This is a genomic window from Pleionea sp. WD8-19, assembly GCF_055326765.1.
The window spans coordinates 1-57,671 of the sequence record NZ_JBUZOU010000010.1 but is presented as its reverse complement, the minus strand read 5'-3'; the positions used below and the strand labels follow the sequence as shown (position 1 = coordinate 57,671).

45 protein-coding genes (1 of these 45 running past the window's edge) are annotated in these 57,671 nt (G+C 41.7%); 14 read left to right on the top strand and 31 right to left on the bottom strand.

All coding sequences use genetic code 11. From position 1 onward, the window contains the following. From ACTUJY_RS12985 to ACTUJY_RS12965, 5 genes are all read right to left on the bottom strand, one after another. A protein-coding gene (locus ACTUJY_RS12985) for a cytochrome d ubiquinol oxidase subunit II (RefSeq protein WP_463616527.1) crosses the window boundary here: on the bottom strand, positions 1-607 show its 5' portion. 389 nt of this gene lie to the left of the window's left edge; only the first 607 of its 996 coding nucleotides appear in the window; its start codon is at positions 605-607; the stop codon falls past the left edge of the window. Continuing rightward, a complete protein-coding gene (locus ACTUJY_RS12980) occupies positions 607-2,013 on the bottom strand; it encodes a cytochrome ubiquinol oxidase subunit I (RefSeq protein ID WP_463616526.1) in 1,407 nt (468 codons plus the stop codon). The genes ACTUJY_RS12985 and ACTUJY_RS12980 overlap by 1 nt, the downstream gene beginning before the upstream one ends. A gap of 55 nt (positions 2,014-2,068) precedes the next feature. Further along, positions 2,069-2,611: a GbsR/MarR family transcriptional regulator gene (locus ACTUJY_RS12975; protein WP_463616525.1), complete on the bottom strand. Its 543-nt coding sequence runs from the start codon at positions 2,609-2,611 to the stop codon at positions 2,069-2,071. 188 nt (positions 2,612-2,799) lie between these two features. Beyond that, positions 2,800-3,279 (bottom strand): VOC family protein, encoded by a 480-nt coding sequence (locus ACTUJY_RS12970; RefSeq protein WP_463616524.1) that lies wholly within the window; start codon positions 3,277-3,279, stop codon positions 2,800-2,802. An 85-nt stretch (positions 3,280-3,364) separates the two neighbouring features. Continuing rightward, positions 3,365-3,925, bottom strand: a complete 561-nt coding sequence (locus tag ACTUJY_RS12965) for a hypothetical protein (protein ID WP_463616523.1) — start codon at positions 3,923-3,925, stop codon at positions 3,365-3,367. Between the two features lie 247 nt (positions 3,926-4,172). Here ACTUJY_RS12965 and ACTUJY_RS12960 point away from each other — a divergent pair, with 247 nt between their 5' ends. Beyond that, entirely contained in the window at positions 4,173-5,279 is a 1,107-nt protein-coding gene (locus ACTUJY_RS12960) for a CvpA family protein (protein ID WP_463616522.1), read from the top strand. 70 nt (positions 5,280-5,349) lie between these two features. On the opposite strand, the gene ACTUJY_RS12955 is transcribed toward ACTUJY_RS12960, so the two are convergent. Together ACTUJY_RS12955 and ACTUJY_RS12950 are read right to left on the bottom strand one after the other, a co-directional pair. Next, on the bottom strand, positions 5,350-5,607 hold the full coding sequence (locus ACTUJY_RS12955; RefSeq protein ID WP_463616521.1) for a hypothetical protein: 258 nt from the start codon (positions 5,605-5,607) through the stop codon (positions 5,350-5,352). 47 nt (positions 5,608-5,654) lie between these two features. After that, positions 5,655-6,278, bottom strand: coding sequence for an isochorismatase family protein (locus ACTUJY_RS12950; RefSeq protein WP_463616520.1), 624 nt, complete (start codon positions 6,276-6,278; stop codon positions 5,655-5,657). Positions 6,279-6,462: 184 nt separating this feature from the next. Here ACTUJY_RS12950 and ACTUJY_RS12945 point away from each other — a divergent pair, with 184 nt between their 5' ends. After that, entirely contained in the window at positions 6,463-7,377 is a 915-nt protein-coding gene (locus ACTUJY_RS12945; RefSeq protein ID WP_463616519.1) for a LysR family transcriptional regulator, read from the top strand. 76 nt (positions 7,378-7,453) lie between these two features. Here the strand turns inward: ACTUJY_RS12945 and ACTUJY_RS12940 are convergent, their stop codons facing one another. The 3 genes from ACTUJY_RS12940 to ACTUJY_RS12930 form a co-directional block, all read right to left on the bottom strand. Next, positions 7,454-8,203: a hydrolase gene (locus ACTUJY_RS12940; protein WP_463616518.1), complete on the bottom strand. Its 750-nt coding sequence runs from the start codon at positions 8,201-8,203 to the stop codon at positions 7,454-7,456. A 26-nt stretch (positions 8,204-8,229) separates the two neighbouring features. Next, on the bottom strand, positions 8,230-8,664 hold the full coding sequence (locus ACTUJY_RS12935; RefSeq protein ID WP_463616517.1) for a VOC family protein: 435 nt from the start codon (positions 8,662-8,664) through the stop codon (positions 8,230-8,232). Between the two features lie 236 nt (positions 8,665-8,900). Continuing rightward, on the bottom strand, positions 8,901-10,748 hold the full coding sequence (locus ACTUJY_RS12930) for a S8 family serine peptidase (RefSeq protein ID WP_463616516.1): 1,848 nt from the start codon (positions 10,746-10,748) through the stop codon (positions 8,901-8,903). A gap of 456 nt (positions 10,749-11,204) precedes the next feature. Here ACTUJY_RS12930 and cysG point away from each other — a divergent pair, with 456 nt between their 5' ends. Beyond that, positions 11,205-12,620: a siroheme synthase CysG gene (cysG, locus tag ACTUJY_RS12925; protein ID WP_463616515.1), complete on the top strand. Its 1,416-nt coding sequence runs from the start codon at positions 11,205-11,207 to the stop codon at positions 12,618-12,620. Between the two features lie 174 nt (positions 12,621-12,794). Beyond that, entirely contained in the window at positions 12,795-17,540 is a 4,746-nt protein-coding gene (locus tag ACTUJY_RS12920; RefSeq protein WP_463616514.1) for a transporter substrate-binding domain-containing protein, read from the top strand. A gap of 7 nt (positions 17,541-17,547) precedes the next feature. Here the strand turns inward: ACTUJY_RS12920 and ACTUJY_RS12915 are convergent, their stop codons facing one another. Then, a complete protein-coding gene (locus ACTUJY_RS12915; RefSeq protein ID WP_463616513.1) occupies positions 17,548-18,726 on the bottom strand; it encodes a GGDEF domain-containing response regulator in 1,179 nt (392 codons plus the stop codon). 266 nt (positions 18,727-18,992) lie between these two features. After that, entirely contained in the window at positions 18,993-19,748 is a 756-nt protein-coding gene (locus ACTUJY_RS12910; protein WP_463616512.1) for a hypothetical protein, read from the bottom strand. A gap of 267 nt (positions 19,749-20,015) precedes the next feature. Between ACTUJY_RS12910 and ACTUJY_RS12905 the strand changes: the two genes are divergently transcribed. Beyond that, positions 20,016-20,396: an MTH938/NDUFAF3 family protein gene (locus tag ACTUJY_RS12905; protein WP_463616511.1), complete on the top strand. Its 381-nt coding sequence runs from the start codon at positions 20,016-20,018 to the stop codon at positions 20,394-20,396. 42 nt (positions 20,397-20,438) lie between these two features. On the opposite strand, the gene ACTUJY_RS12900 is transcribed toward ACTUJY_RS12905, so the two are convergent. The 8 genes from ACTUJY_RS12900 to ffh all read right to left on the bottom strand — a co-directional run bounded on the left by ACTUJY_RS12900 (position 20,439) and on the right by ffh (position 27,016). Further along, positions 20,439-21,305 carry a thioredoxin fold domain-containing protein gene (locus ACTUJY_RS12900; protein WP_463616510.1) on the bottom strand — a complete coding sequence of 289 codons (867 nt, stop codon included), beginning with the start codon at positions 21,303-21,305 and terminating at the stop codon, positions 20,439-20,441. Between the two features lie 157 nt (positions 21,306-21,462). After that, entirely contained in the window at positions 21,463-22,350 is an 888-nt protein-coding gene (xerD, locus tag ACTUJY_RS12895) for a site-specific tyrosine recombinase XerD (RefSeq protein WP_463616509.1), read from the bottom strand. A 431-nt stretch (positions 22,351-22,781) separates the two neighbouring features. Then, the gene (locus ACTUJY_RS12890) at positions 22,782-23,288 is read right to left on the bottom strand and encodes a hypothetical protein (RefSeq protein WP_463616508.1); all 507 of its coding nucleotides are present in this window, start codon (positions 23,286-23,288) and stop codon (positions 22,782-22,784) included. Between the two features lie 162 nt (positions 23,289-23,450). Beyond that, on the bottom strand, positions 23,451-23,804 hold the full coding sequence (gene rplS, locus ACTUJY_RS12885) for a 50S ribosomal protein L19 (protein WP_463616507.1): 354 nt from the start codon (positions 23,802-23,804) through the stop codon (positions 23,451-23,453). Between the two features lie 37 nt (positions 23,805-23,841). Next, on the bottom strand, positions 23,842-24,630 hold the full coding sequence (gene trmD, locus ACTUJY_RS12880; RefSeq protein ID WP_463616506.1) for a tRNA (guanosine(37)-N1)-methyltransferase TrmD: 789 nt from the start codon (positions 24,628-24,630) through the stop codon (positions 23,842-23,844). Beyond that, positions 24,617-25,144: a ribosome maturation factor RimM gene (rimM, locus tag ACTUJY_RS12875; RefSeq protein ID WP_463616505.1), complete on the bottom strand. Its 528-nt coding sequence runs from the start codon at positions 25,142-25,144 to the stop codon at positions 24,617-24,619. Before rimM ends, trmD begins: the two co-directional genes overlap by 14 nt. 22 nt (positions 25,145-25,166) lie before the next feature. Beyond that, complete coding sequence (gene rpsP, locus ACTUJY_RS12870; protein ID WP_463616504.1) at positions 25,167-25,415, bottom strand: 30S ribosomal protein S16; 249 nt, start codon at positions 25,413-25,415, stop codon at positions 25,167-25,169. 212 nt (positions 25,416-25,627) lie between these two features. Continuing rightward, positions 25,628-27,016, bottom strand: coding sequence for a signal recognition particle protein (gene ffh, locus ACTUJY_RS12865; RefSeq protein WP_463616503.1), 1,389 nt, complete (start codon positions 27,014-27,016; stop codon positions 25,628-25,630). Positions 27,017-27,141: 125 nt separating this feature from the next. Between ffh and ACTUJY_RS12860 the strand changes: the two genes are divergently transcribed. Further along, positions 27,142-27,948: a cytochrome C assembly family protein gene (locus ACTUJY_RS12860; protein WP_463616502.1), complete on the top strand. Its 807-nt coding sequence runs from the start codon at positions 27,142-27,144 to the stop codon at positions 27,946-27,948. 24 nt (positions 27,949-27,972) lie between these two features. Then, entirely contained in the window at positions 27,973-29,277 is a 1,305-nt protein-coding gene (locus tag ACTUJY_RS12855; RefSeq protein ID WP_463616501.1) for an HlyC/CorC family transporter, read from the top strand. On the opposite strand, the gene ACTUJY_RS12850 is transcribed toward ACTUJY_RS12855, so the two are convergent. Further along, positions 29,274-30,203, bottom strand: a complete 930-nt coding sequence (locus tag ACTUJY_RS12850; protein ID WP_463616500.1) for a helix-turn-helix domain-containing protein — start codon at positions 30,201-30,203, stop codon at positions 29,274-29,276. The genes ACTUJY_RS12855 and ACTUJY_RS12850 overlap by 4 nt on opposite strands. A gap of 76 nt (positions 30,204-30,279) precedes the next feature. On the opposite strand from ACTUJY_RS12850, the gene ACTUJY_RS12845 reads away from it, so the two are divergent. The 3 genes from ACTUJY_RS12845 (at position 30,280) to ACTUJY_RS12835 (ending at position 33,896) form a co-directional block, all read left to right on the top strand. Then, the gene (locus ACTUJY_RS12845) at positions 30,280-31,176 is read left to right on the top strand and encodes an acetoacetate decarboxylase family protein (protein WP_463616499.1); all 897 of its coding nucleotides are present in this window, start codon (positions 30,280-30,282) and stop codon (positions 31,174-31,176) included. Beyond that, positions 31,173-32,204, top strand: coding sequence for a ketopantoate reductase family protein (locus ACTUJY_RS12840; RefSeq protein WP_463616498.1), 1,032 nt, complete (start codon positions 31,173-31,175; stop codon positions 32,202-32,204). Before ACTUJY_RS12845 ends, ACTUJY_RS12840 begins: the two co-directional genes overlap by 4 nt. Before the next feature lie 105 nt (positions 32,205-32,309). Further along, the gene (locus ACTUJY_RS12835) at positions 32,310-33,896 is read left to right on the top strand and encodes a phosphatidylinositol-specific phospholipase C domain-containing protein (protein ID WP_463616497.1); all 1,587 of its coding nucleotides are present in this window, start codon (positions 32,310-32,312) and stop codon (positions 33,894-33,896) included. 43 nt (positions 33,897-33,939) lie between these two features. Here ACTUJY_RS12835 and mtaB read toward each other — a convergent pair whose 3' ends face one another. Together mtaB and ACTUJY_RS12825 are read right to left on the bottom strand one after the other, a co-directional pair. Continuing rightward, entirely contained in the window at positions 33,940-35,277 is a 1,338-nt protein-coding gene (gene mtaB / locus ACTUJY_RS12830; protein ID WP_463616496.1) for a tRNA (N(6)-L-threonylcarbamoyladenosine(37)-C(2))-methylthiotransferase MtaB, read from the bottom strand. Beyond that, positions 35,274-37,079: a M61 family metallopeptidase gene (locus tag ACTUJY_RS12825; RefSeq protein ID WP_463616495.1), complete on the bottom strand. Its 1,806-nt coding sequence runs from the start codon at positions 37,077-37,079 to the stop codon at positions 35,274-35,276. The genes mtaB and ACTUJY_RS12825 overlap by 4 nt, the downstream gene beginning before the upstream one ends. Before the next feature lie 256 nt (positions 37,080-37,335). On the opposite strand from ACTUJY_RS12825, the gene ACTUJY_RS12820 reads away from it, so the two are divergent. Next, positions 37,336-37,848, top strand: coding sequence for a hypothetical protein (locus ACTUJY_RS12820; RefSeq protein ID WP_463616494.1), 513 nt, complete (start codon positions 37,336-37,338; stop codon positions 37,846-37,848). A 114-nt stretch (positions 37,849-37,962) separates the two neighbouring features. Further along, positions 37,963-38,538 (top strand): imm11 family protein, encoded by a 576-nt coding sequence (locus tag ACTUJY_RS12815; RefSeq protein WP_463616493.1) that lies wholly within the window; start codon positions 37,963-37,965, stop codon positions 38,536-38,538. A gap of 14 nt (positions 38,539-38,552) precedes the next feature. Here ACTUJY_RS12815 and ACTUJY_RS12810 read toward each other — a convergent pair whose 3' ends face one another. From ACTUJY_RS12810 to ACTUJY_RS12790, 5 genes are all read right to left on the bottom strand, one after another. Then, positions 38,553-39,797 carry a glycosyltransferase gene (locus tag ACTUJY_RS12810; RefSeq protein WP_463616492.1) on the bottom strand — a complete coding sequence of 415 codons (1,245 nt, stop codon included), beginning with the start codon at positions 39,795-39,797 and terminating at the stop codon, positions 38,553-38,555. 59 nt (positions 39,798-39,856) lie between these two features. Then, positions 39,857-40,894, bottom strand: a complete 1,038-nt coding sequence (gene pyrC, locus ACTUJY_RS12805; RefSeq protein ID WP_463616491.1) for a dihydroorotase — start codon at positions 40,892-40,894, stop codon at positions 39,857-39,859. A gap of 363 nt (positions 40,895-41,257) precedes the next feature. Next, positions 41,258-44,419 (bottom strand): EAL domain-containing protein, encoded by a 3,162-nt coding sequence (locus ACTUJY_RS12800; protein WP_463616490.1) that lies wholly within the window; start codon positions 44,417-44,419, stop codon positions 41,258-41,260. After that, complete coding sequence (locus ACTUJY_RS12795; protein WP_463616489.1) at positions 44,416-45,987, bottom strand: ABC transporter substrate-binding protein; 1,572 nt, start codon at positions 45,985-45,987, stop codon at positions 44,416-44,418. The genes ACTUJY_RS12800 and ACTUJY_RS12795 overlap by 4 nt, the downstream gene beginning before the upstream one ends. Before the next feature lie 147 nt (positions 45,988-46,134). Beyond that, on the bottom strand, positions 46,135-47,388 hold the full coding sequence (locus ACTUJY_RS12790; RefSeq protein WP_463616488.1) for a glycerophosphodiester phosphodiesterase family protein: 1,254 nt from the start codon (positions 47,386-47,388) through the stop codon (positions 46,135-46,137). A gap of 246 nt (positions 47,389-47,634) precedes the next feature. Between ACTUJY_RS12790 and ACTUJY_RS12785 the strand changes: the two genes are divergently transcribed. Next, positions 47,635-48,918, top strand: coding sequence for a pyridoxal phosphate-dependent aminotransferase (locus tag ACTUJY_RS12785; RefSeq protein ID WP_463616487.1), 1,284 nt, complete (start codon positions 47,635-47,637; stop codon positions 48,916-48,918). A 108-nt stretch (positions 48,919-49,026) separates the two neighbouring features. On the opposite strand, the gene ACTUJY_RS12780 is transcribed toward ACTUJY_RS12785, so the two are convergent. From ACTUJY_RS12780 to ACTUJY_RS12770, 3 genes are read right to left on the bottom strand one after another with little or no spacing between them, the layout of a single operon-like run. Further along, positions 49,027-49,515 (bottom strand): DUF4442 domain-containing protein, encoded by a 489-nt coding sequence (locus ACTUJY_RS12780; protein WP_463616486.1) that lies wholly within the window; start codon positions 49,513-49,515, stop codon positions 49,027-49,029. 10 nt (positions 49,516-49,525) lie between these two features. Further along, complete coding sequence (locus ACTUJY_RS12775; protein WP_463616485.1) at positions 49,526-52,927, bottom strand: UvrD-helicase domain-containing protein; 3,402 nt, start codon at positions 52,925-52,927, stop codon at positions 49,526-49,528. Then, a complete protein-coding gene (locus ACTUJY_RS12770; RefSeq protein WP_463616484.1) occupies positions 52,924-55,575 on the bottom strand; it encodes a PD-(D/E)XK nuclease family protein in 2,652 nt (883 codons plus the stop codon). The genes ACTUJY_RS12775 and ACTUJY_RS12770 overlap by 4 nt, the downstream gene beginning before the upstream one ends. Before the next feature lie 328 nt (positions 55,576-55,903). Between ACTUJY_RS12770 and ACTUJY_RS12765 the strand changes: the two genes are divergently transcribed. After that, entirely contained in the window at positions 55,904-57,547 is a 1,644-nt protein-coding gene (locus ACTUJY_RS12765) for a putative bifunctional diguanylate cyclase/phosphodiesterase (protein WP_463616483.1), read from the top strand. Positions 57,548-57,671: the final 124 nt, after the last annotated feature.

Genomic DNA, 57,671 nt, shown 5'->3' with positions numbered 1-57,671 from the left:
CCACACAAATGACAACAAAAGAGAACGCCATAACCCAACCTGCTTTTCGTGCTCGTTTTGCAGCAAACACTTGCAACTCACCTTCGGTTTTCAACACCAGCCAGGCGCCACCAATATAAACATAAGCGGCAGCCGCTCCTATGGCAGTGAGCAATGAAAATGAAACAGTTGCCCAAGTGTACTGAAAACCACACACATACATGCCAAGCATAAACCCTTGCGCTAACGACGCCATTAAAGAACCAAACTGAAACAGTTTGTCCCATAATGGTTGATAACGTGTGATGGCTTTGGCGCGAAAGTCGAAAGCTACACCTCGTAATATGAGTCCGATCAACATGAATACGGCAGGTATATACATTTCGCGCAGTACAATGTTATGAGCGGTTGGAAATGCAATTAATAAAATACCTACGGCTAATACCAGCCATGTTTCGTTGGCGTCCCAAAATGGCCCGATGGACGCAATCATTTGATTACGAAACTCAAGCCTATCTTGTGGCAGCATTATTCCAACACCGAGATCATAACCATCTAATACAGCATAAACAAATACAGCCAACGCCATGAGCAATAGAAAAACTTCAGGAAGATATAGGTCCAACATTATGCGTTCTCCCCTACATGAGTCAGCGGTTTATGATTCATGAATTGCTGTTCGACTAAAGTACCCGTTCCTTCTTCGATATCGAACTCTTTCACATCGACCGATTTGCGCGCCATGTAAAACAAAGTTTGAATATAAGCGACTAATAAAGCCAAATACACAATGGCATAAAGTGTAAGTGACAAACCCACGTTGGCAGAAGCAATGGTGGTTGCAGCGTCTTTGGTGGTTAGTACACCAGAAACCAGGTAAGGCTGCCGACCAATTTCGGTGACATACCAACCCGCTAATGTCGCAACCCAACCGGAAAACGTCATTCCAAACAGCGTTGTTTTCCAGAAATTAGACAGCTCTTTTTTTAATATCAACTGCAAACTAATTATCCAGCTCACGCACAACATAAGCAGCCCTAGCCCTACCATTATCCGAAAGCCATAAAAGAGTGGCTTTACTGGCGGGTGTTTGCCGACAAATTCATTCAGTCCTTTAATTTCACCATCAACTTCGTGGGTAAGTATAATGCTTGCTAAATTAGGAATGGCTAACTCAAAGTGATTGCTGCGTGTTGTTTCATCAGGAATGGCGAACAATAACAGTGGCGCTCCTTTTTCCGTTTCCCAAACACCTTCCATTGCTGCTATTTTTTGTGGTTGGTGTTTAAAGGTATTCAACCCATGCAAGTCACCCACAAAAATTTGTAGTGGCACCAGCAAGGCAGCGGTAAAAATAGCAATACGCATCGTTAATCGAGGTGCTTTTTTCTCATCACCTTTCAGTAATCGGTAAGCAGAAATACCCGTTAAAAGAAAACAAGCGGTTATTGCGGATGCTAGCAACACATGCGCCAGTCGATAAGGAAACGACGGATTAAAAATCACCTGCCACCAGTCTGTTACGTGGGCTACACCATCGATCATTTCAAACCCTTGTGGCGTTTGCATCCAAGAGTTTAGCGCAAGTATCCAAAACGCAGAAAGTGTGGTTCCTAAAGCGACCAAAAATGTAGACAACGTATGAAACCAACCTGGCAAACGCTTCATACCAAATAACATGGCTCCCAAAAATGTAGCCTCCATAAAAAATGCGGTAAGCACTTCGTATCCGAGTAATGGTCCGGCTACATTACCTACTTTAGCCATAAATCCAGGCCAGTTTGTTCCAAATTGGAACGACATTGTAATTCCACTAACCACACCTAATGCAAAAGTGAGTGCAAACACTTTGACCCAAAAACGATAAATTCGCATCCAAACCGGATGACCAGACAAATGATGACGAACTTTGAAGTAAAACAGAAACCACGCAAGTGCGATGGTAATGGTAGGAAATAGAATATGGAAACTGATATTGAGCGCAAATTGAACGCGCGACAACATTTCTGTGTCGGCACCGATAACAGCGAGCATACGACTCTCCCGGTAAGTAGTTGAGGCCAAAGCCTCATTGTTTCGAAAAACAAAGTCAGCTTTTTCGTAGCACTTTGTCTTTCATATCCAGTACTTTGCCTACCCCGGAGCCCAGTTTGAGTAATGTTTTTAAGTTATCAGGACTCATTCTTTGCATATCGTCGAACCAACTTAAAAGCAGTTCGAGTAAATCGTGTATCTCACGCATTTTGGCGTGCGCATAGGAGTTTTCATTATTTTGATTATCCATCAACTCACTGCGCAGCATCGATAAAGTTGGATCCACCTCTCGCTTACGACGCTCAGCCATCACTTGCATACCCAAATCCCAGATTGAACCTTTTGGTCGAAAGTAATCTTTTCTATCACCGGGTTGCGGTTGAGTTCGAATCAGTTGCCAGGATTGCAGTTCTTTTAATCCCATGCTGACGTTGCCACGAGAAATCCCCAGTGTTTCAGCGATTTGATCGGCATTGAGAGGCTCTTCGCTCAGAACAATTAAGGCCAGCATCTGCCCAACAGTGCGGTTAAAACCCCAGCGACTGCCCATTTCACCAAAATGGACTACGAAAGACTCAATTTCTGGAGGTAGATTCATTGGCAGTTATCATTTTTCAGAATTTTCTGAAATTATAATTATCACTAAAGAGGTATGCAAGTTTATTTCGTCTATTAACGCAAGATAGGGCTCAACTTTGAAAATGGGTTACTCGCAAAGCTCATGACATAGCTCTAACCAGCAACCATTGATTGCTTAGTGAAACGAAAAAAGTTAATGGACTGTGGCTACTTACCAAAAAATTGAATGATATTGCCTTCAGGATCTTTTACCCCAAAAGTGCGATATTCAATGTGTGTATCCACAATTGGAAAGAAAAGCGGAAGGTCATTCTCCTTCACTTCTTTAAAAGCGGCATCCAAATCGGCGACCAGAAATCCCAATTTGAAAATACCGTGCACCTGGTGGCTCTCTATATTAGCATCGAGTTTACTGAGGGGTTGAGCACCGTTAAATTCGGCAATTTCTAATAGTACTCCGGACTTTGATAACAGTGCTCCTTTTCGATGCTCATTCTCCCCTTTATCAAGTAATGTAAATCCGAGCTTAGAGGTGTACCAAGAGATGCTTTCATCGAAATTGGCGACAGAAATGGCATGGAAAGACCCGTGAGGTTGAGACATCATTTTTTCACGGCTCTCATCAGCTCGTATATCTGTCAAAACAGTGGTAGCTAAAACCAGAACCGTAAAAAGTAAAGTTCTCATAGTTGCATCCCTATGATTCTTATTAACCTGTTTAGGATTTAAACAGCTTTTACAAACAAATGCCAGCCGCGAAACATCTTTCAGCTTAAAACGAATAACGTACGTTCAAATTATGCGTATAAAACTCGACATCATCCATAAAATACTTTTGATACTCAAACCCGAATCCCATGCCATTATACGTTTGAAATTCCCATCCTAGCCCCAGCGCTTGTCCAATACCAGAGTCGTTGTATTCAGGTCGTTCATCACCTATGTAACGATATTCGTAATTCAGTAAACCTACTTTGGCAAAAAAGCCACTTCTATTGGATACCGGCAAAAACTGCTTAAAAGCCAGTTGCTGCCCTTTAAATTTGTATCCTCGCTGATAATCCAAGTTTTCATCAAAACAAAATATAAAACAAAACGAATCTTTTGAGCTCCCGTTAAGCCAACTGACTTGTAAATAGGATTGTTCAAAAACTCGATATTGATATCCAAAACCGGAATGCGAACTCTCTTCTTCCGACTCAATCGCCGATTCAGTTTTTGCCGGACCATTGCCGAAAACAATAAATATCGAATGGTAAGTTTTACCAAACGAATTGGCATTCACCGTTAGCGCGCCAAATAAAGTAATGATTAAAAAAAAGTGCTTTTTCATTCGATTGTCCTGATTAATATCCTAAAAAATCACTCCAATATACCCCATTTTAATTGACACTACATGGGTAATTTTTACTCCGCCAAGTTACTGAAGCAACAGACAGTCAATTTATTAAGTGAGCACAGCGAATTATTCCGCACTTTAGCGACCAGCTATAGATTTCCAGGTACTGGTTAATAAATTTGAATATTTAAAAGTTTTAATTCAAACTGAAGACAACATACCGCTATTAAGCTATGCCAATATGAATATCCTTTCACTCATTTTCATTATTGTAGTTGCACTATTCATCTTCCACGGTTATCGAAAAGGAATAGTTAGGCTCGTATTCCGCTTACTCAGTCTTTTAGGAGCATACTTAAGCGCCATTTTCTTTACGGCCGGCCTTGGGGCAACTCTCAACAATAGCACTCAACTCAATGGAATAATGGGGTATGTTGTTGCGGGGTTGGTATTATTTATGGGAACCAGTATTGCGCTTGAGTTGTTGTTTAGTTTGATCGTTAGTCGTATTGAAAAGCGAGTTAGCCTATCTCAGGTATCAAAAGTTGCCGGAGGTACGCTTGGCGCTGTTATCGGAGGTGTTATTGGAGTTGTTTTAGTTTGGGCAATTTCGCTAGGTAATCAATTGATGTCACGCGGAGATTTTCCCGCTCCGATTACCGAGTCTGGTATTGAAAAAGTCGCAAAAACAATCACCAGCTCAGCCATTAAAACGGCACTAGAAGCCACAACGGATCAGCCGGAAATTGCGAGTTTTACCGCAAAGCTTATGGCACACCCTCAAGTAACCATCGACTTATTCAAAGGCATTACTCACAGTCCAGAATTTCGTGATCTCTTCCTAACGCAAAAAAACCAACGAATTCTAGAGCGCGGAAATATCAATCAAATTAAGAAACTACCAGCATTTAAGCAGTTAATGGAAAACCCAAACTTTCAAACGCTTTCTGCCGAAGTACTGGATACCAACAGCGAGTTACTTCCAGAAGACCAAATGGCTGAAAAAGTGAGAGACATGTGGGCGAGAGCCCAATTCATCAAAGATGACCCGGAAACTCAGGCCATACTTCAAAATACGGAGTTGCGTGAAGCGTTTGAATCCGGCAATTTGGTACAGCTGATGAATAATCAACAAATCATCGACTTGTTTGAGCGCATATTATCGGAAGATGCCGTTCGCTACTCAGAATCACTCAAAGAAAAAGTATATGATCTTGTGGATATTGAAGATGTTAATGCGTTGATTGAACCAAGTGATAGCGATCAGAAAAGTAAAATTTATAAATGGGTCGATGAACACGGTCGAGTTCACTATTCAGATAAAAAACCAGAGGATCAAAATGAATAAACACGTCATCGTTTACAAACTCCGCTCCTCAAAGTTTTACTTCGTCTTTTGCATGAAACAGGTTACTTGATTACTCTCTACATAACATTAAATAGACAATATACGACATTGCTTTGATCGTTTTTGGCAACAGTACGTATGAAAGAAGAGGTACAATAATCATCAATGAAATAAAAGTTATGAGAAAGGTATCGGATGTCCAATACTCCGCTATCCAATCAGGAATAAAATAAACCAATGGGAAAAGGAGTAAAAAAGTTAACACCGTCACCACATGCTTATTTGCCGTAATACGTTCATTACGGCACTGTACCGATATTTCTCGCATTAAATGCTCCAATTTTAAAGCGCGTGTACTAAGCGTACACGCAAAGTTCAACCTAGTTTAGAAAAATAGCTTTCTGCGACATAACCGTAAGGAAGATGTTCAGCTAAAACATTGCCCAAATCATTACTATAAGGATCTCGCCAATCGTTCATGACTTCAGCAAGCACACTCGCCCATGTAGTTACCTTAACACCAGCCTGCGCCATTCGAAGCATTGAGGCCTGTTGAACGGTCACATCCCAGGTACCCGATGCATCAATTACCGCATAAACATCATAACCTTCAGCAATCATCGAAAGTGCCGGAAACATTAAGCAAACATCGGTAACAACACCGGCCATAATCACCTTTTTACGGTCCGTTTTTTCAATCGCATCTCGAAATAAAGGCGAATCCCAGGCATTGATTTCCCCATTCCGATTAACAATATCGTTTCCAAGCAGCTTTGTAATTCCGGACCATATTGGGCCATTGGGTCCTTCCGGTACACTCGCAGTAACAACGGTTGGCATATTAACAATATTCGCCATTTTACAAAGACCGGTAATATTATTTTGTAACGTATCAGGTGCTATATCTCGAATATTGGTCATTAACCCTGTTTGGTGATCAATCATTGCTAGCACGGAGTTATCCGGAGAGAGTGTTTCAAAAAATCGACTTTGTACCATTTGCACCTCCTAATTTAATGGGTGTAATTTTTATCTAACGAGAGATACAATGTATTTTGTATCTCACTAAACGCTTAAGTTTTGACAAAAGAATTCGTTGGATTCTCACTTATCTGAACGAGCAAAATCGTATCCGATTAAGAACAAAGAATTAATGGTATAAATAGAAAGGCTTTTTTTCCGTATGAGAAATAATACAAATGCTCTCGAAGGCATTGTGATTTTTTGCAAAGTTGTTGAGCTCGAAAGTTTCAGCAAAGTGGGTGATTATTTCGGGCACTCTCCGTCACATATTAGTAAGGAAATTTCGAAGCTCGAACAAAGATTAAATACCAGGCTACTCAACCGAAGTACTCGTAGTTTAAGTTTAACCGAAGCCGGTAAAATCTATTATGAATATGGCATTCGAATCATCAATGAAATCAACGATGCCGAAGTAGCGCTCGAAGAGTTAGGAGGTAAGGTTACGGGGACATTAAAAGTCAGTACCTCCGTCGCTATTGGCCAATTTTTAATTAGTCCATTGCTTCCTGAGTTTCTCGATAAATACCCAGAGATTCACCTTCAGTTGATTCCCGTTAATCGCGTTGTTGATATTGTAGAAGAAGGTTTTGACCTAGTCGTAAGGGTAGGCGATTTAAAGGACTCAAGCTTGATATCAAAACGAATCGGTTCGGTAGAGATGTCATTGTACGCTTCGGAGGCGTTCATTCGTAAAAATGGCGTTCCCAACTCCCCTTGCGAATTAAAACACTTTGACTGCTTAACCATGGCCAGCCATATTAAACCCGTGCACTGGACGTTATTAAACGATAACGAACAACAAGAAGTTATGATAACTCCCAAAGCCGCCATTTATGATTTTTTAATTCTTCGAGAACTCACACTTAATGGCAATGGGATTGCTTTACTTCCCCGTTATTTAGCACAATCAAAAACTGGAGAAGCCAAATTAACCAAAGTACTTCCAAAATGGAATGCAAGGCAAGCAGACTATCATGTCGTTTTTCCAAGCAGTCGCGGTTTAGCACCAAAAACCAGAGCGTTTATTGATTACCTCTCGGAAAAGTTTAAAACCCATCCAGTATTGGAACAGTGACTCCCCAAATGTAATAGGAAAAATCATCCTTGATACAATAGCCTACCAATATGAACGCTCAACTGGTACGAATTGTTTAATTCCACCCTTTGTCTGGATCCAGTTTAAACAAATACTCCATAAAAATACGTGACGTTTGATTACCTGTTTTTCCACGAGCATGATCACGTTGCAACTCAGCAAGAATAACGTTCCATGTTACCGGTTTTACGCCCGCTTGAATCATGCGCTTCATTCCATTGTCGTGCGACAATTGAGTGATACTACCAACCGTATCTTCTGGAACTAACACATCGTAACCCGCACCAACGGCTTCAATTGCAGGGTAAGCTAAACAAACATCGGTCCAAAGACCGGCCATTATCAGTTTACTACGACCTAGTTTTTTTACTGCATTGACGAACTCCAACTCTTCCCAAGCATTCACATTGGTGCGATCAATTACTATCGCATTAGGCGCTAATGTTCGAAGCTCACTTAAAAAAGGTTTTGAACCATTGTAACCAACACCGACATGTGAAAATATAATCGGAATATTGAATGCTACGGCCGATTTTATCAGTGCTTTTGTATTATGAATCAATGATTCATGATCAATGGATTTTACCCCCATAAGTATATGAGGCTGATAGTCAATTAATATTAATGCCGAGTTATTGGGTGACACGAATGGGTCAGAACTCGACTCGCGAATGGGTGTTCCTGCATAATTTGGTGGGTATTGTCCAATTCCGTTAATACTTTCGATTTCTAAGGTTTCGGCGAAACCTATTTGAGTGATTACAATAGCGAACGCTATGAGAAACCTGATGACGCTAATCTGCATTGTTTTCTACCTCTGGACTTAAATATTTATTGATGATGAGAACAAGGAACATCAGTAAGTTCGCTTTTGTCGGTTCTTTCAACGAGCTCAATGACGTTACGATCAGGATCGCGAATAAAAATACTTTTAATACCTTTAAACTGATGCCTTCCTGTTATAGCTATATTGGCTTCTTTCAAAAGCGATTCCGTTTTATCGACCGAATGAATTTCAAAGGCAACATGAGTATATCCAGAATATTTCTCATCAATATCCATTAAAATGTTCTTATGTTTATAAGCTTGTGCAGGCCCTAGCAAATTAACAACAACTTGACTGGTATGCTGCATAATAATTGGATGACCTTCGTTAAACCCTGCGTCTGATAAAAGCGTAAAGCCTAGCGACTGGTAAAATTGCGTGGATTGTTCTCGATCAGTAATACGAATACCGATATGGTCTACGGATTTAATTTCTAACATGACAACCTCAAATAAGAAAGTTTGAATGCCTCATGTTAATCCGCACCAATCGTCTGATTAATTCCCTTTCTAGAAAATCACTATTTCCAAAATAGAAAGAATGGTTCAGTGCTCGTACATTGCATCCGTCAGAATTAACATTAACAGAGTAAAAAGGAAACAGTAATCGAGCAAATGACAGGAACAAAAAAGCCCGAACTGTGTTCGGGCTTTGCGCTTGATAGAATTATCGACTTTTACATGTTAAACGTTGGCGCACACGCTGTAGTAGACCCGGCTTCACACACTTGAACCGTATAGGTTGTCGATTTGCTGGCACCAGAGTAAGCACTGGAACCATCATTTGCGGTAGTATCGTCAAAGCTGCCGCCATTCCAAGTAATGTGGATATCAACATTGCTGCTGGTAAAGCCACTCCAGGTAATGTTAAGTGTACCACCACCTTTTGTACGATAACCTTCAGCGCTATAGTCTCCACCCGTTGGAGGCTCAGTACCACCACAACCGTTAGCGGTTATGTAGTCACTAGCTGCTTTAGCTTTGACAATTCCGTACCCGAAATAATCATCGCGTCCAGCAGCGCCTTGGTCTTCTGCCGTTGCTTTTAGTGCTTCACGAATTTCGGTACCGCTACACGTCGGATGATTCGACCAAATGAGAGCCGCGATACCCGCTACCGCTGGAGTCGCCATGGAAGTACCACTCATATAACCATAATCCGATGCGCCAATGCTGATGGAAGCACTTACGCCAGCGATAATGGCAGCACGATCTTCAAACGCAGCACCCACAGCAGGGATCGTCGTTGCATTCGTTTCGCCTAAAGTACCGTAAAGCATGCCAGCTTCGTTATTGATAATGATTGCCCCAATGCCGCCTGAGTTTTCACAGTTTTGTACTTTATCGTGGAATGAAATGTTCCCGCGATCGATCACGCATACTTTCCCACTTGCACCGGAATCTGTGACTTCTGCCGTTCCCATAAAATAAGTGCTACCGGAAGCATCGCCGTTATTTTCCATTCCGGAAGAAGCAAAACCATTACCATCAATAGAAAGTGAAGAAAGTGAAGCCCCACCTGAAGGATAGGTTGAAAAGGTATTAACTCCACCGGCAGTGACTTCTACGCCAAAACCGTCGTGCGTTTCTGTGGTTGCATTTTTTCCATTACCAGTCCTTTTCGTGTTGCTGGGGAACTGAGAAAAATCGGCAATGTTATTATCCGCATCATTTGCTCCAACCATCATTACCGACTTATAACCCGCTGGATACGAGCGTACGTTATTGCCATCGTTACCGGCCGCAGCTAATACCAAACCACCATTATTAGTAAATGTATTGAAGGCATTTTCCTCGGTAGAGTTAGCACCTCCACCTCCTAAACTCATCGTAATGATGTTTGCTCCCGCATCGGTACACTTTTGTGCGGCATAGGCTAAATCCGATGAGTAGCCCCAACCTGAAGCATTAAATACTTTAATAATATGCATTGGAACACCCGGGGCCATACCGACAACACCAAAGCCATTATCGGCTGCGCCAACAGTACCAGCGACGTGCGTACCGTGAGGCCCACCATCAGCATTCCAGGCGCCTGTTCCTGAGTCATTATCACCGGTAATTACACTCCAGTCGAAATCCGCATTAAAGCCACCTGTCTCTCCTTGTGAGCCCGCGATTCCTGAATCAATGACGCAGACCTTTTGCCCTGCTTGTAATGTCAGTTGATTTGCTTGTGATTGATATACCGCATAAGGTGTTATTTGCTGAACGGTTGGGTCCCCAGCATCGTCATTGTATAAACTCATTGGAACCCGGCGTACATCGGCTTCTATCAGCTTAACGTGTGGATTATTCATTAACCCTTTCACTTCGGCCAAATCTTTACCTGCAAAAGTCGCGGCGATAAAGCCATTGGCATCTACTTTAATATCACCGCCAACCTGTTTGGTCAGCGCCTTTACAATTCCCTTGCTGTTGTTTTCGACTTGAATAATATAGCGATCATCATCTGCCACGGCACCGGTAACCACTCCCATTGCAACCAGTGTTGCGGCTGATAGCTTCGTAAATCTGGAAATCATAAAGTACACTACCTCTTTATCTGTATTAATGTCGTTATTGTTGTTGTGAATAAAGGACGCAATATTGGTTTGATTTTAAGCATCCCGTAAGCGCATTAATTACTACCAGATAATTTTCAAACAGAGATAACACAAAACCGACAAGTTCTACTCTAAAACCGACACAGAAACATAATAGGTTGTTTATAAAGGCATTTTTATTAAAAATAAAATCAAGGCAAGGTATACAATCTACCTTTTTATCATTCAAATAAAGTGTCTTTTCGCTCTGTTTTGGAAATACTCAGTCGATTACTTTTATGTTCTGAGCGAATAAAAAAACAAATAATGGCAATAAAGTGGGTGATATACCCAAATCCGCATAACCCTATTCATCCCGGTTATTTGTTTAATCAGTTACTAGCGGGAACAATAGTTGCTTAGCCCTTATCAGGTTTTCAAAACGAGCAACAACTTATGGATTACTTTCCTATCTTTACCCAATTACGTGGCCGCCGATGCCTGGTTGTCGGTGCCGGTGAGGTTGCTGCCCGCAAAATAGAATTGTTGCTTCAAGCCGGTGCAGAGGTCACGGCCGTTGCCCCACAAATAGGCAATAGTGTCCGTTCCTTGGCGGAAAAAAATGCCAATCTTAAATGGATTGAGTCTTCATATCACGAAAAATTCCTTGCCGAGAAACAGTTGGTAATTTCTGCAACCAATCAGCGCACGGTTAACGAAAAAGTCTACCAAGACGCTGATAAGCGTAAGCTGTTTGTTAATGTTGTTGATAACAGCGACCTTTGCTCATTCATCACACCGGCAATTGTCGATCGGGCTCCCGTTACAATCGCCATCAGCACCAGCGGTAAAGCGCCTGTATTAGCAAGGTTACTACGTGGCAAACTGGAGTCACTCATTCCCTCTGGTTATGGCAAGTTGGCGCAATTAGCCAATCAATTTAGAGATAAGGTGAAAGGTGCGCTAAAAACATCAACAGCTCGTAAAAACTTTTGGGAAGCCGCATTTGAAGGCGATGTTGCTGAAAAAGTATTTAAAAATCAGCCTGAGAAAGCAGAAAAGTCACTCGAGCAACTGCTTAACCAACACAAATACCAAATGAAAAACACAAATGGCGAAGTTTATTTAATTGGAGCAGGCCCCGGTGATGTTGATCTCCTCACATTTCGTGCGCTTCGTCTAATGCAAAAGGCCGATGTTGTTGTGTACGACCGCTTAGTATCGAAAGAAATTCTGAACCTTGTACGTCGTGATTCAGAAAAAATTTACGTAGGTAAAGAAAAAGCCAAGCACTGTGTACCACAAAATAAAATAAACGATTTACTTGTAGAACTTGCTCAACAAGGTAAACGCGTGGTGCGTTTAAAGGGTGGCGATCCCTATATTTTCGGACGTGGTGGTGAAGAAGCACAACAACTGGTTGCAGCTGGAGTTCCGTTTCAGGTGGTTCCCGGTATCACTTCTGCAGCCGGCGCCTCCACCTACTGTGGCATTCCGCTAACTCACCGAGACTACGCACAATCAGTGACGTTTGCCACTGGCCACCTGAAGGACAATACAGTAAACCTGAACTGGCCTGCACTGGCGCAAAGCAATAATACACTGGTAATTTACATGGGGCTTGGCGGGCTTTCAATCATCGCGCAAAACCTAGTAAAACACGGACTAAAAACCAACACTCCGGTTGCGGTGATCCAAAACGCCACTCGTTCGGATCAAAAAGTAGTCACAGGAACGCTTTCAACGATTCAAGCAGAAGTCAACAAAGCTCAAATTAAATCCCCAGCTATTATTATTGTTGGCGAAGTTGTTAAACTTTATCGTGAGTTGAACGTTACAGACGAGCTACCGCTTGCAATGGCTCAAGCGTAGGAATAAAAATAGATATGGCGATTTTTTGAAGAATTAACTATTTTTAGGAGTAGACCCATTACACGATTAGCCTTTCTGATAAGGCAATTCGAACTACTCATGATTCCCAACCTTCAAATTAAAATCAACCTATTCCGATGCAAACCTAAAAGCTTTTGGTGTTTTATATTATTCTTGATTGGCTTTTCACTCAACGGCAGCGGTGTGATGAGTAATGAAATAAATAACGAGTCTTTCAACCAAGTATCTTCCTCTCAGTATTCAAATGTACCAAATCAAAACTCGATCGCTCGACTACTTAACCTCACTCAGGAAGAACAGGAATTTCTAGAGAGACTTGAAGCACTAAAAGTGCAAAATGAATCAGACTTCCCTCCCTATAATTTCAATCGAGATGGCGTCCCTCAAGGTTTTTCAATCGATTTAGCTCAACGAATTGCTTCTTTACTAGGTCTAAAGCTAGAGATTGTTACTGGCCACTCCTGGAGCGAGTATATACATATGCTTGCAAACGATGACCTGAACATGATGGTCAACATTTTAGATACACCTTCTCGCCGAAATCACCTTGCATTCACAGCTCCCTATTTAGAACTATACGCAGCCCTCGCTGTTCGTGAAGAGAATAAAAATAAATTCAAAACCATTGAAGATATGAAAGGTTTTCGATTGGCCGTTGTACAAAGCTATGCGGAAACTGAAAGGTACAAAAAGCTCTATCCAGAAATTAAGTTGATAACATTAAACTCTGTCTTAGAGTGTTTGCAAGCCGTAAAAGATGGTCACGCCGATGCGACGGTAGGTAACGAAGCAAACTTACGTTATTTGATTGGTGAGCACATGCTTCATAATCTCACCGTAGGTAAGTTTCAAAGTGTATGGATGGAAGGCGCAGCTTTGTATCGTATTGCGGTCGCAAAAAAGAACAACGTGTTGGCTTCGATACTATCAAAAGCGATAAGCGCTATTCCTAGCCATGAACTAGAAGCCCTAAAAAGAAAGTGGCAACTATCTTCTGCTAACTTAGAGCAACTGAACCTAACCGAAGAAGAACTCAATTTTATTGAGCAGCTACAAGTAGTAAAAGTTCAAAACGAAAACGATTATGCGCCTTTTAATTTCAATGAAAACGGCGTTTCTCAAGGACACTCTATTGATTTTGTTCAACTTCTATTTGAGCAACTCAATGTAAAAGTTGAGTTTGTGCAAGGAAAAACTTGGGATGACTATGTCGACATGCTTAAAAACAAGCAACTCGATCTTCTTGTTAATATCAATCATACGAAAGAGCGAGAGCCTTACATGTGGTTCAGTCGTCCTTATCTCAACTTGAAAACAGTCGTTGTTACTCATCGAAATCGAATTAATGAATTAAACGATTTAAATGAACTCAATAACAAAACGTTAGCCGTGGTTAGAGGTTTTTCGGAAGTTGAAATGGTGCGTAATCACTTTCCAGAAATCAAGTTCTATTTAACAAACTCATCAATCGAAGCGCTCGAGGCTGTAGCGTCAGGTAAAGCAGAGGCTACACTTGTCGACGAACCAGTATTTAACTACTGGGCCTACAAAAATAAGTTAACGAGCCTAAAGACTCATTTTCTTTATAAAGATGCCATTATTAAACAAAGTCCACTCCATATTGCCGTTCGAAAAGACTGGCCGCTATTATCCAGTATTCTTTCTAAAACTATCAACGCACTTCCCCAATTTGAAACATCGCGAATTCGAGCACTTTGGTTAGGGGACTCGCTACAAGAAGATTTTGATAGAACAGCTCTTGGTAAAGATGATGACTGGTTTAAAAAGCTAGCTCGAGAGCAGTTAAATCTGACAAATAAAGAGCAAACATTTTTGAATAACCTTGGAGTCCTCAAAGTTCACAATGAAACCAACTGGCCTCCTTATAACTTTAACCGCAATGGTACGCCACAAGGTTACTCTATTGATTATATGCGATTGCTGGCCCGCATTCTTAATATTCACATAGAGTTTATACATGGTCCAACATGGGATGAATTTCTAAAGATGATTGAAGCAAAAGAAATCGATATTATGTTGAACATAGGCCAAACACAAAGTCGCTCGAATTTTATCGAGTTTACTAGGCCTTACGAGCCAGCAAACCAAAGGCTTATTACTCGCCGAGATAATGAAGCAACGATCAAGAATTTCGATGATTTAAATGGGAAAACCATAGCTATTATCCGTGGCTTTTACCAATTTGAAGTTTACAAAAACTACCTGCCCAAAGTTAAACTACTGCTTACTGACTCTGCATTAGAAAGTGCTCGAGCTGTCGCACAAGGTCGCGCTGATGCTACGATTATGGTTTTGCCAGTTTTTAACTATTTAATGTCAAATGAGCCTTTATCAGAACTCACGGTTAAATCTGACATTCAAATTCCTCTTCTTCAAAGCCCCTCACGAATCGGCGTCAGAAAAGACTGGCCAATACTGGCATCAATTCTCTCTAAAGCTATAGAAGTAGTGCCACAAGATGAAGTGGCTCATATCCGATCATTATGGTTAGGTGAAGCAAGTAAAAACTATTCAATGAGGCATCGATTAAGTTCGAAAGAAATTGAGTGGTTAAAAAACCATGGACCAATCAAAGTCGCTAGTTCGATAAAGGCGCCGCCCTTTTCATTTGAAGAAAATGGTGTTACTCGTGGAATATCATCTGATGTCATCATGGAAATCGCTCGTTTATTCAACCTTCAGATTGAGTATCATCCAGCCTCGACATTAGACATAATAGGAGATGAAATCAAAAACGAACACATTGACATCTACCCCTTCGCAAACCCTAAAGATGAGCGGATCAACCACCTCGCTTTTACAAGCGCATATGTTAAAAGTCATCCAGTTATCATCACTTTAAAAAAGCAACTCAAAAGTTCAAATTTAGAAGATAATAACTTAAATACCATTGGCATCAATGATTTTCTAATTTCACCAACGGTCCAACAATACTACTCAAAATTCATTTTTAAGAAATTCACGAATATTGAGCACGGATTAACATCGCTAGCCGAAGGAAAAATTGATGCATTTATTACGGGTCATGAGCTCGCGGAATACGCAACAAAATTAATTCCTCACCATCAATTCAAGATCCAGCGTATTTCAGGGTTTATTCATCCTGAAATACGCTTTAGTTTTGGAACCAAACAATCAAACCGACTATTACTGAGCATACTTCAAAAAGGCTTAGACGCCATCGAGCAGGAGAAAATGCAAAAAATCCACCGAAAATGGTTAGGTTCAATGCGCAGTCAAACTTTTGTTGGTGCACTCCCACTTACCGAAAATGAAAGAAGCTTTTTACAAAAGTCAAGTCGTTTAAAAATGTGTATTACTCCTGGCTTTATGCCCTCTCAAGATGTATCAAGCCACGGCAGCTTTGTCGGTATCATAGCGGATTATATGCATTTACTGTCGGTTAGACTGGGAATAGACTTTGACACTGTTATTAGTAAAACATGGCATGAAACTTTAGAAAATTTAAAAAATAAAAAGTGTGACTTTATCCCTGCGATTACGGAAACGCCTGAACGCAAGACTTTTATAAACTTTACTAAAAGTTATTTTGAGACGCCCTATATACTTGTCACTCGCGATGATGAGCTTATGATTCCCGATCCGTCAAATGTAATTGACAAAAACATCAGTATTGTAAAATCACTCGCACTTATTGACACATTAAAAGCTCAATTTCCTAATAAACGGTTTATCATGGTAGACAATGTTGAGGAAGGCCTTTTAAGAGTCTCATCAGGCAAGGATTTTGGACATTTGACCACATTGCTTACGGGCATATTTCTAATCAACAAAACCGGACTAACCAATTTAAAAGTTTCTGGCCATACTCGTCATACCGATGTTTCTTCTATTGGCACACGAAAAGATCTCCCTTTATTAAAGTCGATATTCAATAAAGCCATTACTACTCTAAACGAAGAAGAACACTCGGAAATTTTTTCCAGGTGGAATCGTGTACGCGTGGAGAAAGGAGTAGACTACACTCTTATTTGGCAAATTAGCATAGCGCTAGGTGTTGTTATTCTGTTAGTGGCTTTGTGGAATAGAAAGCTTGCAACGCTCAATAGAAATCTAGAAGCCGCTCACGAAGAGCTTCAAAGAACACAACAACAGCTGGTGACTCAAGAAAAAATGGCATCGCTCGGAACATTAACCGCTGGAGTTGCGCACGAAATAAACAATCCTGTCAACTTTATTAATGTGTCTTCACATCTTATTCAGGAAGAACTGGATCACTTATATGCTTTTTTACAAAAACTCGCAGGTGGTGAAAAAGCAGACCCTAAAGCAATGAGCGCCATTAAAAATGAGTTTCGTAAATTACATGAATTAGCAAAAACCACGGCTGACGGTTCAAGGAGGATAACCGATATTGTCAGTGATTTACGAGCATTTACACGTACTGAACCTTCGGAAAAAAGTTATGTGCTTATTGGCGAAGTAATATCCTCTACGTTACATTTAGTTCAAACTAAGCATAAAGAAATTACATTTGAGTTTGTATTAGATAGTAACCCTAAAATCGAGTGCTACCCCTCAAAATTAGGCCAAGTGTTTATGAATATTGTGGTAAACGCTTGTCAAGCGATCAATGAAAGACGGAATAGCGAACCTGATATTATAGGAAAAGTGAAAGTGCATTCAATTATCAAAGACAAACACCTGATAATTAATATTTTTGACAATGGAATTGGAATGTCAGATGAAGCTCTGGATCACGTCTTTGAGCCATTTTACACGACTAAAGATGTTGGAAGTGGTACTGGCCTAGGCATGGCAATATCATACGGTGTTATCCAAGAGCATGGCGGTGATATATCAATCTCGTCTACTCCCGGACGAGGCTCCTGTTTTTCCATTACCTTACCACTTTAACCGAAGTTTACGGCTGAGCAATCGTAATCGCACCTTCCTCTATACAATCGTCCAAATTTGTTCTAGCTCGCTCAAAAAGCTGATTTGGATCACCTTGATACAAGTTTTGTAAATATACCCAGGTGTTTCTACCATTCGATTTAGCACGGTATAAGGCAAGATCGGCCAAAATGACCGTATTTTCCCAACTTAGAGAAGCTGGGTTTGAAGGAGAAACAGGATACGCCGCAACACCAATTGAACAGGTAACGCGTAACTTTCCATGAGGGCTAATATCAAACTGATGGTTTTCGATACCTTGGCGGATACGTTCTGCCATCGTTTGAAGCTGGTTTCGATCGGTAAACCGACTGACCACCAAAAACTCTTCGCCGCCCCATCTCACGATCCAGTCGACTTCGCGACAAATTTCTTTAACCACGTCAACAAATTGCTGGAGTACCCTATCTCCCGACTCATGCCCATTTAAATCATTGATACGCTTGAAATAATCTATATCAAGCAACAGAAATCCTATATCACTTTGTTCGCCAGACTCATTTAAATGGTAATCGCGATGAGTTTTTGCCAATTCCTGCGGCATAAACTTCATAATAAAGCGGCGATTATAGGCACCTGTTAAACTGTCCGTTAAACTTACTCTTTCCAGCTCTTTCATCGCTTGAGCCAGCTTACTGTTCTTCTCTTCCAGCTCTTTCGTTCGTTCCGCAACTTTAAGCTCTAATTGTTCTGTATACTCCTTGAGTTGACGACGCATCTGAAACGCTTCGATTCCACGGGTTACCGTGAGCAACAACTCAGGAGGCTCATAAGGCTTTGAAATAATTTTATAGATCTGGGCGCGGTTGATGGCATTCATGGTGGTATCTAAATCAGAATAACCGGTTAAAATAATGCGAATCGTATCCGGTATGATTTTTAAAACACGTTCAAAAAAATCAACACCGGTTAAGTTAGGCATTCGCTGGTCACTAATGATCAATTGAATTTGGCTTGGGTCTTCCATTTCCTCGATTGCAACGAGAGCTGCCATACCATCAGGTGCAGTGAGGAGTTTATACTCTTTATCCAACAACCTTTTTAAAACAAAAAGATTCTCCGGCTCATCATCCACTAGCATAATCAAGGGTTTAGGAGTGTCCGATTGAATGTCTTCGGAGAGGTTATCAGTATTAAACAATGTCACTTTTTGATACCAAACAAAACCTTATTTGTTTTAGTCTAGTTGAAAATATTGGCTTCGTTCTACCAAAAGCTAACGAATCACCTTTACCACTACAAATAGTTGATTCTATTCGGAGTCCATTTTTTATAAGGTTTCGGCGTTAAAAACTGAAGTTTTAGATCATTTTTATAGTATTTCGATTACTGTATATATTTGTATTTTGGAACCAACTTTAAATTGAGCATAACCCTCACAGTAAGCTTTTACTAAAGCTTGCACATTCGATTTTAAACGCTATCAGAAAGTAACGATTTGTTAATTTTCAGCCACCATCGTCGCCAAGGTTTCAATTGCCAACTATTCGATTCACTTTCGATGCGTAATTCTGGGGTATTTTTCAACTGCTTTTTAATTTGACTTAACTTTACTTCTAGCCAGTGGTCCAACTCATCAAAACGCATTTGCAAATAAAGGTTAATGGCTTTTTGATTATCATCTTGTTTTTCAAGTCGATGTTGATGTCGGTAATTTGAAACCCAGATCCCATTGATGCCATTAAGTTCAAAATGCAAAGAACCTGAAGCTAAAAACATCTGTATTTCGTTCAAGATCGCTAGCCACTTTATATTTTTCTTATCATTTGACAAGTAATGAAACAAATTACCTCCAATGACATCAAATACAGTAGGCCAATCATCAGGTAAATGGCGCTTCGTGATCAAACTCAATTGTCCATTATTCCATGAGAACATTAAGTCTTGATCGTTGAAATGTTGATTCAAACATTCAATAAGCCGAGAGCTCTCCGACACTTCTGTATCTATAACACGTGAAATATGAACACCAGCCTGATCCGGAATCAACTGTAAAAAATGACACCAATATCTGAATTCCTGATGAGTAACGCTTTGTTTTGCACTTGGCTTAGTTGGCTTATTTTCTACACAATACCGATGTAGCCACGCCTTCCATTGCCGACATGCATTTGAATCGCGAGCAATTAATTTTTCAAGTTGAGGAAAGAATAGAGAGTTATCTGTCATTTTGATATGTTATTACACATGAGCGGTTAAATTTAAACTGTTACAATCTAACTCAAAAATATAAATTTCAAAAATATAAATTTGTAACCTAGACAAGCCGTAAAGACTATTAAAGGCAGAGTTTACCAATGACAAAAGTAACTCTTATATATTGAACAACCTAAATTGTATGAGTTTCAATAAACCTAAAGTACCGGGTAAACCCCAAAATAAAAAGACTTTTGAGATAATTTTAAAGAACTGATTTCGCTTAAGCTGGTATTTATTATGCAAATTCAACTGGACCATGGTGATCATAAAGTCAAAATTGAGAGTTACCACTCAAATGGACTGAGAATCAATCAGCGTGACTACTCGTTACCTGTATTAATAACACCTTTTAAAATTTATACTCCGGATGAAGTCCATTTATCTGATGCGCAAAGCTTTGTTGATATCAACAAAACTCATCTACAACAATTATTCACTTTTCATTCCGAGATCATTTTAATTGGAAGTGGTGAGAATGCTGCAGTTTTACCTATTGAATTACAACGTTTTTGCGATCAGCAACTAATGAGTATTGACACAATGACGACTTCAGCCGCATGTCGAACTTTTACCCTATTGGCCACGGAAAAACGTAATCTGATTGCTTGGTTATTTTAAAAAAAGCGGCTTCTGCCGCTTTTTAACGTTGACTTTCGCCACTTAGCCTTTTGACTCCAGATACTGTAATAACTTATCAGGCTCTAAAAAACCACTTACAAGCTCACCATCCTGCAAAATCAATGCTGGAGTGCCAGATAAGCCTAAATCACGCGTCATAGTATATTGATCGGCAACTGGGTTTTCACAGTCCTTGGGTGTAAACTGGTTACGCAGCTTGGCGTTATCCATAGCCGTTTGCTTGTTATCAGCACACCAAACAGAAACTAACTTATTGTAAGCGCCGGAGTTAATTCCAGCCCGAGGAAAAGCCAAATAGCGAATGGTTATTCCTCGTTCCAAATACCCTTCCATATTTTGATGTAAGCGCCGACAATACGCACAATCAACATCGGTAAAAACGTTAACGACGTACTTTTCTTCTGGAGCTTTAAATACCACCATATTGTCAACTTTCACTTTAGCCATTATTTCGGCTCGTTCTGGTGCACGCTCCATATCCAGTTGGTGTAAGCTGTTTTGAGTAAGATTAACCAGCTCTCCAGTTCCTAGACTCAAAAGAGGGCCAGGAAAAAGATACTTTCTATCAGCACTGATGTATATCACTTGTCCGGATGCAAAGACTTCATAAAAGCCAGGTAATTCACTGGCAATGACCTTTTGAATTGGAACGGGGCCTAATTGCTTGAGAATCGTTTCTCGAATGCTTTGTTCTATATTTTCAGGCTGCTGGCCGTTTGCTTGCAAAGCTTCGGAACCCGCATGCACTTCTCCTTTATTATCTGAAGTGGAAACACTGTCTGCTGCCGCATTGTCTTTCTTATTTTGTTCATTTTCACCACGGGTATTTGCTTCACTACAAGCAAATATAAACGCAGTAATGGCACTTAATACACTTAATCTCAACATAAAATTAATCTTCATAATCAATTGGTTAACAACTATCGTGATAAAAAACCCGACATATTACAAGCAGTTCCGGACATTATATCACCTGTTTGAACGCAAAAAAGCTAACAAAAGACACAAAATATTACGATAATAACGAGAATTCCGATAGACGGTATTAACCACGAGGGTGATGTTCTCCGTGAAGCTGCTTTAGACGCTCTTTTGCTACATGTGTGTATATTTGAGTAGTCGACAGATCAGAGTGACCGAGCAACAGCTGTAAAGTTCTCAAATCGGCCCCATAATTTAATAGATGAGTCGCAAATGCGTGGCGTAATGTATGGGGAGAAAGATGCTTTTTAATGCCACAGAGCTTGGCATAAAATCGAACTCGGTGCCAAAACGTTTGCCGTGTCATTTGTTGGCCTCGTTTACTTAAAAACACAACATCGGTAGCGACTTGATGTGACAGCTCGGTACGGGACTCTTTTAAATAGCGCTCAAGAGCAAACAACGCTTGCTCACCCATAGGTACTAGTCGCTCTTTATTTCCTTTACCAACAATTCGCACTACTCCTTGCCTCAAACTGATTTGGGACATATCCAGCGATACTAATTCAGATACACGTAAACCGCTACTGTACATAAGTTCCAGCATGGCATTATCGCGCATTCCTATTGCATCGGATAAGTCCTGCGCAGAAAGTAATTGCTCAATTTCTTTTTCGGTTAAAGTGTGAGGTAATAGTTTACCCAGTTTTGGAGAGTCTATGTTTAATGATGGATCCTGCTCGATAAGACCTTGCTGTATACAATAACCAAAAAAACGTCGGACGGTGGATAAAAATCGAGCCGTTGAGCGGGACGAAAATTTTTTCTGGTAACGCCATTGTAAATACCGCTGTAATACAGACTGATCCACATTAGCCAATGTATAACTTTGTGCCGTTAACCATTCGTTAAACTTTTTCAGATCAGTACGGTAACTGTTTAAAGTATTTTGACTTAACCCTTGCTCCATCCACAAAAAATCAATAAATTGTTCTACCCAGCGCTTAGACACTACAAATTACTCGTTATTCCGTGATAAGAAGATATCACTCATTAGTTTTCACCAAAATTCAATTTTGTATAAATAACATTCGCTTTATCAACAATAAAACTCTTCTCTGTGAATTATAAATATCTCATTTGGTATTATTACCTTTTTCAAACTTGAGATTGTGTCATCCTTCAATATCAGTCAATTCACATATGGAATTAAATATGAAATTCATTAAAGCAACTTTTATAGCAACGCTTTTAGTAATAAGCTTTAGTTGTGCAAACCAGCCAACGAACGAAATAGCTGAGGCAACAGAAACTAAAGAAACAGTAAATGAAAGTAAGTCGAGAACATGCGTAAAACAAACAGGTTCTCGCCTTGGCAGTAGAAGATGCAAACGCTAACTCATCACCTAGATTGATTTTAAATTGCCGTGGCGAATGCGGCAATCAATCAAATAATACATCGACACTTACCATAAAAAGCGTTTCATCTTTAATCCACTTTCTATCAAACTCATATTGCCGCACCTTGCCCGAAAGCTGCAAATAAGACGTGAAATTAACCTGAATGCCCGCTTCGGGATATATCGCAACAGCACTTTGATAATCGCAGTAATAATATCGATCACAATACCGAATCTGCCCCGAGTAAAGCCCCAACCCTAGGTAAGGCCGAATCCATTTATCAGAAGAGTGAAAGAGCAAACCAGCTTGAGTGCCGTGAATTGAAATATCGTCATCCGGTAAAACGGGTTGAGCATAATTTAAACGCATCCAAGCGTATCCAGCATAAATTGACAAATGACGACCAAACCGACCAATATAGTTCAGCTCAAAAATCTCTGAGGAATGCTTTTCATCGCTAATTTCAGCGCCAATACTTATTCCTGAATAATCGTGGGCCTGAGCCGAATTGAGAGCAAGCAGAGCCCAAAAGATCATCAAAAGTTTCATACACTTTCTCCAACGCGAAAACAAAGTGTAAAGCCGTTAGATGAACCGAAGCTGAATTGAGCAATGAAGAAGTTGAAAAGTCAGATTTCCAAAGTTTCTCAGCCTATAGAAACGACAAAAGCGCCAAAAAGGCGCCTTTGACTATAGCTTGCAATATGAGAATTACTTGCTATCCAACTTCTCTTTAATACGTGCAGATTTACCAGAGCGGTCACGTAAGTAGTACAACTTCGCTTTATTCACGTCGCCACGACGTTTAACATCAATGCTGTCTACCAGTGGGCTGTATGTTTGAAACGCACGCTCAACACCTACACCTGAAGAAATTTTACGTACAGTGAATGAAGAATTTAATCCACGGTTACGCTTGGCAATGACAACACCTTCAAACGCCTGTAAACGCTCACGGTCGCCGTCTTTTACTTTTACCTGAACAACAACGGTATCACCTGCACCAAATTCAGGGATTTCTTTGTTGCTTTGCTCTTTTTCCAGTTCAGCGATGATCTTACTCATGGCCCACTCCTGATATCGTCTGTTTAAATATAAATCGTTAAATCTGCTTGTTTTCTGCTTTAAACTCTTCGAGTAACTGGATTTGTTCCTCTGTCAGTTCAAGCTTTTGCAACAGCTCCGGACGTCTTAACCAAGTACGCCCTAAAGACTGCTTGAGTCGCCAACGCCGAATCGCTTCATGATTGCCACTTAGCAAAACGTCTGGCACACGAACTCCGTTTAACACTTCGGGTCGCGTATAATGTGGACAATCCAATAAGCCGTCCACAAAAGAATCTTCTATTGCCGAGTCTTGGTGCCCGAGAGCTTCAGGCAATGTTCTGATCATAGCATCCATCAGTGCCATTGCTGCGACTTCTCCGCCGCTCAGAACAAAGTCTCCTAAAGAGATCTCTTCATCAATTTGCGACTCGATCAGTCGCTCATCAATCCCTTCGTAACGTCCAGCGACCAATACCAGAGCTTTATGCGTTGTTAACTCTTCAACCACCTGTTGGGTCAAAGGCCGCCCCTGGGGAGACAAATAAACAACTCTGGCCTTTTTAGAATCGCTTATCGAGACTTTACACTTAGCTTCGTTAATCGCTTTACTCAACGGCTCAACCATCATCAACATGCCTGGGCCGCCACCATAAGGCCGATCATCAACAGTGCGATGCTTGTCTTCGGTAAAATCTCTTGGATTCACCGTGGATACTTCAACCAAGCCTCTTTTTACCGCACGCCCTGTGACCCCGAAATCCGTTATGGATTGAAACATCTCCGGAAACAAGGTAACGCAGGAAAACCTTAGTTGCGTTTCCAATGTCGAGTTAGAAGTCGGCATCCCACTCAACTGTAATGACTCGATTTTTTGTGTCTACTTCGATAATCGCATCGGGAATAAAGGGTATCATTCGTTCTTTGCGTTGCTTACCCAATGCTTGCTCAGCAGTTTCTTTTACCACCAGCACATCATTTGAGCCGGTTTCGATCAGGTGACTGACCACGCCAAAATCCACCTGCTCGTTATTTAAGACTCGCATACCTTCAAGATCGCGCCAGTAAAACTCATCGCTGTTTAATTCAGGCAGTTGCGACTCGAAGACGGCAATTTGCACACCCGAAAACTGCTCAGCCTGATTACGGTCACTCACACCATCAAGGTATACGGCAATTGACTTTCCTTGCTGCCGACCGCTTTTAAGCTTTACTTCTTGCCACTGGCCATCAATTTGTAACAACCAGGGACTGTAATTCAATATATTCAGACGCGGCTGAGTGTAAGAAAAAACTTTAACTCCGCCTTTAACGCCAAAAGCCGAAGTAATTTTGCCAATAATGACAATCTCTTCGGCCATCACAGCACTTCGCTAATCTGAATTAAGCTGCTTTACGAGCCGTTTTGATCAGTTGAGCAACACGATCAGTGGCTTGTGCACCATGGCCCATCCAATGCTCAACTCGCTCAAGATCAAGACGTAAAGTTTCTTCTTTACCTTTTGCAACAGGATTGAAGAAGCCTAAACGCTCGATAAAACGGCCATCGCGCTTGCAACGCTTGTCGGCAACAACAATTTGATAAAATGGGCGCTTCTTGGAGCCACCACGTGCTAAACGAATGGTAACCATACGTTTGAAATCCTCTAGTGTTTTAGTCCGCTTCACGCGGGTTAAATCTGTCTATTGAGAGCGCTCCATACGGCCCCTCAATTTAAAGGACGCGCATTTTAGCGCCAAAAGTCGGTTTTGGAAACCTTTTTCCACCAAAATGGCGGGTTAATTTTAAACAATCCGCTGAATCGGTTTAAAAGCTCCACTCGCCATCATTAAGTTAGCAATTACTAACGCATCCCTCCACCAAAAGGAGGGAAGCCGCCTCCGGGTGGCATCATCCCTTTCATACCGCGCATCATTTTCATCATGCCACCTTTACCACTCATTTTTTTCATCATCTTTTGCATTTGTTTGAACTGTTTGAGCAGTCGATTTACATCTTGAATCTCGGTACCAGACCCCATCGCAATACGGCGTTTGCGAGAGCCTTTAATCAAATCTGGGTGCTGGCGCTCTTTCGGCGTCATGGAATTGATGATCGCTTCCATTCTGACGGTAGATTTATCATTCATGATTTGATTTTTGGCGGCATCCGGAATTTGTCCCATACCGGGCAACTTATCCAATAATCCGGCCATTCCACCCATATTTTTCATTTGAACCAACTGTTCGCGGAAATCTTCCAGGTCAAATCCTTTGCCTTTTATCACTTTTTTCGCCAATTTTTCCGCTTTCTTCTTATCGACCTTTCGCTCGACTTCTTCGATAAGAGACAGCACATCCCCCATTCCTAGAATACGGGAGGCAACCCGATCAGGATGGAAAGGCTCCAATGCATCAAGCTTCTCACCGATCCCCATAAATTTAATGGGTTTACCGGTAATGTGGCGGATCGACAATGCCGCACCACCTCGGGCATCACCATCCGCTTTGGTCAGGATCACACCCGTTAACGGTAAAGCATCATTGAACGCTTTGGCGGTATTAGCTGCGTCCTGTCCAGTCATGGAATCCACAACAAACAGGGTTTCTACCGGATTAATTCCCGAGTGTAATGCCTTGATTTCGTCCATCATCTGATCGTCAATCGCTAAACGACCAGCGGTATCAACAATCAGTACGTCCGTAAAACTCTTTTTCGCCTTTTCAATCGCTGCGTTAGCAATTTCCAGGGGTTTTTGTTCGGTAGTGCTAGGGAAGAATTCTGCTCCCACCTGCCCAGCTACCGTTTCCAATTGCTTGATTGCCGCCGGACGATAAACATCGGCGCTCACAACCATCACCGATTTCTTTTCACGCTCTATCAAATAGCGCGCGAGCTTACCTGTACTCGTGGTTTTACCCGCACCTTGTAAGCCCGCCATCAAAATAATAGCGGGTGGCTGTGAAGCCAAGTCCAGGCCATCGTTGGCCTCTCCCATTGCTTTCACCAGCTCATCATTTACAATTTTGATAAACGACTGACCTGGAGATAAGCTGGTAGCCACTTCCTGCCCCAGCCCTCGGGCCTTAACCGCATCAATAAACGCTTTGACAACCGGCAGTGCAACATCGGCTTCCAACAATGCCATACGCACTTCACGCATCGTATCTTTGATGTTGTCTTCGGTGATGCGACCCTTACCGCTAATATTCTTGAGCGTGCGACTGAGGCGTTCACTTAAGTTGTCAAACATTGAAAATTTCTCTCGGTAGATTGATGATTAACGACAAAGCCCGTTATTATATACTCAATTATTCGTTTAATGCATGGCAGATGTGATATCCAAATGTGTCATGCGCATTGGTAATATTCGTATTGATGGAAAATTCACTCACTCCACTGGTTATTTCCGGTATATTTACCGTTGCGCTTTATGCTTTGGCAATGGCGACTTCATTAATTACCCTCAAACAGGGATCTCAACAACACTCGCGCTTTAACGTATTTGCCGCTACCGCCGTTGCGGTTCACGGCTTTTTCCTTTATCAAATCATCGACTCGACCAACAGTCAAAACCTCACCTTATTCAATATGATGGGGCTAACCAATTGGTTGGCAATGATTGTGTTATTGATAAACGGCTTTCGACGTGATGTTACTCTGATGCAAGTGATTATTTCCTGTTTTGCTCTTACCAGTGCACTTTTAGGGCTGTTATTTCGAGGTGAATCTTTCGCCAATTTGAGTGGTCAATGGGCGAGCTTACTGCATATTTTTTCAGCAATGTCAGCCATGGGCTTTTTACTCTTAGCCGCTGTACAAGCAGTTCTGGTTGCTTTTGCCGATCACCGATTGCGCAGCCATCCAACTCATTTACCCGGATTTTTTCCTCCTTTACAAAGTCTCGAAAGTTTTCTGTTTCAATTATTATTGCTCGGATTTGTTTTAATGAGCGGCTCTTTGGTCATTGCTATTTTTTATTTGCAGGACAGCATTGGCAATCAACCCCTTCATAAATCCATTTTATCCAGTCTGGCTTGGGTCACATTTGGTGTACTACTCATTGGTCATCAATGGAAAGGCTGGCGTGGAATGACAGCGGCAAAATGGACGCTAACCGGCTTTGTACTATTATCATTAGGTTACTTTGGTAGTAAACTGGTGATTGAACTCATTTTAAGTTAAAGACGAATTAGAGAACTCACACCCTTGGACGATATATCGACGAGTAGTTTAACTCTCATACTCTCCGGACTTTTATTACTATCTGCGTTTTTTTCCAGCTCCGAAACCGGAATGATGTCGCTCAATCGATATCGATTAAAGCATCTGGCGAAAAATAATCATCGCGCAGCAAAGCTGGCCAGTAAACTTTTAGGAAGACCCGACCGCTTAATTGGTGTGATTCTGATTGGTAATAACCTGGTCAATATTCTGGCGACCATGGTTGCCACCATCATCGCAATTCGGTTATGGGGTGATTATGGCGAATACATTCTTCCTGTTCCGCTTACAATTATGTTTTTATTATTTGCTGAAGTTACACCTAAAACTTTAGCCGCAATACACCCGGAACGAATCGCATTTCCAGCAGCATTTGTACTGACGCCATTGCTAAAATTATTATCCCCTTTTGTCATTTTGGTAAATTTTTTATCCAACAATATGCTCCGACTGTTCGGCATTGATCCGGCAAATGTTCGCGACGATAACTTAAGCTCAGAAGAACTGCGAACCGTAGTCAATGAAGCCGGCGCCATGATCCCCAAACGCCACCAAACCATGTTGCTCAGCATACTCGATCTCGAACACGCAACCGTTGAAGACATTATGGTGCCGAAAAACGAAGTGGTTGGTGTCGATCTGTCGGAAGAGCTCAGTGTTATTGTCAATCAATTACGCAATTCACAGCACACACGTTTGCCCGTTTATGAAGAAAGCATCGACAATGTAAAAGGAATGTTACACGTTCGTAATATAGCGAATTTAATGAGTCGCGATGCAGAAGACATCAGCAAAGAAGCCGTTATGGAACTGATGACTCCGGTCTATTTTGTACCTGAAGGCACACCACTCAATACTCAACTATTAAAGTTCCAACGCAAAAAACAACGCATAGGCTTGGTGGTAGACGAATACGGTGATATTCAAGGACTTGTTACTATTGAGGATATTCTCGAAGAAATTGTCGGAGAGTTTACTACCGACTACGCGGCCATGACTTCGAAAGATATTCATCCGCAAGACGATGGCAGTTTTATGGTTGATGGCACAGTCACCATTCGTGACTTAAACCGAGTGCTCAAATTAAACTTGCCAACCGACGGACCAAAAACACTCAGTGGCGTTATCGTTGAATACTTGGAAACGATTCCTCAACCCGGAACGGGTTTGAAACTTGCGGATTGTCCAATGGAAATTTTGCAAATAAAAGGAAATTTAATCAAAAGCGTTAAGCTGTGGCGCAAGTGGGACAAATCGAAAATAAGAAAAGAGCAAAGCGACAAGCCTTAAAGCATATACAGTTTTGCAAGCTCACTGCGGCTGGTAATTTCCAATTTTTTATAAATTCGATAAAGATGATTTGAGATGGTAGAAGGAGCAACGTTTAATTCTTTTGCGACTTCTTTAAAGGTTAAACCTTTAATAATCCAACTGACAATTTCAGACTCTCGCTCTGTCAACTTATCTAAAGGGCCTACCTTTCGTAAAGTCACTTTAAACAGCTCTCCCATGGCTTCAATATCAAACACAACTTTGTCATGAACAATATGAGATTCAGTCTTCAATTCAAATGGAAAAGGTTGAAGCGGCTCTAGGCCAGCAAGTAACAACTGTTCAAAAAATTCGGGTTGCCCAGACCAATAAAAACCATGGTTGTCACATATGGCGGTAACTCCTGAACAGTCGCCTTCTTGCAGGTGTTGAAAATAATTGTTCGAAGCAGCGGCAACTAAATGAAACACCAGTCGTTGCATGATGGATTTTTCTTCGTGATTAAAATCTCGCTCACGATCAAAGCGATACAAGCTGATTAACGAATACAACTTACTGTTTTTTTCTTGATGTCCGGTCGCCATGATCCTTGCAATACCGTATGGCTCAAACAGTTTTTGATAAAGCTTCGATAGATAAAAGTCATGATCTGAATACACATCGCTCATAGCGATAGGTTGATCCAAATGATTCAATACCGAATCTCGAATAGGATTTATATCGAGTGTTTCTGTCAAACGTTGACCGTAATGCTCATCGAGCCCAAGGTGCTCAACATAGTGAAATTGCAAAGAGTCCAGGTTGCCGGTCCCCCATAAAGCCGCATCAAAGTGTATTACTTCTGTCAATTGCAACATTGCCCAAGTCCGAAACTCCTGCGGCTTCACCTTGGCCGACTGGCAATAAAGATCACGAATAAATATTTCGACACGGCTTAGTTTCATTAGGCTATTTTTACTAATGCATTTGTCATACTCTCTCAGCAGAATAACGAAAAGCCGTATCTATATAAAGAGATTTATGAAACCCAACACTTTACTCAACGCCGAGTTATTGGATAACCAGCACAAATTTGAAGATCCTTTCTTTCAGCAATTTACACTGCGAAATGCTCATCAACTCTTGCGGTTAGATTCTGAAATTACAAAAAATTACCAGTTTCCTACGTTTTATAGCAACGTCACCTGCGCTCAAGCTATCTTTATGTGTGATTACACTAAAGCTAAACTTCTCCTTCCGCACCCACAAATGCAGCCAGTTAAAATGCCAGGTAATCGTGCTCTGGTGGCAATCTCCTGCTATATCTATCGAAATGTGATGCACATTTCACCCTACAACGAAATCGCTATGACCATTCCGGTAATGATGAAGGCACCACTGAATATTCCGGTATTACCCATGTTATTACCCTGGTTTAAACACTTCGGTTTTTATGTGTTTAATATGCCAGTAACGTCATTGGAAAATAAAATTCGAGGCAATAATATTTGGGGGTTGCCGAAGGTGCTGCATCAAATTGACATTAATATACAAGACCAACAATGCCAAAGTTCTGCACTTGATGAAAAAGGAAATCACTATTTTTCTTTGACGGTACCAACCAATGGTAGCTCAGTTGATTTCGACGTTCGCGCCAACCTCTATACAAAATTGAATAATAACATTTTGAAAAGCCAAACCTGCTTTAAAGCGCGTTTCAGTGTACAGAAAAATACATCTCAGCTGTGGAATAAAAAAAGCAAACAGGATCAAAACTTTCTCCAGATTGGGAAAGGACCGTTTGCCGATCAATTAAAAGAACTGGAAGTTAACCCAACGCCATTTCAAACTCGCTTCGCATATACAATGAATGCCTGCTTTGACTTACCCGATCCGTTATACCAAGAACCGGTTGTCACTATGGGTACCCATAAATGAATACCACGCCTTCCATTTTAATTGTCGGCGCCGGTGCGGTGGGTGCATCAATTAGTTACTGGCTTACACCGCATCACCGTAACTTATACGTTTATGATCGCCCCGAAACATTAGAAAAAATAGAAGCCAGTGGGATCAGTGCCTATCAACAAGGTGAATCTAATAACATTCAAAACCGCGCGCTACAAACCATACATGAGCTGCAAGATATTCCCGCTCCCGACTTTATATTACTCTGTGTTAAAAACTACAGTTTGGACGCGGTAAGCCAACAATTAAAAGAAGCGTATGGCGATCATCCTGTTATCGTTGGCATGCAAAACGGCATCGAAAACCAAAAAGTTCTACCTCTATACTTCAGCCAGGTGGTTTATTGCGTTATTTGCTATAACGCCTGGTTGGACAACCGCACCTTAGTTGGCTATCAAAAGAAAGGACCTTTAGTTCTCGGCACAATTAAAAACTCCTGTCCTCCTGAGAAATTACAACGCTTAACCCATCTTTTAAACCAAGGTGTTGAAACCAGCATTAGCGAATCCATCGAAGACGCTATTGTCAGTAAAATGATCATCAATCTTACCAACTCATTAACAACCTTGATCGGTTTTGGCTTTCACCCAATTGAAAATCCTGCACAATTTCAAAAGCTGTTAACCAACCTGACTTACGAAGGCGTTAAAATCGCAAAGGCCTGCGGCTACCGTGAAAGTCGATTAGGCGGCATGCCTGGCTGGAAAACCATCGCCTTCGCGGCAAAAGCGCCCTTATGGCTTACTCGACCGGTTTTTAATAAAAACATCAAAAAAATGGTGATCAGCAGCATGGCGCAAGACTTATTGCAACATAAGCGCCATCATCACGAACTTGATTCCATCAATGGTGCCATTTTGCAATTGGCGGAGCACGCAAATATCAAAGCGCCAATAAATCGCGCTTTGTATAAACTCTGCCAACAAGAGTTCGAAAGGGACAGTTTCAAACCGATAAAGTTAGAAAATGTCTATTTTCAATTAGAGTCTTTACTTTAATATGTTTTTAGAAATGTATTTAAAAAGTGAACAAGTAGTAAGAGCTTTCACTGTTACCGATAACCAAAGCCTCGGTTAAATAAAACAACAACTATGGAGACAGTTATGAAGCACCTTTTGAAGTACTGTATTTCACTCATTCCGATTTTCTTTTCAACTCTTCCATTAACTCTGAAAGCCGATGCCATTTCGGACTTTAAAAACAGTTGGACGGGTCAAGCCCTGGCACGACAGCGATTACTGGATGTCTACTCACCCATGGCCGACAACAATATTCCGGGTACGCACAACACGTACAATTCCGAAGCCTATACCAGCTGTAACTTTTCCGTTGGTTGCCGCTACCTGGATCCGCAACAAAAATACAGCATCTACGATCAACTTCGCATGGGGGCACGCTTTATCGAAATCGACGTGCACTGGACTACCAAAATGGAAGGCATATTTTCCTACCCCAAACGTTTGTTAATGTGCCACGGATTTTGCAGCATTAACGATAAATATTTCACCGAAGGATTAAACGAAGTTAAAAATTGGCTCAACAGCGCCGACAGCAATAATCAGGTGCTTATTCTTTATATAGAAGACCATATGGATGGCCGCTACTCCGATGCTTATAACCAGATCAACTCGCGTATTGGCGACTGGATTTATCGCAGTCAGGGCTGTCGTAGCATTCCTAACGACTTGACCAAAGCAGACGTTTTAGCCGCGGGTAAAAAAGTTTTACTGTGGGGTGACGGCGGCTGCAGCACTCACAGCAATTGGAAAAACACCGCATTTACCGGTTTAGGTGATATTGGACGTATCTGGGAAGATCGCACCACAGTCGGCACCATCGGCAACATAATTACTGGCGGCAGCGATAACTACATTACGCCGGCAGATGTAACTCATTACTTTAAAGAAGGCGCGAACATCGTTAACCTAGACGATATGGTCACCAACGATGGCCGTTTAGCAGCCGGCATCTGGAGCTGGGACAATAACGAACCCAATAACTGGGGTGGCAATCAAGACTGTGCTTTACAGTGGGGAAATGGCCGCTGGGATGATCAAAACTGCAACAATTATTATGTATTTGCCTGTCAAAATACGGTGAATGGTCAATGGCAAGTATCAAACAACAGCAACCGTTGGCAAAATGGTGAAGCCGAATGCCAAAAACTCGGAAGTAATTTCCACTTTAAGGTACCAACCAACAGTTTCGACAATGAAAAGCTAAAACAGGCCAAAGAAGCCAAAGGTCATACACACGTTTGGTTAAATCACGACGATCGTACCGACGAAGGTAACTGGTACGTTGAGGGAGAGCGCACCACCAATATTCCCTCCACTTATTCGGCCGAATATTTATTTCAACAGGCACAATTGGTTTTATACGCGGGGCAATCCATTACCACGCAAAACCGTTTTTTGGTCATGCAACATGATGGTAACCTAGTGCTTTATCGTCACAGTCAGGGTGTGGTTGGTGAGCCACTTTGGGCTTCCGGTACGAACTGGGGCAATAACTATCGTGCAATTTTTCAGAGTGATGGCAACTTAGTGGTATACGATAGTTACGGCAACCCAAAATGGGCATCGGGTACACATCATCGAGGAAAGCGATTGATCTTACAATCTGATGGTAATTTGGTGATTTATAACAGCTCAAATCAAGCGATTTGGGCATCGAATACGCATCATTAACAACACATCATTCGGTTGGGTAGGCAATGTCTACCCAACCGGATTAGTCAACTTTAATAGTAATTGGCGCACCCACTTTTTTAGCACACGAAAGATCAACTTTTCCTTTCAATTGGTTATCATCCACCGCCACAACCTCGGTATTCAGCACTCGATTGGCAATATTGTATTGTCCAGGCAAATCCACATAGATGCGATGATAATTGGGCGTATGACCAACGAATCGAGACATACCATTGTCGAGTGGTTGTGCATGGCCTTCCCACATGACAGAAACCGTTTTACCTACCTGCGACGCCATCGCTTCCGCTTTTAACCGCGCTGCCAGTTTATGCAACTTTTGACTACGCAATTTTTTAACGTCGTTGGTTAAATGCCCTGGCAACCGGGAAGCTTTCGTTCCTTCTCGTGGCGAATAAGCAAAAATATGAATATGACCGAAGCCCACCTTTTCAATATACGCCAAGGACTCTTCAAACTCTTCTTCCGTTTCACCCGGAAAGCCGACAATAATATCAGTGGTCACATTAAAGTCAGGAATATTCTTTCGAGCTTGCGTAACCAGTCGTTCAAACTCTTCGGTTTTACAACGACGCGCCATACGACGCAACACACTGTCGGTACCGCTTTGCAAAGGTAAATGCATATGTGGCATAACACGTTTATTTTCAAACAGCGACCAAAAGTTTTCCGGTAAATCCCAAGGCTCAACCGAAGCAAATCGAATGCGCGGTACTTCGGTTTCATCCAAAATTTGTTGTACTAACGAAAACAAATCCGAGTCAATATCACTGCCATAACCACCCACATGCACACCAGCAATCACAATTTCCTGTACGCCATCGGCCACGTGTTGATTGATTTCTTCAATGATGGACTCGGGTGTGCGACTGCGCTCTTCACCTCGAGCAACGGTGACGATACAAAAGGTACAACGATACCGGCAACCGTCTTGCACTTTTATAAACGCACGTTCTTTATTGCGAGCAAAAAGTGCGGGCTCGCCTGGTTCGGTAGCCATGGTTGGCATGGTAGGTAAATCAAGAACCGCTTGCGTTTTCGCGACCAACTGCTCTTTTTCTATATTCGGTACTACCAAATCAACACCGAGTAATTCATTGGCTTCGTTTTCTTCGAGCGATGCGTAACACCCTGTTACCACCATTTTAGCCGACGGGTTTAACCGATGATGTTTACGAATCACCTGACGCGATTTACGTGCAGCCTCGCCGGTTACCGCGCAGGTGTTCACTACCATAACTTGAGCATCTTCTGGCTGGCGAGTTAACGCATAACCAATGGCCTGATATTCCTGCGCCCACCGTTGCAGTTCTGCTTCATTTAAACGACACCCTAACGCAGTTAAAAACACTTTACTCATTGCGCAGCAATCTCTTCATTTAACGATTTAACAACAGTAAGCGGATGACCACTCCAATTTTGATAGCGCGACTTTTGTTGTTCATTGGCTTTTTCGATTACGCGAACTTCCAGTTTCATTGCTGAATTTTTTTGCGGATAAAAAGAAACCGAATGTAACTCGTCCCGACGGAAAAAGTGCACTGTAACTTTTTTATCCAAGCTCAATTCTTGTATACGGTCCTTAATATTGTCGCTGGTCAACCGCAATTCGTCGAATGAAATAATAATATCGTCTTTCGTTAGACCCGCTCTCCAAGCAGCCGAATCACGTTTTACGTGCGTCAGTTTCAATTGCTCATTGTAACGAAAACCTAAGTCAACCTTTTGTTGTTCTTCCAACTTTCGCACCAACTCCAAGCCAACGAATGACAATAAATCATCAAAATTGATTTGCTTTGTTCCCCATATATAATCTTGCCAGAAAACCGAAAAATCTTTTCCCGTCACTTCGTTAACAATACTTAACAAGTCACTGTCTCGATAACCATTTTCAGAAACATCAAATCGGTCATAAAGAATTTTGTGCACATCTTCATAGGATCTTTGATTGTCCGTAGCTTTTCGAATTTCAAAGTCGAGGAGCCAACTAACCAATGATCCTTTGGCATAAATGTTTACGCCATGGTTTAACGTAAAATCGTTGGTTTTCTCAATCCATTTGTAAAAACTCGACTCTGCCACCGATTGCACTTCAGCACCCGGTCGGTTCAAATATTTTTCAATCGAACTCGCCAGCTCTTTATGAAACTCTTTTTGCTCCAGAATGCCCGCTCGCCGAGTAATTAATGTATCAAAGTAACTGGTTGACCCTTCGGCAACCCAAAGCAACGGCGTGTAGTTTTCTTGTTGATAATTGTAAGGCACCAAGCCATGCGGTCGATAAGCTTTCACATTCCAGGTATGCACCAATTCATGTGCAGCCGTCATAATGAAACTCAAATAATCTTCGCGAGATCCAAAACGATCGCGTTGCCGTTGTATCACTGTTGAATTGACGTGCTCGGTTGCGCCGCGAGGCCCACTGGTGGCATGAACCATATATACATAACGCGAATAAGGAAAACGCCCCCAGATTTTTTCAACTTCACCATCAAGCTTAGCTAAGTCTGCAATAATTTTTTGCTCGTCGTAGTTCCCACGTCCCCAAAATAAAATTTCGTAGTCTCGATCACCTGCTTTAAATTCATGAAAATTGTGAATGCCGGTTTCTATTGGTGAGTCTATGAATACGTCATAGTTGGGCGCTTTAAATTCATGTCGCCCAATGGATTCCATACCCGAACGCGATCGCCATTTTCGTGGCACATCAAGCTTAACGGTTAAAGGGCGATTTCGAAAACTGGGGCTGTACATAAATACAGCAGAAGCGTCGAGGTATGCGTGCGTCTCGTCAATATGACGTGTGCGATCACCAATTTCATTGGCATAAATACGATAACTGACCGTTACCGCCTGTCCTTCGCTTTCAATAATCCAGCTCGATTTATCTTTCATTTGCCAATCTAATGCTTTACCCCGTTTCCCTTGTGCGGCAAATTCACGTACACCGCTCGCCAAGTCTAATATTTCATAACGACCCGAGCGCCAAACAGGTAAGCGAACTTCCAACTGTTGTGTTTCATGCTTCGGAAAGCGGATAGAGACCTTGGCCATGTGATGCACTGCCTGGTCGATATCGATTTGATATTCGATGGGATCTTGAGCACTAGCACTAACGATGGAACATATAAGAAAAGCAATAAAAATCAAAGTATTACGCATCAAACTAACTTTAACCGGTCAAAATTTGGCTGCTATTCTACCAGAATGTTTTAAATGCGTCGCTTAGCACAACGATTGTCAATCGACGAATAGCTGCTAAATGCCCTATCCGTTGACTCGCCAACAATTGCGAATTCCATCACATATATCTCAATTCCCTTTATTTTAAAAAGCCGTATAATACGCTCAATTTTCAGCCAAATATTCAAAGTGGCGAAATGGTCAGTTTTTATTAAGCACAAAGGACAAAGGACTTATGAATAAAATCATTTATTTTTCACTCGCCGTATCACTGACTTTATCCGGATGTAAAACAGCCGATGTCATTCGCTCAGCGAACGATGCGCTGGATGTTATTGAAGGGAAGTCTGCACCAAACACAATGATGAAAGGCAGTAATCGAGCGCCAGAGTACGTTAAAGAGGAAGAAAGGTTTACCCGAATTGAAGCCAAACGCTCCAGCCGAGACTTTGGTCAAATATTAGGCCCTATCAGTGAAGCTAACCCAAAAGGTATGACCATGGTTCGAGTGGTTAGTAAACACCTGGACAGTGGCGCTGATATGGATGCAACCATCTCATTATACCCAATTACACCTGAAGGTTGGTTATCGGAAAAAGACACTTGGTTTTACAACAGCCGAAACACCACTATTAATAGTGGTCGATATTACCTGAAAGCCCAATCTGAAAAAGGTGACTTTTATACGTCAGGAGAAGTTGTATTGGTACCTGGAAAAACAAACGTTATTACTATCAGTTTGGAGTAACATCATATGCGCGGCGGAAGTGAACCGCCGCTCGCGATATCGTTTGGCATCTAATCGAATGACACCTAAATAACATTAGCGTTTTAACCGTATTCAAAAAGGAGCTAGGGACTCATGAATTTTTTACTATGGAGGAGCCGTTATCATGAAGATTATTGCGCAGTAAAAACACCTTTTGTTGATGATGAACCTTTGAATACGGGCCTCGAGTTACTGAAAAACTGGCCATCGGATTTAACAACAAAAATGCGGGAAAATCACCCCGATGGTGATAAATTGTCTGACAATCTATACGGTACTTTCCATCCCATTATTTCTGAAGCGTTAGTTACCGAATTGAAGCAACACCTTCCCGAACAAGACGTTGAATTTTTGCCCATTACCATCGTAAACCATCAAGGATTACCAGAAAAGTCAACCTACTATATTTTGCACATCAAAAAAGTCATCGACTGCATTGACCAAGACGCTTCTATGGTTGAGTGGAACCCACTAGACCCCAATGAGATCACCGATTGTATGGGTTTAGTCTTCGATCAGGTACGTATCCCTGAAAACTGTAAAATTTTTCGAATGAAATATTGGGGCTCGAACATAATCATTCGCAGTGATTTAGCAGACACTTTACTAGCGAAAAACTTTATCGGTCTTCAATTTATGGAAGCGGAAGGATACACCGGTATCGGATAAATCCCCCCGATAACTCACGGCTTACTTTCCAGTTTATTCTTAGCCTCTATCCACTTAGACATAAAATGAGTACTCTTCATGCTGTGGTGCCGAAGCATTGCACCTGTAAAGTTGTTCAATCGATGTTCCGCTAAAGAACCTCGAATAGAATGAATACGCGCCACCAATTTCTGCTCCAAAATCGTGGCATCAAACACAAGTTGTAAAATGTCTTTCGCATAAGTTTGGCTCTGTTGCCACAATTGCTGATCCTGATAAAGCCTTACCGCCGACTTAGCAAACTCTTCTGTATTATTGGCAATGAAACCCGGCCAAGATAAACCATTATGCATGCCTTCAGCACCAATATCGGTTGTGACACTCGGCGTTTGTGTAATCATGGCATCCAGTAACTTACCTTTTATACCAGCTCCAAATCGAAGTGGTGCAAGAAGCACACGAGCACGTCCAATGACTTCCCACGCATCGGATGCGCGATCTTTAATTAAAAACCCTTGCTTGGTGTTGTGTAATGCGGTTGCTTTTGGTGGTGCATAAGATCCGTAAATGTGTAATTCCGCTTTGGGAAGTTGTTGCCTTATCAAAGGCCAAATTTGTTGAAGGTAAAGCACCGAGTCCCAATTGGGCGCATGACGAAAATTACCGATGGCGATAAAGTGTTGCCGCTCTTCATATGGCAAAGGCGATTGCGGTAACCGATCGAGATCCACCAAAAAAGGTAAATGGTGTAATAACTTATTATCAACGTTAAACTTATGTTGTAGCAATTGCATTTCGTAGGATGAAATAATTAAACTGAGATCACACCGTACGATTGCCGCAATTTCGCGTTTTGCTAATTCAGAATGAAAGTCGGCATCCGTTAATTGACGTTGTTGTTTATGCGCCTGCTGACGAGCAAAACGCAAACATTGAAGATCTTCGGTATCAAGAATGGTTAAAGCCTTCGGGCATTGTTGTTCAATACGCCAGCCAAACTGTTCTTCCATCATAAACCGATCGTAAACCACAATATCGGGTGAAAGTTTATTCACCCAGTCGTCGAAACTTGAATCGTTAATTTCAATGCTTTGAGTTTCAATGCCAAGTTCAATTAAGTCCACTTGATGTTCTGTCGTCTTTGCGGGTGTAGCAAAAACGACTCGCCAGCTTTGTCGCAAAAATAATTGCAATAACGACAACATATGTCGGCCAGCGGCCGAGGAAGCAGGTTCAGGCCAAACGTAGCCGATAACAAGAACAGTTGTTGATGAAGACATTTCTTTAAATAGGTCGCGTCTAAAGAGCACTCCTACTTGATTGCAGGAGCGTTCAAGTACTATTTATCTTTTAGCTTCCAATGAACCGTTTCACCGGCATAAAAAGGCACGATGGGCGAACCATCTGGCAAGATGATTGACTCTGGAATTTGCCAAGATTCGCGCACTAACGTAATGGTATCTGAATTACGTGGCAAGCCATAAAAGTCGGCGCCGAAATGACTGGCAAATCCTTCCAATTTTTCGATGCAACCCAACTCCTCAAATACTTGTGCGTACAATTCGATTGCACTCCAGGCACTGTAACAGCCCGCACAACCGCAAGCGGATTCTTTTCGATGTTTCGCATGCGGTGCCGAATCGGTTCCTAGAAAAAACTTTTTTGACCCACTGGCCACAGCCGTTCTCAAAGCTTGCTGATGTGTGCTGCGTTTTAAAACGGGTAAACAATAATTGTGCGGTCGAATGCCACCCACCAGAAGATCATTACGATTCATCATTAAATGTTGAGGTGTAACCGTTGCAGCAACCGTTTCGGGTGCAGTAACGACAAAGTCTACGGCATCTTTGGTCGTGATATGCTCAAACACTACTTTTAGTTCCGAAAAAGACTGTACGATTTTACGCAAATAGCGATCAATAAATTCTTTTTCACGATCAAATACGTCTATTTCCGCATCGGTAACTTCACCGTGAACCAGCAACAACATGCCTTCTTTTTCCATAACTTCAAAAATGGGGAATAGTGCATCCAGCTCACTTACTGCTGCATCCGAGTTAGTCGTCGCACCGGCGGGATAAAGTTTGGCGGCGATCACCCCTAAAGCTTTTGCCTGACGAATGTCTTCCGCAGAAGTTTGATCGGTTAAATACAAAGTCATTAGTGGTTCAAAATCACTGTTCGCAGGTCTGGCATCAAGTATTCGTTGTCGGTAACTTTGCACCATATCAGCATTGGTTACCGGCGGCACCAGATTGGGCATGACAATGGCGCGTTTAAAGCAACGTGCGGTTGCGGCAACGGTTTCTTTCAGCATGTCACCGTCGCGAAAGTGCAAGTGCCAATCATCAGGGGCAGTTATCGTGAGGGTATTCATCTCGACTCCCAAAAAATTAATTACCAATTATTACTATTCACTCAATCTCCTCTGATTATACCATTGAATGAGTCGATTGTCGGAGTGCTGCATGAAGCCAATAAAGTTGATTATACGAATTGTTCAAACGACAGGCTATTTAATGTCGAAAATAGCGGTTGTTTCGTGCGTAACCTGCAAAACCTACCCATTAACTGTTTCATTTGGCGACCATTATCAACCGATAACAGGCATTGGGCACCTTGTCAGCATCAATAGGTAAAGTTCCGGAGCTTCAAGCATTACGACTTCTTAGAGTAACATGTTAAAAATGACAACAATGAAGTCTCGTAGAAACGTTATGGTTTTATAAGAAATGCGTCTTTATAACTCAGGTATTTTTGATGCTTCCAAATAGGATAGGTATTTCTCCAATGGTAAGGGTTTACTTATGTAGTAGCCTTGAATAATGGTGGCCCCTAATTCTCTCAATCGAATTAGCTGTGATTCAGTTTCAACTCCCTCACAAACAGTATCCAAAGAAAGAGCCTTCGCCATTTGAATCACCGAACGAACAATCGTCTGGTCGATAGCGCTATTTTCCATTTCTATAATAAACTTTCGATCTAACTTTAAAGTATCCAAAGGAAACTGCTTTAGGTAGCTTAAAGACGAATAGCCCGTTCCAAAATCATCCAACGCTAATTTAAAGCCTATCCCTTTCATCCGCTTCAATATTTGGCTGGCTAACTCATAATCGTCCATTAATACACTTTCTGTAATTTCAAACTCTAAATACTTTGGCTCAATATGATACTGCTTTAATATTTGATAGATTTTTTCCGGTAAGTCATAATGTCGAAACTGACGAGCCGATAAATTTATTGACAACTGTAAATGGTTAAACCCTTTATCTTTTAGTTTCATTAAGGCTTCGCAGCCTAATTCTATAATCCGATAGCCTAAAGGAATGATGAGACCAGTATCTTCAGCTATCGCAATGAAATCTCCTGGGAATATGACCTCGCCATTAGGGCTTACCCACCGAACCAGAACTTCCGCCCGAAGCGATTCGGAAAAATCAATATCAACTTGAGGCTGAAAATGCAATATAAACTCATCGTTCTCTAATGCTTTTCTTAGTTTTACTTCAAAATTAAGCCGTTGCTGTATTATTTTATTCATTTTGTCAGAAAAGAATCGATAAGCATTTTTGCCTGCGTCTTTAGCTGCGTACATTGCTACATCCGCATTCTTTAATAGCGCGTTGTCATCCTCCCCATCATCAGGATAAATAGCGATTCCTATACTTGATGAAACATAAACATCTCTTTCGAACAAAGTTACGGGTTTGCTGACTTCTTTTCTTATTTTTTCAACAATTCTTGTAATATCATTTCTTTCTTCCATTTTATCGAGCAGCACAACAAACTCATCGCCCCCTAACCTTGCAACGGTATCTACTTTTCTTACCGCTCGTTTAATGCGATTGGCCAATTCAACTAAAAGCTGATCACCAAAATCATGACCTAGCGTATCATTAATATACTTAAAGTTATCAAGATCGATAAACAAAACGGCCAAAAGTGATTGTGAACGCTGGCACCGAAGAATCGCTTGTTTAACATGATCAACCAGCAAAACTCGATTTGCGAGGCCTGTTAATGAATCATAATGCGCCATTTTTTTCAGTTTCTCTTCCGTTTCCTTCAATTCCGATATATCGCTAAAAATGGCTGCGTAGTGAGTCACTTCTTCTTGTTCATTTTTAATACTCGTTATGGTGACTAATTGAGGTAACACTTTTCCACTTTTACTTTTTTCCCAAAGTTCGCCATGCCACATTCCTTGAGTATTCAATGTATTCCAGACTGCGAGATAGAATGATTCATCGTGATAATCCGAGTTCAATATATCTGTATTCTTACCCACTATTTCTCCTTTTTTATAACCAAATGTTTTTTCAAATGATGGGTTACAGTTCACAACAATTTTATCTTTATTCGCTATCAAAACACCCTCACCACCCGTTTCAAACACAGCATAAATTAAATTCAGCTCTTCATTCAGTTCCTTGAGTTTCCTTTCGGTTAACTTTCGATCTGTAATTTCAGTGGAAATGCCACATACCGCGTAAATATTGCCTCGATTATCTTTTAGCGGAAACTTCACAGACAAATAGTCTCTTAATTGCCCAGACGCATCAAATACCTGCTCGTCGAATTGCATTGACTTGCCTTGTTTTACCACCGCCTTATCATTCACAACGAGTTTTTCAGCTACCTCTTTTCCAAACAGCGTGACATTATCTTTTCCGACTACAAACTCTTCATCCCAATTAAAAAGATCTAAAAACGCCTTATTGACTAACTTAAAAACACCGTTCAAATCTTTCATATAAATTACCGAGGAAGTATTATCTAAAATACTGTTCAACCTAACTTCACTGTCAAACAATTTATTCTTTTCGATTTCAACGTCATTCACGTATTTTTCTAAATTCGTAGACATTTGGTTGAATGCAAAGCCCAACCTACCAACCTCATCGTTACTTTTCAGCAAGACTCTATGACTGAAATGACCTTTCAATATATACTGAGTAGCTTCAAAAAGTGAGTTAATCGGCTTGACAATGATTCTTCGCACAAATACCGAGATCAAACTGACCTCCACAAGGAAAACAAGCATTACCAAAGCCGTTACAAAGTAAAGCATTTCTTTAAGCGATCGAAACATTTCTTTATCATACACAACGGCATAAATTACGAAGTCAGACTTTTTTAAATTCGACCGATAAATATGGATTAAATCGCCATTCGAATCAGTTACCGACATACTGCTTTCACTTCCTGGAAAGTATTGCGATAAATCAACAGCGCTTTTGGTCTCTTTTGGATAAACGCGAGAGGCGGTTTTGTGATAAATCTCTAAATGCCCGGAGTCAAACAGCTTTTCCTTTGATACTTCAAGAAAGTCTGGGATTAGATCAAAATAAATTTCTACACCACCAATTTTCTTTTCTTGACGAAAAATTGACTGCCTCGATATTACGTACAAGTCACTAACCTTCACCTCAAAAGGTTCGACAAAATCTCCTTTACACTTTGAGCCACCCTCAGCCTTTCTTTTATCATTATTGTCACTGGAAACTCTAAAGATGACACTGCCTTCTTCATTACATATTCTAATCAATACGTAACCACTTTTCCCTTCGGTTTGCTTTTCAATAAACTTTTGAATTAAATCGGAAAAAGCCTCAGCTTCGGTGACTAGTCCATAGTGAGAGTAAAGCAAAAATTGTTCAACTGCAGGTAATCCGGCCAGGATATTAGTGTCGACTTCGAGTTGATTAAACTGACTATCGAAACGAGATGCGTAGTTATAAACACTTTTTGACTGTCTTTCGCTCATCAGCTGACGAATCATGCGGGAAGCTTCTTGATAAGTGAACATCTCAACCAATAAAATTGATATGGCCAATACCACAACACTGCGCGTGATAAATTTTACAAGTAAGCTTTTATTGAGTAATCTAATAATATTCATTCAACCACTTTTGAAGCATGAGATAAAATCACATAATCAAGATGACCATTCAAGCCAAACTTATCAATATCAAATTTTTTGCTGACCGCTGCCGTAACAATTCTCTGTGTTGTAAAAATCATTAACGCATTATCATTAATAAACCGGTCGAGATATTGAAGTCTTTTTTCATGCTCAGGTGAATGTACTGTTTTTAAACTGAATTCAAATTGTTTATCAAATTCCGAAGACTCCAATAAAGACCATGGGCTTGGTGAATGCAAAAAAAGCCCGGCATGAAAAGCCAAATTAAACGTTGGATTGTCCACTAGATTAATTACAATGTCATAATTTGCACGTTTTCCCTGCTTAATTTTGTAGCCGATCACTCGATTCGCCCACTCCGATCGAGAAACAACTTCATATTGAATGTCAGCACCGATATCCTGCAAGTTTCGAATCATAATCTTAGCAACGGGCTCAGCAATATCAGCAACAAGAATTTTAAGCTGCAATGGATTAGTGCCCATTGCTTCTTTCAATAAAGCTTTAGCACGCTCGGGATCATAACGATAGACTTCAAGGTTGGGGTCATGACCGAACTCCCCTTCTTTACCTAACGACGCCAGTGGCTTAGCATTACCTAAATCGGCATATCGAACTAAGTCCTCCTTGTTAATGGCATAATTTAATGCTTTTCTCACTCTTACATCGGCTAAAGCTCCTTGATTTTTAATGAGAGCCCAGTACCCCGACAAGACTAAACGCTTAACGATGCGAACCCGACCTAACGCTTGTGCCATCAATACCGGTGTCTGGTTCCCCGAAAGGTTGGGAATAAAGTCAACGCGGTCGTCTACCAGAGCCTCCACCCAACGTTGTTCAGGCAAAATATCAAATCGAATTTGGCTGACTTTAGGAATATCGGGTTGCCAATAACTTTGATTTTTCTCAAGTAAAATAAACTGATTCTTTTTCCACTCAACAAACTTAAAAGGTCCTGTACCAATTGGCTTTTCTGAAAATACTTTAGGTCCTACTCGCTTAAAGTATTTTGGAGGACAGATTGAACCAAACATGTTCAACCGATTTAGGAACATTCCATCAGGAAAGTGCGTTTCAAAAACCACTTCGTATCGGTTCGACGGATTCACAAAAACCGACTTTATCGAGTTAAAAATCCAATTATTTCCTGCTTTGTTAGAAGGCAACAGAATATAATCGAAGGTAAACTTGACCGCATACGCATCAAAAATCTCGCCATTATGGAAAGTGACACCTTTGCGCAGCTTAAACCGCCAAATAGTATCCGACTCTTTTGTCCAACTTACCGCTAATGCCGGCTTAATGTGACCATCTAAATCATAGTAAATAAGAGAATCGAAAATTTGAGTAATGACCGAATAGGAGTCCGGATCGAAGGTTGGCGATAGTGGCTCTATACTGGGTGGATCATTACTAAAATAGGCGACTCGCAACATCGAATGTTTGGGTGGTGATTGTCGCTCAGGCAGACTCAACGACTCGCCATTCAATGAGTAAACCGATACCCACAACCCAAGAAGCAAACCGGGAAGGTACTGTTTCATTGCTCCTAACCCTTTGTTTATTTGGCAAATTATTTTATTTCAACAATCTGCTAAGCATAGTCCGAAAAGCGGCTATTTCAACTAAACAAAGTGGCTGGAGCGAAATAAGCTCGATACTGGAGAAGTATAGAGTTCCCGTCTCGTGTTTTAGTGTATTCCCATACAGTTTGCGTAATAACTGGTCGTTGCAGGCCAATCAGAGAAAACGCCTAACACCCCTACATCTTGTGCCAAGACATGAAGTACCCGATAGGTATCACCATCGTTATGGATTGCCTCGCGTACCGACTGATGATACCAACCACCTCCGTTGGCCAATGGCCCGTCGCGTTCTAACGTCCAGGTGATAATCTCTAACCCAGCCTGTTTTGCAAATTTCGCATAGTCAGATGACACAATTTCGCCAGACTTATTCAACGACAATAAAGCCCACATGGGTGGCGCTATGATTTGAACACCTTGTTGCTTTAATGACAGCATGTCTTCATATGTTGGCGTAAAATCCGTTTGCTCGTAAACCCGACTGTCGAGATAAACCGCTTGCCGACCAAATCGAGGCTCGATTTCTATCCAGTAGAGCACATCTTGCAAGTGAAACGACTGTGGGTATACTTTTTTTGGCTGCACACCGGCCTGTTTGTATTCATCAATCATTTGCTGCGCATAATCGTGTTGGGTGTATTCGCCTTCAAATGGCATGTCGACACTTGCTTCCTTCAGTTCCGGAGTCATCTTCACTCCCAGTTCTTTGAACAAAGTAATACTCTCTTTATGGGACATAAGGGTGCCACAACTGGAATACAGATCGGTGCGCCAATCCGCCGTGCCTTTTAAATACTCACTGACCGTTGTCGCTTCTTGATTGGCGGCGTCCATTTTTCCGCACAGTGACTTAAACTCTGCCAAAGTGATATCGCTGGTACAACATTTAGCCGACGCTTTTTTCCCAGTTAGCGCGTCGGCTGGAGAAAAAGGTTCGCTGCACTTGGCCGCCAATTCCGGCACCGCTAAAATATTGGTCGTGGTGTGCAAGTCACATTGCGAGTGTCGACAAACCAATTCTCTGTCTTTAGTAAAAGTTACATCGCACTCCACAATGCCTGCCCCCATTTTAGCGGCAGCTTCGTAGGATTCTTTGGTATGCTCAGGAAACTGCATCGGTGCACCACGATGACCGATGGAAAAGTCCGTTTTCTTAAAAAACAAATGCGATTCGCAGCGTTTTAGCGCTCGCTTTAAATCACTTTCGTCCATGTTATTCAGTAAATAAAAAGGCCGAGGCCCTAACTCATTCTGAAATGTTTTAAAGCGTTTTTCGCGGGGCTGATTTTCTCCATCAGCAAAAACACTCATACAAAAGAGTAAAGCACATCCCAAAATCGTAACGCGTTGATTGTTCATTTCATCTCCAGTTCTTTGTATTGTAATACGAGAGACAAATTAATGAGATATTGTGAAACGGTGATGTGATTTATATGACAATAAGGTTGACTGGGTGTAAAGTTCGCAATATCAGATTTTTCTTCTAAAATTATTTTTTATAAGTGAAGCTATACATCACAGCCCCCAACTCTAGATAAGCATCCAGTGGTCTAAAAAGAATTTAATGAATCTTTCAATTAAAAAGTAGATACTTCAACCAACACTATGAAAAAACAACCTGATGTTCATTTAAACCTGAATGTACGCGGCTTACCCCTCTCTGCAACGTTAGCCATTAATGAAATCAGTAACGAACTGATCCGTTCGGGTAAGTCCGTCACCAAACTTGGGCTAGGGCAAAGCCCTTTCCCCGTACCGAGCGTGGTCGAAGAAGAACTAAGGGTCAACGCTCATCAAAAAGACTACCTTCCGGTTGCTGGTTTACGAGAACTGCGTGGCGCCGTTGCCGACTACCACCATCGCAGCCACAACATCGCTTTTGCGCCGGATAATATTTTAATAGGCCCAGGCTCCAAAGAATTAATGTTTATACTGCAATTGGTTTATTACGGCGATTTGGTGATACCTACACCGAGCTGGGTTTCATATGCACCACAAGCGCATATTATTGGTCGCCATATTCACTGGTTAAAAACGGATGCTGAAAATCAATGGAAAGTTACTCCAGAGTGCATCGACGAGCTATGTTACAAGGATCCCGACAAACCTCGTTTATTAATTTTAAATTATCCTGCAAACCCACACGGCTACACCTACTCAGCGAAGGAATTGAAAACACTGGCTCGATTATGCAGAAAATATAAAGTACTGGTGTTGTCCGACGAAATTTATTCAGAGCTCGACTACGATGGAAGTCATGCATCAATTGCACAATATTATCCGGAAGGCACAATAATCAGTAGCGGACTTTCCAAATGGTGTGGAGCGGGCGGTTGGCGCTTGGGCACATTTGCCTTTCCACCCAACTTACATTGGTTAATGAACGCAATGGCGACCGTTGCCAGCGAAACCTTTACTTCGACAGCAGCCCCCATACAATACGCCGCAGTTCGCGCCTTTAATGGTGGCCTGGATATCGAAAAATATCTGGCGAACAGTCGGCGCGTATTATTCAGTCTAGCGGACGCCATTGTCTCTCGATTGCAAAACTCAGGATTCAAGTTAAAAATGCCCGATGGCGCGTTTTATATTTTTCCGGATTTTTCACCTTTTAAAGATCAACTCAGCACTCGCGGAATACGTACCAGTCAACAACTTTGTGAAAGCATTTTACAGGAAACCGGTGTTGCCATGTTACCGGGCAGCGCTTTTGGTCGACCGGAAGAAGAACTCACCGTTCGCATTGCCTTTGTTGACTTTGATGGAGCACGAGCGTTAACGGCAGCAGAGCAAGTTCCATTGGATCAAACGTTAGATGAGTCCTTCGCGCAACAGTATGGCGGCGGCTGTGTGAGTGGAATTGAAAAAATTATTGATTGGTTAAACTGAGTTTAACCGTTCGTTACTTGCACTCTAGGTAGGATGGGTGTTAACCCATCTCTTGACAAAAATAATGGGCTAGCGACCATCCTACAATTCATCATAACCTTCGACGATTTACTTCCTCTTAGGCGTCCAGGCCCATATCATTTCACATTCTATTGGTTCCTTACCCTCACTGTCGGTCACTTTAACCGGTACTAAAAGCTCACCTTTCTCTGTATCGATAATTTGCTGTATCTGCTCACCGGTTAAATGCGCAACAGCTTTTAGATCGCCTGATACCCGCTTCAAATAATTAATCTTCATGGATTTAATCACAGGCACTGAGTCATCCGGAACATTCATCCCAACCACCATTCCGGAAGCCGTTTCTGCCAACAATCCCATTGCAGCAGCATGAATCCCTTTTATATGATTACGCACTTTTTTTCTATTTTTTAAAGTCCACACACTTTCTTCACGCGATAAAGATTCGCATTTTACGCCAGCGGTACCCACAAACTTTATGGTCGAACCCAATAAATAATTAAGCAGCCAACCACGATACCATTTGGGTTTATTGTTAATTTTATCGACAACCGATGCCAAAAAATTCTTTTTCATTATTACCTCTTCAGGAATACTCAGATAAATGTTTGTGCATTGGAAAGTACAATGCGCAGCGTATGGGGCGTTCGTCCATTTGTCGTACAATGTCAGCGTATTGCATAAGTTGCGGTCGATAACGCTCCATTTCACCGGCTAAATAAGCACTCAGATCATTACCGTCATAAAATCCGGTTTTGTAATCGACGATCCAACGCGTATTATGCTCATCTATAAAGGTACGATCAATCACATAGGTATTAAATTGACCATTACGTTCGATTGCGAGTGCCCATTCTGATCGCGATTCGGCATGCGTATCGAGCAACCAGCGGCCAGTGTCATCGTTTAAGCAATTTTTTAGTGCTTGTGTGGTTTTTTCAACGCAAGAAGCTATAGCAAGTTGACTAACGCCCTGTTGTTTAAAATAACGGACGAACAACGCTTCTTGCTCAATGATTTTGTTTTCATTCCATTGGTGCAGTCCTTCTTCAGCAATGCGTTGCAAATATTCATGCACCAATATCCCGATTAATGTTGTTTGTTGGCTGTTCCAATCAAATTCGATATCTTGTGTTTCGGAAGAAAGTGTTTGCTGATTAATGGAGAAAGTGACAGTGGCAGGGATTAATTCAGGTTCTTGTGATGTTAATATACGTTGCCACTGATGATGTTTCAATACACCATCGTTAGCGATAATCTCACGTCGGTCGAACGACTTTAACTGTTGATTCACTTCACCTTCCACTACCGACCACATGGATTGCAATAATGAACCTTTCATTGGCGCAGCTACAAAAAATTCATCCTTGCGCTCACTCACTTTCGACTCAGCCAATAAATACAAGCGTTTTTTTGCACGAGTCGCAGCAACGTATAAAAGGCGTGCATTTTCAAACTGTTGCTTTTGCTCCTGAATATTGTTCAACAATCGATACACCTTATCGGCCTGTTGATCGTCGGCTTTCATCGGTGCGACTAAAAAGTCATTCGGCGCATAGGCTTCTGGCAATTCTTGCCATAACACCAATTGAGAACCGTCGGCGCGCGATTTCTTCTCCAGGTGCAAAACAAACACATGATCAAATTCGAGCCCTTTCGATTTATGAATGCTCATTACCTTAACCGATCGATTGCCGCCGCTGGTATCAGCAGCAGAGAACAAGTTTCCCAGCAAGGTATCCAGCTCACTCACATTCAGAATTGCTTTATTATTCAGCTTACTTTCTAAAGTAATTAAAAACTGTTCAACATCGCGATGGTCACGTTCCGTGTTATGTAGATGCATAGCTCCCAATGCAAACCAGGCTCGACTGACACTGTCGCTGAGCCGTTTAAACTCACGTTGTTCAATATGAGGATTTAACCTTGCGTAAACTTTTTGCAAACGAACAATATCCGCTTGTAAGTATTCTTCAACCCCATTTTCCTGGTTAACTAATTTCGCTACCACTCGCCAAGGCATTTCATTACGGGAAAAAATATAATGCAAGGTTTTAATTGAAATGCCACAAAGTTCACTGCGTAATATACCGGCTAAGGCAACGGTGTCGGCGGGATTGCATAAAAACCGGGTTAAATCTCGCAGCAAAATGATCATAGGGCGCTCATCCAGTCGTTCCATTTCGACCGCTTCAACCGGAATGTTTCTCTTTTTCAATAAACGAATAACGTATTGCGCATGGGATTTACTGCGCACCAGTACTGCAATACTATCGTCAGCGTGTTGCTGCCTGATTTGTTCGATACGCGTAACGCACTCATTGGCCTGAAAATCTGATTCGGCATCCAACCGATGAATAAACTCAACTGCCGTTTCTGTATTTTCATTTTTAGCATCAGCAAGACTGACCGGAACAGCACCCAGCATAGCATCTTCATTCTCGGGGAAAATGTTACTGAATGCTCGATTAACCCAGTGCACGATTCCTGCCTCGGATCGAAAGTTGGTTGTCAGCACTAATGATTGCAATGGAATATCAGCTAGCCCTTGTTGCCGACAACCAAGATACAAGCCAACATCCGCTTCGCGAAACCGGTAAATGGATTGCATGGGATCGCCCACGACAAATAATGTTCTTCCGTCATCGGGTTGCCAACCAGACGTTAACAATCGCAACAACTCGTATTGTCCATGAGAAGTATCCTGAAACTCGTCAACCAAAATGTGTTTGATTTGATAGTCCAGTTTCAGTGCTAAATCGGTTGCGCCCGAGTCCTGATACAATGCGGTTAACGCCGCCAACGACAACTCCGTAAAATCAACTTTACCGGCTTTTTGAAATTCCATTTTCAAAAACACCAACAGGTACTGTAAGCATTGATTCAAAGCCTCAATATTTTGCCACTGCTGCTCACTAAACAATGGTTCCGGTAACAAGGAAACTTCCGAAAGTTGAGTTAAAAATTGGGGATAGGTTGCCAATTGTTCAGCGATTTCTTTGATTGTTTGTTGGTGACGTTCGGCTCGTTGCTTTAATGTTTTTTCTTTTACTTTAGACTTTGCCAGAAATCCTTCGTTACTGCGCCAAGTTTTACGCAAACTCCCTTGCGCAGTAAGCAAAAAGTTTGACAACGCTACCCAAGCTGACAAATGATCCGCATCATTATCGGGCCAGCTATCAAAATGGGCCAGTACATACAACGGATGTTGGTCTGGTAATGGCAGTTCATTTTCGCTTAATTCACGAATCAATTGAAACAAGGGGCCGGCAAGTTGCTTTGGTGCCTTACGTCGCAAATCCATTAACTTGTTTTCGATAAAAGTGGCAAGTGCAGTTTCCAGTTGATGTCTTGCCAGCAATCGTTGATTGGCAATAAAGTGTCGAATCCACTGATCACGTCGCGCCAACAAACTTTTGAAAAGTTCAATTAACGTATCAACCTGATTATTTAAACCACTGAGCAAACAAGTAACGGCATCGCTTACATCAGCCAGCTCCTGATCCACCACAGCGCTGTGTATAAAGCTCTCGGCTGCGGCTTCGTATAAAGCCTGCGGATTTTCCTCTATACCCGGTTGCGCGCCAAACCTGGCTAACAATGGCATTTGCTTAACCAAACTGGCGCAAAGACTGTCGATGGTTTGAATGCGTAACCGCTGCGGATTTTCAATAATAGACCAGCTCAAATGCTGATCTCGCATGAGTGCTTTTTTCGCAAGCTGCCAGGTTTTTAATTCGTGTTCAGCCTGCGGTGGAGATAAGGTTGCCATTTGCAACGCTTCGACAATACGCTCGCGCATTTCGCTGGCGGCTTTACGCGTAAAGGTAATGGATAGAATGGATTCCGGATGCTCAACATGCGCAAGCAAATTTAAAAAGCGTTGTGTAATGAGCCCAGTTTTTCCCGAACCGGCCGGTGCCTGTACAATGTAAGAGTTGTGAATATCCAGTGCCTGTTCACGGGCGAGTTTGTCTTTTAGTTTCACAACTCGTCTCCTATAGCAAAAAGTGCATCCGTACTTTCCTCTAATTCGCGCACCCGGCAAATACCAGCGAAAGCACAATAGTCACATGCTCGCGCCTGTACCAGAGGATCAACACGAGCATCCCCTTGTTTAATTTCTTCAGCAAGTGTTTGTAATGCCGTTTCACACTGCGCAATAAACTCCGGCCAGGATTCAACTGCACTTCGACTTTTTTCAGCAGAAGTGACTCCGGCAAGTAAACCATCGGTTTTTGCCAGCCCTTTAAATTTCACTTCGCTCGGATGCAATTGAGCAAAACACAAAGCGACTGTTTGTTCCGGCTGCGACAACAGATACAATGGCATTTGAGGATCGGCCAATCGTTCGCCAACCCAGCTCGATGGATTGGCTTTACCGGTTTTATAATCGATCATCACTTGCCCTTCATCGGTTTGGTCGATTCGATCAATACGAGAACGAAAGTGCAAACCACCCAGTTCAATATCACGTAATTGTTCGTTAGCAATCACTTCGAAAGGTTCGCGATTTTTTTCCAGTTGCAATAGCTGAAAAATCAGTGCCGAAAACTTTTCCTGTTCGAGTTGTTTCAACAAACCCTGATGGTAAAAACGATTTTGTAATGCTTGCTGCAATGATTGTTCGATTAATGCGTGTAGCTCGTCGTCGGTTAGGCGAAGTAATCCCGTCTGATTTTTTAGCTGTTGCCAAATGTTCTGCATCACTTGATGAACAAAAATACCACGTTCCATAGGATCAATGCCGCGACTCTGTACTTGTTGCTCCATCAAACCGATTCGATGCGCCAGATAGCCACGCATTGGACACAAAGATTGCTCTTTTAAAAATTGCGTGCCACCACGCGGCTCTATTGTCTCAATCGGCAACCCTTGTTCATCTTGAAACGTTTCCGTTGCCAGGGGTTGTAGTTTGCTTAAACTGGAACCGGGGGTTTCGATTGCTTGCCACTCTTCACGCTTTAACTCAAAAAGCGGGCTCGGACTCAACTCGCGATCACCATCATAAGCGTAATAGCTGACCTTCACTTCATTACTCACCGCCTGCAAATGCTGCAATAAAGTTCGCGCATAGTCGAGTTCTCGCTCCGGTCCCGAACCGGGCAGTTGATGCTGTCGACTTAATGACAAAGGAATAAATGGATTAGGGCTCGCAATTTCGGGAAGCACCTGACTGTTCATTCCCGAAAGCCAAATGCCGTCAAATTGCAAACCGATGGCTTCGTAAAGCCCCACTACGGATATTGGCTCACCGCGACTTTTTGTTTGAAATACTTGACCATCAAGACAACTCAATAACCATTGAAAAATTTGAGCAAATGTACATTCCGATTGAATCGTACCAAAGCCACGAAGCGACTGAATTAATGCACTAATCTGCTCTCGCAATTGAAATTCACGGCTTTCAAGCGTTGCACTATTGCACCAACCCCATGCATTTAGCCACTCAGCAAATAACTGACACCACTGCTCCGGAGATTGGCGCTGTTGAGCTTTTTGTTGTAGCGCCAGAAACTTTTGTTGCAAAGGCAACCAGTCTTCGAATTCGACTAATTTTCGCTTTAAAAATTTCCAAAAGGTCTCCAGGCGCCAATGCCGCTCATAAACCACTAACTCAAAAGCCCATTGTTGATTGAGTCCTTGCAACGAATGCCAAGCCGCTATTTGTGACGAGCGCAGTATTTCTGCAAATTCCGCTGCGGGTAATGGCTTTCCTAACAATGCAATCAGATTGAGCGCCACACGAGCCACAGGAAAAGCCAATAACGGCTCACCCACTGAAATATTAAACACCTGAGATTGAGACTCTGATAACCCAAGTTGCTCGGGATGCAACTCTTGCATTAGCCATTGGCTTACCCGTTCTCGTTGTTTATCAAGTTGTGGCACCACTAATGCCAACTGAGCACCTGGATCATTCTGTAAGCGATGCTTCAGCCAATCACAGGCTGAACGGATTTCGTCTTCGAAGCTTTGGCATACCTTACCCTGAAGGTTAGGCTTTGTGGGACTAACCGGGCTTCGAGTAACTTCAATACCTTCACTCTGCAATGCTTCAATGAACGCTTTCTGTAGTGGTGTCAACTGATGAAAACCCAGCCAATACAATTGCCTGCACCGACGAAACATGGCACGAAAATGATGCTTGTTCTTAATCAACTCAGCGATCAAATCTGAGGGATCCAACCATTCGTTTACTTTTAACTGTTCTTGGTAACGTGAACACCACTGTATGAACGCATAATGATCATCGGTTTCCGGCGTTATCGAAGACAACGGAAGTTCCCACTCCTTCAGTTGTTGCCAAGCTTCCTGAACTTTCCGAGCGGTCGCCCTGGCAGAAATTAAGTACTCAGCGTGATCGCTGGTTGTGACTACCTCTTCCCAGAGCCATAAACTTTGTTGAGGTGTTAAGATGACAGAAGTCGATTCAACAATAGCAACTTGCTGAAATAGCCGCTGCAACCAGGCATTAAAAGGTAAGATGTCTGCTGCTGGCCAAACGCTACTCCGCTCGCTATGGGATTGATGGTATTGTTGCCGCCAAAAGCGTGCTTGCCGGTTACTGGCAGTGATCAAAGACAAATCACCGGTCGCTAGTTTTTGAAATATCTCAGAATCAATGGATAACATTGGGGCCTGTTTATCTTTATTTTTCAAGCTATTAACAATCTCAGTTCATGTTATTGTTTACTTATAACCGATAAAGAACTGATTTTATCGTTGTTTATTAAATAATCATTAAAAAGTTATAAAAATTCGTTTAAAGACACTTTAAAGGATGGTAGTCTTCCTGCTCAAGAGAGAAGCAAACACTCTCTTTTCAGAGCAGCATTATAATAACAGCCCAAGATAAAAAATCGGGCATAATAAGCATCAATTTTTGCAGTGTCCATTGCTCAATGCAGTGAAGTAGCCAAACGGGGATCAGACTTAATGGTATGGAACACGGTTTAAAGCCGTGGAAGCCAGTACTTGGACCAAGATTGTCGATAGCCACGATGCTATTGCCGACACAACAAAAACAATAAAGATGTTGAATAATAAAAAGAAACTGTTTGAGCTTGTTAAACAGCTGGATCCTGAAATGGTTGATCGTTCCCGAGAAGGAACGTCCATTAACCTGTCTCACTTATTTGTGCAACTTGCGCAAGAATACATTGACGCCCAACACAAAAGCAGCCTCCCGCAATCACAAACTGAAAATACATCGTTCGATAACGTATTTAATGAAAATTCAGCGAGCGAAAATCAATTTGATCCATTGACTCAATTGCCCAATCGAAATTTTTTCAGTCAACAAGTCGAACAAGCGATAAAGCGAGCGTCTCGCCATAAAAAGTCTTTCGCCCTGGTATTTATCGACGTGGATCATTTTAAAACCATTAACGATACTCACGGTCACCACACAGGCGATGAGTTACTCAAGCAAATTGCAGACAACATTTCATCAGCAATACGCAAATGCGATGTGCTTTGTCGTTTGGCTGGAGATGAATTTTGCTTATTGGTTGAAGAGCTGGAAACGACCGATGCAATCTCAAAAGTAATTGAGCACATTCGCCAACGATTGAACAGCACTTTTGAAATCGATGGCTTATCCATTTTGATCACCACCAGCATCGGCATCAGTATTTACCCCAATGATGGCAACAGCTTTCAAGAGTTATTGCATTTTGCAGACTTAGCAATGTACGAAGCCAAACGAAACGGACGTAACTCAGTCAGTATTTTCACACCAGAAATTGCCGACAAAGTGCATCAACTGAATCAATTGCAAGCGCAACTAAAAAATGCCCTGGAATTCAATCAATTTCACTATGCAGTGCAGCCGGAGCTGGAACTTTCCACAAGTTCCATTTGCGCTATCCGTCAATTAGCCAGTTTGCCATTCGATGAATTAAATTGCGAACAAGCATTACTGAACACAGCCTTACGCAGCAAAAAAGTTGCTATGTTAAATAAATCATTGATCCGTAATGCTTGTCAGCAAATGCAAAATTGGCGTACGCAATTTCCATTAGTTCCTCGTATAGTGGTACCTCTTTATCAAGAGTTACTTTGTTCTGCTCGAGGGTATGCACTAATTCGAGAGCTGATCGACCAATTCAGTTTAAACGGCGATCAACTTGAATTTGAAATCAACGAAACGGATCTGAACCACCATTGTCAACATGGGCATGAAAATCTGAAAAAGCTTTATTTGATGGGTTGCAAAATCAGTTTGATCAATTTTGGTATTGGACCTTCCAGTTTGCGCCTGCTTTCTTCCGGTTATATCCATAAAATAAAAGTCGACAGCACCTTAACCGGAGGCCTGGAATCTTGCCAACAATCACGCCTGATGATGGAAGCCATTATTGGAGTGTGCAAAACGTTTAGCATTCGAGTCGTTGCTTTGGATGTGAACAACGCTTCACAAATTGGATTTTTGGAAACGGTTGCTTGCGATGGTGTTCGTGGTAATTACATCAGTACGCCGCTATCCGTCGATGAGTTTGGCCAAGTGCTTTCTCTACACGCTCAGCAAAAGAAATCGACGCCGCAAGAAGTAGAGCCTGAACATAAGTACCGATTGCGAGGCATCCCTCTGGGGGGACAGTGACGTTCTAAGTTCTAAGTTCTAAGTTCTAAGTTCTAAGTTCTAAGTTCTAAGTTCTAAGTTCTAAGTTCTAAGTTCTAAGTTCTAAGTTCTAAGTTCTAAGTTCTAAGTTCTAAGTTCTAAGTTC

Excerpts from the sequence above, each read along its gene's own strand:
- ACTUJY_RS12980 (WP_463616526.1), bottom strand. The coding sequence starts at position 2,013 with ATGCTCGCTGTTATCGGTGCCGACACAGAAATGTTGTCGCGCGTTCAA.
- ACTUJY_RS12975 (WP_463616525.1), bottom strand. The coding sequence starts at position 2,611 with ATGAATCTACCTCCAGAAATTGAGTCTTTCGTAGTCCATTTTGGTGAA.
- ACTUJY_RS12970 (WP_463616524.1), bottom strand. The coding sequence starts at position 3,279 with ATGAGAACTTTACTTTTTACGGTTCTGGTTTTAGCTACCACTGTTTTG.
- ACTUJY_RS12965 (WP_463616523.1), bottom strand. The coding sequence starts at position 3,925 with ATGAAAAAGCACTTTTTTTTAATCATTACTTTATTTGGCGCGCTAACG.
- ACTUJY_RS12960 (WP_463616522.1), top strand. The coding sequence starts at position 4,173 with ATGAATATCCTTTCACTCATTTTCATTATTGTAGTTGCACTATTCATC.
- ACTUJY_RS12955 (WP_463616521.1), bottom strand. The coding sequence starts at position 5,607 with ATGCGAGAAATATCGGTACAGTGCCGTAATGAACGTATTACGGCAAAT.
- ACTUJY_RS12950 (WP_463616520.1), bottom strand. The coding sequence starts at position 6,278 with ATGGTACAAAGTCGATTTTTTGAAACACTCTCTCCGGATAACTCCGTG.
- ACTUJY_RS12945 (WP_463616519.1), top strand. The coding sequence starts at position 6,463 with ATGAGAAATAATACAAATGCTCTCGAAGGCATTGTGATTTTTTGCAAA.
- ACTUJY_RS12940 (WP_463616518.1), bottom strand. The coding sequence starts at position 8,203 with ATGCAGATTAGCGTCATCAGGTTTCTCATAGCGTTCGCTATTGTAATC.
- ACTUJY_RS12935 (WP_463616517.1), bottom strand. The coding sequence starts at position 8,664 with ATGTTAGAAATTAAATCCGTAGACCATATCGGTATTCGTATTACTGAT.
- ACTUJY_RS12930 (WP_463616516.1), bottom strand. The coding sequence starts at position 10,748 with ATGATTTCCAGATTTACGAAGCTATCAGCCGCAACACTGGTTGCAATG.
- cysG (WP_463616515.1), top strand. The coding sequence starts at position 11,205 with ATGGATTACTTTCCTATCTTTACCCAATTACGTGGCCGCCGATGCCTG.
- ACTUJY_RS12910 (WP_463616512.1), bottom strand. The coding sequence starts at position 19,748 with ATGACAGATAACTCTCTATTCTTTCCTCAACTTGAAAAATTAATTGCT.
- ACTUJY_RS12905 (WP_463616511.1), top strand. The coding sequence starts at position 20,016 with ATGCAAATTCAACTGGACCATGGTGATCATAAAGTCAAAATTGAGAGT.
- ACTUJY_RS12900 (WP_463616510.1), bottom strand. The coding sequence starts at position 21,305 with ATGTTGAGATTAAGTGTATTAAGTGCCATTACTGCGTTTATATTTGCT.
- ACTUJY_RS12890 (WP_463616508.1), bottom strand. The coding sequence starts at position 23,288 with ATGAAACTTTTGATGATCTTTTGGGCTCTGCTTGCTCTCAATTCGGCT.
- rplS (WP_463616507.1), bottom strand. The coding sequence starts at position 23,804 with ATGAGTAAGATCATCGCTGAACTGGAAAAAGAGCAAAGCAACAAAGAA.
- trmD (WP_463616506.1), bottom strand. The coding sequence starts at position 24,630 with ATGCCGACTTCTAACTCGACATTGGAAACGCAACTAAGGTTTTCCTGC.
- rimM (WP_463616505.1), bottom strand. The coding sequence starts at position 25,144 with ATGGCCGAAGAGATTGTCATTATTGGCAAAATTACTTCGGCTTTTGGC.
- rpsP (WP_463616504.1), bottom strand. The coding sequence starts at position 25,415 with ATGGTTACCATTCGTTTAGCACGTGGTGGCTCCAAGAAGCGCCCATTT.
- ffh (WP_463616503.1), bottom strand. The coding sequence starts at position 27,016 with ATGTTTGACAACTTAAGTGAACGCCTCAGTCGCACGCTCAAGAATATT.
- ACTUJY_RS12860 (WP_463616502.1), top strand. The coding sequence starts at position 27,142 with ATGGAAAATTCACTCACTCCACTGGTTATTTCCGGTATATTTACCGTT.
- ACTUJY_RS12850 (WP_463616500.1), bottom strand. The coding sequence starts at position 30,203 with ATGAAACTAAGCCGTGTCGAAATATTTATTCGTGATCTTTATTGCCAG.
- ACTUJY_RS12845 (WP_463616499.1), top strand. The coding sequence starts at position 30,280 with ATGAAACCCAACACTTTACTCAACGCCGAGTTATTGGATAACCAGCAC.
- ACTUJY_RS12840 (WP_463616498.1), top strand. The coding sequence starts at position 31,173 with ATGAATACCACGCCTTCCATTTTAATTGTCGGCGCCGGTGCGGTGGGT.
- ACTUJY_RS12835 (WP_463616497.1), top strand. The coding sequence starts at position 32,310 with ATGAAGCACCTTTTGAAGTACTGTATTTCACTCATTCCGATTTTCTTT.
- mtaB (WP_463616496.1), bottom strand. The coding sequence starts at position 35,277 with ATGAGTAAAGTGTTTTTAACTGCGTTAGGGTGTCGTTTAAATGAAGCA.
- ACTUJY_RS12825 (WP_463616495.1), bottom strand. The coding sequence starts at position 37,079 with ATGCGTAATACTTTGATTTTTATTGCTTTTCTTATATGTTCCATCGTT.
- ACTUJY_RS12820 (WP_463616494.1), top strand. The coding sequence starts at position 37,336 with ATGAATAAAATCATTTATTTTTCACTCGCCGTATCACTGACTTTATCC.
- ACTUJY_RS12815 (WP_463616493.1), top strand. The coding sequence starts at position 37,963 with ATGAATTTTTTACTATGGAGGAGCCGTTATCATGAAGATTATTGCGCA.
- ACTUJY_RS12810 (WP_463616492.1), bottom strand. The coding sequence starts at position 39,797 with ATGTCTTCATCAACAACTGTTCTTGTTATCGGCTACGTTTGGCCTGAA.
- pyrC (WP_463616491.1), bottom strand. The coding sequence starts at position 40,894 with ATGAATACCCTCACGATAACTGCCCCTGATGATTGGCACTTGCACTTT.
- ACTUJY_RS12800 (WP_463616490.1), bottom strand. The coding sequence starts at position 44,419 with ATGAATATTATTAGATTACTCAATAAAAGCTTACTTGTAAAATTTATC.
- ACTUJY_RS12795 (WP_463616489.1), bottom strand. The coding sequence starts at position 45,987 with ATGAAACAGTACCTTCCCGGTTTGCTTCTTGGGTTGTGGGTATCGGTT.
- ACTUJY_RS12790 (WP_463616488.1), bottom strand. The coding sequence starts at position 47,388 with ATGAACAATCAACGCGTTACGATTTTGGGATGTGCTTTACTCTTTTGT.
- ACTUJY_RS12785 (WP_463616487.1), top strand. The coding sequence starts at position 47,635 with ATGAAAAAACAACCTGATGTTCATTTAAACCTGAATGTACGCGGCTTA.
- ACTUJY_RS12780 (WP_463616486.1), bottom strand. The coding sequence starts at position 49,515 with ATGAAAAAGAATTTTTTGGCATCGGTTGTCGATAAAATTAACAATAAA.
- ACTUJY_RS12770 (WP_463616484.1), bottom strand. The coding sequence starts at position 55,575 with ATGTTATCCATTGATTCTGAGATATTTCAAAAACTAGCGACCGGTGAT.